Source organism: Methylocystis sp. ATCC 49242, assembly GCF_000188155.2.
Taxonomy (GTDB): Bacteria; Pseudomonadota; Alphaproteobacteria; order Rhizobiales; family Beijerinckiaceae; genus Methylocystis.
In genome coordinates this window covers 57,672-113,402 of sequence record NZ_KE124772.1, presented here as the reverse complement: position 1 = coordinate 113,402, position 55,731 = coordinate 57,672, and the positions used below count along the sequence as shown (strand labels likewise).

The 55,731-nt window shown below is 60.1% G+C and carries 55 protein-coding genes and 8 pseudogenes (2 of these 63 running past the window's edge); 15 read left to right on the top strand and 48 right to left on the bottom strand.

Annotation, left to right across the window (positions count from 1 at the left end):
- Positions 1 to 758, top strand: partial view of a tyrosine-type recombinase/integrase gene (locus MET49242_RS01180; RefSeq protein ID WP_036279692.1) — the 3' portion only. The gene continues 286 nt to the left of window position 1, outside the view; 758 of the gene's 1,044 nt are visible here — the last part of the coding sequence; its start codon lies off the left edge, out of view; the stop codon is at positions 756 to 758.
- A 9-nt stretch (positions 759 to 767) separates the two neighbouring features.
- Here the strand turns inward: MET49242_RS01180 and MET49242_RS25975 are convergent, their stop codons facing one another.
- The 6 genes from MET49242_RS25975 to MET49242_RS01150 all read right to left on the bottom strand — a co-directional run bounded on the left by MET49242_RS25975 (position 768) and on the right by MET49242_RS01150 (position 5,579).
- Positions 768 to 935 (bottom strand): type II toxin-antitoxin system MqsA family antitoxin, encoded by a 168-nt coding sequence (locus MET49242_RS25975; RefSeq protein WP_244430623.1) that lies wholly within the window; start codon positions 933 to 935, stop codon positions 768 to 770.
- Positions 936 to 1,088: 153 nt separating this feature from the next.
- The gene (locus tag MET49242_RS25970; RefSeq protein ID WP_244430621.1) at positions 1,089 to 1,265 is read right to left on the bottom strand and encodes a hypothetical protein; all 177 of its coding nucleotides are present in this window, start codon (positions 1,263 to 1,265) and stop codon (positions 1,089 to 1,091) included.
- A 114-nt stretch (positions 1,266 to 1,379) separates the two neighbouring features.
- Positions 1,380 to 2,714 (bottom strand): plasmid replication protein RepC, encoded by a 1,335-nt coding sequence (gene repC, locus MET49242_RS01165; protein ID WP_084678809.1) that lies wholly within the window; start codon positions 2,712 to 2,714, stop codon positions 1,380 to 1,382.
- A 151-nt stretch (positions 2,715 to 2,865) separates the two neighbouring features.
- Entirely contained in the window at positions 2,866 to 3,858 is a 993-nt protein-coding gene (repB, locus tag MET49242_RS01160) for a plasmid partitioning protein RepB (RefSeq protein ID WP_036279689.1), read from the bottom strand.
- 72 nt (positions 3,859 to 3,930) lie between these two features.
- A complete protein-coding gene (gene repA / locus MET49242_RS01155; protein ID WP_036279687.1) occupies positions 3,931 to 5,115 on the bottom strand; it encodes a plasmid partitioning protein RepA in 1,185 nt (394 codons plus the stop codon).
- 161 nt (positions 5,116 to 5,276) lie between these two features.
- The gene (locus MET49242_RS01150) at positions 5,277 to 5,579 is read right to left on the bottom strand and encodes a hypothetical protein (protein ID WP_036279684.1); all 303 of its coding nucleotides are present in this window, start codon (positions 5,577 to 5,579) and stop codon (positions 5,277 to 5,279) included.
- A 374-nt stretch (positions 5,580 to 5,953) separates the two neighbouring features.
- Between MET49242_RS01150 and MET49242_RS01145 the strand changes: the two genes are divergently transcribed.
- Positions 5,954 to 6,145 (top strand): hypothetical protein, encoded by a 192-nt coding sequence (locus MET49242_RS01145; protein WP_036279681.1) that lies wholly within the window; start codon positions 5,954 to 5,956, stop codon positions 6,143 to 6,145.
- 545 nt (positions 6,146 to 6,690) lie between these two features.
- Here the strand turns inward: MET49242_RS01145 and MET49242_RS01140 are convergent.
- From MET49242_RS01140 to MET49242_RS01115, 6 genes and pseudogenes are all read right to left on the bottom strand, one after another.
- Positions 6,691 to 7,056, bottom strand: a complete 366-nt coding sequence (locus MET49242_RS01140; RefSeq protein ID WP_158497227.1) for an SH3 domain-containing protein — start codon at positions 7,054 to 7,056, stop codon at positions 6,691 to 6,693.
- A gap of 460 nt (positions 7,057 to 7,516) precedes the next feature.
- On the bottom strand, positions 7,517 to 7,747 hold the full coding sequence (locus MET49242_RS01135) for a WGR domain-containing protein (protein ID WP_036279675.1): 231 nt from the start codon (positions 7,745 to 7,747) through the stop codon (positions 7,517 to 7,519).
- A 241-nt stretch (positions 7,748 to 7,988) separates the two neighbouring features.
- Positions 7,989 to 8,653 (bottom strand): annotated as a pseudogene (locus MET49242_RS01130) (SOS response-associated peptidase).
- A gap of 12 nt (positions 8,654 to 8,665) precedes the next feature.
- On the bottom strand, positions 8,666 to 10,729 hold the full coding sequence (locus MET49242_RS01125) for an ATP-dependent helicase (RefSeq protein WP_036279673.1): 2,064 nt from the start codon (positions 10,727 to 10,729) through the stop codon (positions 8,666 to 8,668).
- Between the two features lie 374 nt (positions 10,730 to 11,103).
- Positions 11,104 to 11,394: a type II toxin-antitoxin system RelE/ParE family toxin gene (locus MET49242_RS01120; RefSeq protein WP_036279671.1), complete on the bottom strand. Its 291-nt coding sequence runs from the start codon at positions 11,392 to 11,394 to the stop codon at positions 11,104 to 11,106.
- The gene (locus MET49242_RS01115; protein ID WP_036279781.1) at positions 11,391 to 11,642 is read right to left on the bottom strand and encodes a type II toxin-antitoxin system ParD family antitoxin; all 252 of its coding nucleotides are present in this window, start codon (positions 11,640 to 11,642) and stop codon (positions 11,391 to 11,393) included. Before MET49242_RS01115 ends, MET49242_RS01120 begins: the two co-directional genes overlap by 4 nt.
- A 732-nt stretch (positions 11,643 to 12,374) precedes the next feature.
- Here MET49242_RS01115 and MET49242_RS01105 point away from each other — a divergent pair.
- Positions 12,375 to 13,592, top strand: coding sequence for a hypothetical protein (locus tag MET49242_RS01105; RefSeq protein WP_144259405.1), 1,218 nt, complete (start codon positions 12,375 to 12,377; stop codon positions 13,590 to 13,592).
- Positions 13,593 to 14,079: 487 nt separating this feature from the next.
- Here the strand turns inward: MET49242_RS01105 and MET49242_RS01100 are convergent, their stop codons facing one another.
- On the bottom strand, positions 14,080 to 16,230 hold the full coding sequence (locus tag MET49242_RS01100) for a DNA topoisomerase (protein ID WP_036279667.1): 2,151 nt from the start codon (positions 16,228 to 16,230) through the stop codon (positions 14,080 to 14,082).
- Positions 16,231 to 16,431: 201 nt separating this feature from the next.
- Here MET49242_RS01100 and MET49242_RS23080 point away from each other — a divergent pair, with 201 nt between their 5' ends.
- Positions 16,432 to 17,223, top strand: a complete 792-nt coding sequence (locus tag MET49242_RS23080; protein WP_051133902.1) for a 3'-5' exonuclease — start codon at positions 16,432 to 16,434, stop codon at positions 17,221 to 17,223.
- A 114-nt stretch (positions 17,224 to 17,337) separates the two neighbouring features.
- Here the strand turns inward: MET49242_RS23080 and MET49242_RS01090 are convergent, their stop codons facing one another.
- The 3 genes and pseudogenes from MET49242_RS01090 to MET49242_RS01080 all read right to left on the bottom strand — a co-directional run.
- Positions 17,338 to 17,562, bottom strand: coding sequence for a WGR domain-containing protein (locus tag MET49242_RS01090; RefSeq protein ID WP_036279663.1), 225 nt, complete (start codon positions 17,560 to 17,562; stop codon positions 17,338 to 17,340).
- A gap of 159 nt (positions 17,563 to 17,721) precedes the next feature.
- Complete coding sequence (locus MET49242_RS01085; protein WP_051133901.1) at positions 17,722 to 18,387, bottom strand: SOS response-associated peptidase; 666 nt, start codon at positions 18,385 to 18,387, stop codon at positions 17,722 to 17,724.
- Positions 18,388 to 18,398: 11 nt separating this feature from the next.
- Positions 18,399 to 19,088, bottom strand: a pseudogene (locus MET49242_RS01080) (3'-5' exonuclease); the annotation flags it as partial.
- Between the two features lie 17 nt (positions 19,089 to 19,105).
- Between MET49242_RS01080 and MET49242_RS25960 the strand changes: the two are divergent.
- Both MET49242_RS25960 and MET49242_RS01075 read left to right on the top strand, forming a co-directional pair.
- A pseudogene (locus MET49242_RS25960) lies at positions 19,106 to 19,262 on the top strand (IS3 family transposase); the annotation flags it as partial.
- Positions 19,263 to 19,572: 310 nt separating this feature from the next.
- On the top strand, positions 19,573 to 20,790 hold the full coding sequence (locus MET49242_RS01075) for a molybdopterin-dependent oxidoreductase (protein ID WP_036279772.1): 1,218 nt from the start codon (positions 19,573 to 19,575) through the stop codon (positions 20,788 to 20,790).
- Positions 20,791 to 21,168: 378 nt separating this feature from the next.
- Here MET49242_RS01075 and MET49242_RS01065 read toward each other — a convergent pair whose 3' ends face one another.
- Both MET49242_RS01065 and MET49242_RS01060 read right to left on the bottom strand, forming a co-directional pair.
- Positions 21,169 to 22,206 (bottom strand): MBL fold metallo-hydrolase, encoded by a 1,038-nt coding sequence (locus tag MET49242_RS01065; protein ID WP_036279653.1) that lies wholly within the window; start codon positions 22,204 to 22,206, stop codon positions 21,169 to 21,171.
- A 48-nt stretch (positions 22,207 to 22,254) separates the two neighbouring features.
- Positions 22,255 to 22,914: a peroxiredoxin gene (locus MET49242_RS01060; protein ID WP_036279650.1), complete on the bottom strand. Its 660-nt coding sequence runs from the start codon at positions 22,912 to 22,914 to the stop codon at positions 22,255 to 22,257.
- Positions 22,915 to 23,007: 93 nt separating this feature from the next.
- Between MET49242_RS01060 and MET49242_RS23075 the strand changes: the two genes are divergently transcribed.
- Positions 23,008 to 23,466, top strand: a complete 459-nt coding sequence (locus MET49242_RS23075) for a hypothetical protein (RefSeq protein WP_051133900.1) — start codon at positions 23,008 to 23,010, stop codon at positions 23,464 to 23,466.
- A gap of 162 nt (positions 23,467 to 23,628) precedes the next feature.
- Here the strand turns inward: MET49242_RS23075 and MET49242_RS01050 are convergent, their stop codons facing one another.
- From MET49242_RS01050 to MET49242_RS01035, 4 genes are read right to left on the bottom strand one after another with little or no spacing between them, the layout of a single operon-like run.
- Entirely contained in the window at positions 23,629 to 24,435 is an 807-nt protein-coding gene (locus tag MET49242_RS01050) for a DUF2182 domain-containing protein (protein ID WP_051133899.1), read from the bottom strand.
- Positions 24,423 to 25,046 (bottom strand): DUF1326 domain-containing protein, encoded by a 624-nt coding sequence (locus MET49242_RS01045; protein ID WP_036279647.1) that lies wholly within the window; start codon positions 25,044 to 25,046, stop codon positions 24,423 to 24,425. Before MET49242_RS01045 ends, MET49242_RS01050 begins: the two co-directional genes overlap by 13 nt.
- Positions 25,047 to 25,087: 41 nt before the next feature.
- Entirely contained in the window at positions 25,088 to 25,834 is a 747-nt protein-coding gene (locus tag MET49242_RS01040; RefSeq protein WP_036279645.1) for an SDR family NAD(P)-dependent oxidoreductase, read from the bottom strand.
- Positions 25,835 to 25,866: 32 nt separating this feature from the next.
- A complete protein-coding gene (locus MET49242_RS01035; protein ID WP_036279642.1) occupies positions 25,867 to 26,526 on the bottom strand; it encodes a DUF938 domain-containing protein in 660 nt (219 codons plus the stop codon).
- Positions 26,527 to 27,312: 786 nt separating this feature from the next.
- On the opposite strand from MET49242_RS01035, the gene MET49242_RS25380 reads away from it, so the two are divergent.
- Both MET49242_RS25380 and MET49242_RS01025 read left to right on the top strand, forming a co-directional pair.
- Positions 27,313 to 27,483 carry a hypothetical protein gene (locus tag MET49242_RS25380; protein ID WP_158497226.1) on the top strand — a complete coding sequence of 57 codons (171 nt, stop codon included), beginning with the start codon at positions 27,313 to 27,315 and terminating at the stop codon, positions 27,481 to 27,483.
- 55 nt (positions 27,484 to 27,538) lie between these two features.
- Positions 27,539 to 27,751 (top strand): DUF2892 domain-containing protein, encoded by a 213-nt coding sequence (locus MET49242_RS01025; RefSeq protein WP_051133906.1) that lies wholly within the window; start codon positions 27,539 to 27,541, stop codon positions 27,749 to 27,751.
- Here the strand turns inward: MET49242_RS01025 and MET49242_RS23070 are convergent.
- The 4 genes and pseudogenes from MET49242_RS23070 to MET49242_RS01010 all read right to left on the bottom strand — a co-directional run.
- Positions 27,748 to 28,170: pseudogene (locus tag MET49242_RS23070) on the bottom strand (class I SAM-dependent methyltransferase); the annotation flags it as partial. The gene MET49242_RS01025 and the pseudogene MET49242_RS23070 overlap by 4 nt on opposite strands.
- A 110-nt stretch (positions 28,171 to 28,280) precedes the next feature.
- Positions 28,281 to 29,093: an IS5 family transposase gene (locus MET49242_RS01015; protein WP_036279258.1), complete on the bottom strand. Its 813-nt coding sequence runs from the start codon at positions 29,091 to 29,093 to the stop codon at positions 28,281 to 28,283.
- A gap of 44 nt (positions 29,094 to 29,137) precedes the next feature.
- A complete protein-coding gene (locus MET49242_RS23735) occupies positions 29,138 to 29,329 on the bottom strand; it encodes a hypothetical protein (protein ID WP_084678806.1) in 192 nt (63 codons plus the stop codon).
- A 23-nt stretch (positions 29,330 to 29,352) separates the two neighbouring features.
- Positions 29,353 to 29,586, bottom strand: a pseudogene (locus MET49242_RS01010) (arsenic resistance protein); the annotation flags it as partial.
- Between the two features lie 842 nt (positions 29,587 to 30,428).
- Between MET49242_RS01010 and MET49242_RS23730 the strand changes: the two are divergent.
- From MET49242_RS23730 to MET49242_RS00995, 3 genes are all read left to right on the top strand, one after another.
- The gene (locus tag MET49242_RS23730) at positions 30,429 to 32,048 is read left to right on the top strand and encodes an ISL3 family transposase (RefSeq protein WP_084678815.1); all 1,620 of its coding nucleotides are present in this window, start codon (positions 30,429 to 30,431) and stop codon (positions 32,046 to 32,048) included.
- A gap of 182 nt (positions 32,049 to 32,230) precedes the next feature.
- Positions 32,231 to 32,692, top strand: coding sequence for a hypothetical protein (locus MET49242_RS01000; RefSeq protein ID WP_144259403.1), 462 nt, complete (start codon positions 32,231 to 32,233; stop codon positions 32,690 to 32,692).
- 339 nt (positions 32,693 to 33,031) lie between these two features.
- Positions 33,032 to 33,280 carry a hypothetical protein gene (locus MET49242_RS00995; protein WP_036279629.1) on the top strand — a complete coding sequence of 83 codons (249 nt, stop codon included), beginning with the start codon at positions 33,032 to 33,034 and terminating at the stop codon, positions 33,278 to 33,280.
- Here MET49242_RS00995 and MET49242_RS00990 read toward each other — a convergent pair whose 3' ends face one another.
- The 9 genes and pseudogenes from MET49242_RS00990 to MET49242_RS00955 form a co-directional block, all read right to left on the bottom strand.
- Positions 33,281 to 34,729 carry a ferric reductase-like transmembrane domain-containing protein gene (locus tag MET49242_RS00990; RefSeq protein WP_036279626.1) on the bottom strand — a complete coding sequence of 483 codons (1,449 nt, stop codon included), beginning with the start codon at positions 34,727 to 34,729 and terminating at the stop codon, positions 33,281 to 33,283.
- A 1,237-nt stretch (positions 34,730 to 35,966) separates the two neighbouring features.
- The gene (locus MET49242_RS00985; RefSeq protein WP_036279623.1) at positions 35,967 to 36,185 is read right to left on the bottom strand and encodes a hypothetical protein; all 219 of its coding nucleotides are present in this window, start codon (positions 36,183 to 36,185) and stop codon (positions 35,967 to 35,969) included.
- A gap of 215 nt (positions 36,186 to 36,400) precedes the next feature.
- Entirely contained in the window at positions 36,401 to 37,066 is a 666-nt protein-coding gene (locus MET49242_RS00980) for an SOS response-associated peptidase (protein WP_036279619.1), read from the bottom strand.
- A gap of 12 nt (positions 37,067 to 37,078) precedes the next feature.
- Positions 37,079 to 39,142, bottom strand: coding sequence for an ATP-dependent helicase (locus MET49242_RS00975; protein WP_036279616.1), 2,064 nt, complete (start codon positions 39,140 to 39,142; stop codon positions 37,079 to 37,081).
- A gap of 145 nt (positions 39,143 to 39,287) precedes the next feature.
- On the bottom strand, positions 39,288 to 39,653 hold the full coding sequence (locus MET49242_RS00970; protein WP_036279613.1) for a hypothetical protein: 366 nt from the start codon (positions 39,651 to 39,653) through the stop codon (positions 39,288 to 39,290).
- A gap of 135 nt (positions 39,654 to 39,788) precedes the next feature.
- A complete protein-coding gene (locus tag MET49242_RS00965; RefSeq protein ID WP_084678805.1) occupies positions 39,789 to 40,634 on the bottom strand; it encodes a division plane positioning ATPase MipZ in 846 nt (281 codons plus the stop codon).
- A 64-nt stretch (positions 40,635 to 40,698) separates the two neighbouring features.
- The gene (locus MET49242_RS00960) at positions 40,699 to 41,160 is read right to left on the bottom strand and encodes a hypothetical protein (protein WP_144259402.1); all 462 of its coding nucleotides are present in this window, start codon (positions 41,158 to 41,160) and stop codon (positions 40,699 to 40,701) included.
- Positions 41,161 to 41,603: 443 nt separating this feature from the next.
- Positions 41,604 to 41,980 (bottom strand): annotated as a pseudogene (locus MET49242_RS23715) (DUF2493 domain-containing protein); the annotation flags it as partial.
- A 557-nt stretch (positions 41,981 to 42,537) separates the two neighbouring features.
- Positions 42,538 to 43,670 (bottom strand): IS3 family transposase gene (locus MET49242_RS00955; protein ID WP_144259392.1). Its coding sequence is split into 2 segments (ribosomal slippage): positions 42,538 to 43,415 and positions 43,415 to 43,670, totalling 1,134 coding nucleotides; the frame shifts between segments, so codons are not numbered across the junction.
- A 199-nt stretch (positions 43,671 to 43,869) separates the two neighbouring features.
- Here MET49242_RS00955 and MET49242_RS24610 point away from each other — a divergent pair.
- Positions 43,870 to 44,445, top strand: a complete 576-nt coding sequence (locus MET49242_RS24610; RefSeq protein ID WP_144259401.1) for a hypothetical protein — start codon at positions 43,870 to 43,872, stop codon at positions 44,443 to 44,445.
- A 139-nt stretch (positions 44,446 to 44,584) separates the two neighbouring features.
- Here the strand turns inward: MET49242_RS24610 and MET49242_RS00945 are convergent, their stop codons facing one another.
- From MET49242_RS00945 to MET49242_RS24605, 4 genes and pseudogenes are all read right to left on the bottom strand, one after another.
- The gene (locus MET49242_RS00945; protein WP_036279608.1) at positions 44,585 to 44,794 is read right to left on the bottom strand and encodes an alcohol dehydrogenase catalytic domain-containing protein; all 210 of its coding nucleotides are present in this window, start codon (positions 44,792 to 44,794) and stop codon (positions 44,585 to 44,587) included.
- Between the two features lie 137 nt (positions 44,795 to 44,931).
- Positions 44,932 to 46,049: pseudogene (locus MET49242_RS00940) on the bottom strand (hypothetical protein).
- A gap of 1 nt (position 46,050) precedes the next feature.
- The gene (locus MET49242_RS00935) at positions 46,051 to 46,824 is read right to left on the bottom strand and encodes a hypothetical protein (protein ID WP_144259400.1); all 774 of its coding nucleotides are present in this window, start codon (positions 46,822 to 46,824) and stop codon (positions 46,051 to 46,053) included.
- A 691-nt stretch (positions 46,825 to 47,515) separates the two neighbouring features.
- Entirely contained in the window at positions 47,516 to 47,884 is a 369-nt protein-coding gene (locus MET49242_RS24605; protein ID WP_144259399.1) for a hypothetical protein, read from the bottom strand.
- 221 nt (positions 47,885 to 48,105) lie between these two features.
- Here MET49242_RS24605 and MET49242_RS23710 point away from each other — a divergent pair.
- Positions 48,106 to 48,350, top strand: a pseudogene (locus MET49242_RS23710) (usg protein).
- 230 nt (positions 48,351 to 48,580) lie between these two features.
- Here the strand turns inward: MET49242_RS23710 and MET49242_RS26305 are convergent.
- The 6 genes from MET49242_RS26305 to MET49242_RS00900 form a co-directional block, all read right to left on the bottom strand.
- Positions 48,581 to 48,862, bottom strand: coding sequence for a zincin-like metallopeptidase domain-containing protein (locus tag MET49242_RS26305; RefSeq protein WP_256378555.1), 282 nt, complete (start codon positions 48,860 to 48,862; stop codon positions 48,581 to 48,583).
- On the bottom strand, positions 48,777 to 49,493 hold the full coding sequence (locus MET49242_RS00925) for an ArdC family protein (protein WP_256378554.1): 717 nt from the start codon (positions 49,491 to 49,493) through the stop codon (positions 48,777 to 48,779). The genes MET49242_RS26305 and MET49242_RS00925 overlap by 86 nt, the downstream gene beginning before the upstream one ends.
- A 557-nt stretch (positions 49,494 to 50,050) precedes the next feature.
- Positions 50,051 to 50,785 carry a GIY-YIG nuclease family protein gene (locus tag MET49242_RS00915; protein ID WP_036279604.1) on the bottom strand — a complete coding sequence of 245 codons (735 nt, stop codon included), beginning with the start codon at positions 50,783 to 50,785 and terminating at the stop codon, positions 50,051 to 50,053.
- Positions 50,778 to 51,638, bottom strand: coding sequence for a hypothetical protein (locus MET49242_RS00910; RefSeq protein ID WP_036279602.1), 861 nt, complete (start codon positions 51,636 to 51,638; stop codon positions 50,778 to 50,780). The genes MET49242_RS00915 and MET49242_RS00910 overlap by 8 nt, the downstream gene beginning before the upstream one ends.
- Entirely contained in the window at positions 51,635 to 52,780 is a 1,146-nt protein-coding gene (locus tag MET49242_RS00905; protein WP_036279600.1) for a DNA cytosine methyltransferase, read from the bottom strand. The genes MET49242_RS00910 and MET49242_RS00905 overlap by 4 nt, the downstream gene beginning before the upstream one ends.
- Positions 52,773 to 52,985 (bottom strand): hypothetical protein, encoded by a 213-nt coding sequence (locus tag MET49242_RS00900; RefSeq protein WP_036279598.1) that lies wholly within the window; start codon positions 52,983 to 52,985, stop codon positions 52,773 to 52,775. The genes MET49242_RS00905 and MET49242_RS00900 overlap by 8 nt, the downstream gene beginning before the upstream one ends.
- A 158-nt stretch (positions 52,986 to 53,143) precedes the next feature.
- Between MET49242_RS00900 and MET49242_RS00895 the strand changes: the two genes are divergently transcribed.
- Positions 53,144 to 53,743: a hypothetical protein gene (locus tag MET49242_RS00895; protein WP_036279595.1), complete on the top strand. Its 600-nt coding sequence runs from the start codon at positions 53,144 to 53,146 to the stop codon at positions 53,741 to 53,743.
- A gap of 346 nt (positions 53,744 to 54,089) precedes the next feature.
- Here MET49242_RS00895 and MET49242_RS00890 read toward each other — a convergent pair whose 3' ends face one another.
- The 3 genes from MET49242_RS00890 to MET49242_RS00880 form a co-directional block, all read right to left on the bottom strand.
- Positions 54,090 to 54,809 (bottom strand): hypothetical protein, encoded by a 720-nt coding sequence (locus MET49242_RS00890; RefSeq protein ID WP_051133895.1) that lies wholly within the window; start codon positions 54,807 to 54,809, stop codon positions 54,090 to 54,092.
- 21 nt (positions 54,810 to 54,830) lie between these two features.
- The gene (locus MET49242_RS00885) at positions 54,831 to 55,256 is read right to left on the bottom strand and encodes a thermonuclease family protein (protein WP_244430618.1); all 426 of its coding nucleotides are present in this window, start codon (positions 55,254 to 55,256) and stop codon (positions 54,831 to 54,833) included.
- 184 nt (positions 55,257 to 55,440) lie between these two features.
- A protein-coding gene (locus MET49242_RS00880; RefSeq protein ID WP_036279593.1) for a hypothetical protein crosses the window boundary here: on the bottom strand, positions 55,441 to 55,731 show its 3' end. 462 nt of this gene lie beyond the right edge of the window; only the last 291 of its 753 coding nucleotides appear in the window; the start codon falls outside the window, past its right edge; its stop codon occupies positions 55,441 to 55,443.

Here is a 55,731-nt window from a genome sequence, read left to right as displayed (position 1 = left end):
TCTCCGGGATCTGCTGGCGCTATCGCCAGCTCGGCCGCCTGCTGGACACGGGCGATCCCCATATCGCCACGGTGCTGGCCGGCATCTGCCGCGCCCATGGTCGCCCGCCGGTCCAGAAGGAGGCGATCTTCGCCGACGAGCTTCTCGCGATGCTGGCGGTCCTGGACAACGACCTGCGCGGCCTGCGCGACAAGGCTATCCTCGCCATCGGGTTCGCCGGCGGCCTGCGCCGTTCGGAGATCATCGGCCTGGATTGTGGGCCGGAGCAGACGGACGACGGAACGGGCTGGATCGAGATCGTCGGCGCCGACCAGAACGGAGGCGGGCTGCTGCTCACCCTCAACGGCAAGACCGGCTGGCGCGAGGTCGAGATCGGCCGCGGCTCTTCTCCCCTCACCTGCCCCGTCGCCATGCTCGAAACCTGGCTCAAACTGGGAAGGATCACGCGGGGTCCTGTGTTCCGGCCCCTCGCCCGCAAGAACGGCGGCGTCTCCGCCGAGCGGCTCTCGGACAAGCATGTCGCGCGGCTCGTGCAAAAATGCGCGCTCGCGGCTGGCCTGCGCGGCGATCTCCCCGAAGGCGAACGACGCCGCGCCTTTTCCGGCCACTCCTTGCGCGCCGGCCTCGCCTCCTCGGCGCAGATCGAGGAAGGCCATGTGCAACGGCACCTCGGCCACGCCTCCCCCGAAATGACCCGCCGCTATCAGAGGAAACGCGACCGGTTCAGGGTCAACCTCACCAAGGCCGCCGGACTGTGACGGCGAGGGCTATTTCAACTCCGCCGCCAGCTCTGGATGCCGGTCGAGGAGCGCCATCAGCTGGATCGTCGGGCCGCTCGGCTCGACTAAGCCTCGCTCATATTTGTCGAAGGCGTTTTCCCCGACGTTGAACAGAGCGCCCGCCTCCCGCTGAGATAGCTTAAGCTTGGTGCGCAGACGCCGGATCGTTTTGGCGATGGCACGCCGTCCGCCTTCTCCTTGAGACCGCGTAGCGCCTGGTCGACGATGGCCATGTCCTTGCCGAGGTGGACGCCCTCGCCGTCGCCCGTGGGATAATAGCCCGGTAGATCGACGACGACGCTTTCGCCCTTATAGGCGACCGTAAACGGCCGCACGCCGCGCGTCAGCGTCTCTCCGGATAGGCTTGACCAACATGCACCGGACGACGCTGTGGATCGTCTCGACGATCGCGCCCCGATCGAACCCCAACGCAGAGGCGTCGCGCAGCGCCGACGTCGTGATGGCCAACCGATCAACCGACCCCATCGCCAGCTTGATGGCGTCGAGATCATAGGTCGGCCGCCGCTTTTCCATAAGCTGAGATGCCACCATTAAGGGGGTAGTTCAAGCCCCGGGCTTGTGGGCGCAACGCTCCCGCCATCACCCTGCCCTCTTCCGCTCTCGCGCCCCTTTTGCGGCCTTGCCGCGCAACAGCGCCATCAGCACAGGCCCCAGCGAAAACTCCCCTACCCGCGCCTTGGCGGTCAGAACGCGCAGATAGCCGCCAGCGGATCTGATTTCATCGCCGCGCTGCAGAATCGCGGCGATGACGATGGCGGCGTCATGCTCGCCCATGGCGTCCAAGGCCTGAGCCCAAGCGTCAGGCGAGACGCCGAGCGCCGAACGCACGGTCGCGGCCGCCGTCGCAAGATCGCGCCAGGATGAAATCTCGCCCCCCTTGGCGTAATCGACGATATCCGGACAAGCTTGCAGCACCATCCCCAGCGGATAGGTTCTGGGGGTTGGCGTGGGACGGGGCGGAGCTTCAGTTTCCCGCTTCTCAGGTTCCGAAGTCCGTGCCCCATCCGCCTCCGCATCGTCTCCGATTGGCCCGGGCGGTTCGGTCCTGCCTTCTCGAAGGCTAGGTTCAAGATCAGAAATGTTTGTGGTTTGATTCTGTATGTGGCGCTCAGCCTGAGACTCACTGGCGGTCATATTTTGGCGTTTTACGTGGTTTTCCAAGACACTATTGGTTTCGGCCGCAAGAGCGGCGAGTTCCTCCGCCAAAGCCGCCAAATCGGCCCGTGTCATTTTGCGCGCCTGACGGCTGGCCAGCGATTGATAGTGGCCGTGGCGGGCTTCCCAGTCGCCGGGCACGCCCTCTTCCATCCCGGTTTCGATCATCTTGACGATGTCGCGCCGCGCCAGCGTAATTTTCTCGCGCAACAAGGCCATGGCGCGGTTCTCGGCGCGCACTTCTTCGGCGAGATTTTCGATTTCGTTGGCGCGCGCGATCAGGGGCGTCAAATCGAAGCCGAAGGCGTCTTCGATCTCGCCCCCCTGCCCTCTTCGCGCGAAGCGTTTTCCGTTGGGTGAGTCCCGTCGAATGATCAGCCCGGCGTCGATCAGCATGGCAATATGCCGGCGTAGCGTCGCCGGCGCCATGCCGTGGGCGCGAATCGACAACTCCTTGTTCGACGGAAAGACGATGATCCCCGGGTTTTCTTCGCTTTCGGGGGCCTTGACGTCCTTCTCAGGCAGCGTCAGCGCCGTCTCTTGATGGAAGCTCAACAGCGCGTGCAACACCGACAGCGCGCGGTCGGTGACGCCAAGCGGAGATTTTGCCTCTGTCAGCGCCCGAAACAGCCGCCATTTGTGGACGACGGTTTCTGACGCGTGGGGGCGGGACGCGAATTCTTTAGTCGCCGCCTGGCTCGCCACCATGGCGAGCGACAGCGATCGCCGCCCGAAGGGCGTCGTTGTTTGTCTTTGCATGATCCTTTGCCTCGTTCAGGCAAAAGAAATCTGCTCGCCGAAACGGCGCCGACTCTTGACAGCGATTCGCGGAAGTGAGAATCTCGGATTGCTTAGATACGAGAAGGGCTTCCGGGGCGGTGACGTTTCGGGGGCCTTTTTCTTTTGCGGTTCAATCTCCACGCTCGGTAACAGATTTCCCCTGTTTGAACGCTCGGTACAGATCGGCCAAATGTTCAGACAGGTATTCTCCAAACGCTTTTGCGTCAGAATTTCTTGCCTTAAGCGATACGGTATAGCGTTTGCCTTCGGCTAACATTTCAGCAGACAGCGCTCCATCTTCCGAAGCCCAGTTCTGCTTTTGACTCGTACGGGGACGGCTCGTCGGCTTCGCACTTTTGAGACACGTCATGATTGCGTTGAACCTCTCGTCGCTGGAGAGGTCCGATATCCCGCCTTCCTCGATCGCCTTCTGCGCAACATCATGGTTGCCTGGCTTTTCGAGTAAAAGTTTGAGCTCATACCACCGATCGCGGCCCACCCCTTTTGCGGGACCGATTGCTCCGAGAATTTCCTCTGGCAAACTCGCCACGGAAAGCATCTTGGAAAGCGTCGCCCGGTCAATCGAGAGAGCCGCGAGGACTGTCGAGTTATCGTCGTCGTAGCGAAGCCGGGAAAGTTTTGACGCAAATAGGGCCTTTTCGATGAAAGAGAGATTTGCTCGCGCGGAGTTTTCTTGGCCCTGCGCAACAACGTGTTCGCGATCCTTCAGTTCTTTAACGACCGCGCGCACTTTCCGACCGAGGAGCTTCGCCACACGCGCGCGTCTGTGGCCGAACACGATCATGTAGCGCCCCGTCTTGGCGGGGTGCGGGCGCACTAAGATTGGAGAATCCTGTCCCCGATCGCGGATCGCCTCCACTAGTTCCCTGAATTCCTGATCGTCACCGTCAAGCCGATCTTTTACGAAGGAAACTTCGACGAGCTCTGGATCGAGTTCGACGATCGTCTCTCCTTCCATGAGTTTGTCCGCTCTGGCGGCCAGTTCATCAATCGAACTCAGTATCGAACGTGACGCGCCTTTCAACGTGTAATCGAGCGCGGGGGACTTCTCCTCGGGACTGTCGTGTGCCATGAGGCTGGCGAATGGGTTTTTACGAGCCACCGTTCATCCTCCTCATTTGATCTAATTGTCTGAAAAGAAGACGTGTTTTTGCAGTTTTTACGGCCGTCAACATCATAGCCGGCCCCATGCTTGATGGATGAGGCCCTGAATTTCGAAATTAACGGCGTCCATGCACTCGATCGCGCGGTCATAGGTATCGCGATTAAAGTTTGCCCTTTCGACCTCATACAATGTCTGCTTTGTGAGGCCGGCGTCGGATATTGCAGTTGACTTAAGCATCGGACTTTTCAAAATTTCCTCCGCCAACATAGACTGCATGAATCCAAGCATCTGGGCCTGCGGAATATCCGTTGGCTCGTAGCGCGTGATCAAATACCGAAGCCAGTCCATTTGGACATGGGCACCCACTTGCTTAATAGTCTTCGTGATGTTGCCGAGCATAAGCAGGAACTGGCTCATCGACATCAGGTCCAGCATTTGCGGATGGACGGTGATCAGCACTGAGGTCGCTGCCGCGAGCGCTGTCAGGGTCAGGTATCCGAGTTGCGGTGGGCAATCTACGATAACGACGTCGTAGAGTTCGTCGACATCGGCGAGCACGTTACCAAGCCGGGCGAAGAACCTCTTCCCCTCTGCTGAACCTTGCATCGCAAGCGGCGTGGCGTATTCGTATTCCTGCAGCTCGAGGTTAGCGGGAATGATGTCCAGATACGGAAAATTGGTGGCCGCAATGACCTCCCGTATAGGCTTCCTTTCATCGTCGTAACGAATGGCGTCGAACAGTGAAGGGTTGCGGTCTATTTCCGGCTGGAACCCGTGCAGAGCGGAAAGAGACGCTTGCGGATCGAGGTCGATGGCAAGGGTCCGATGCCCCGTTAATGCGAGGTGTTGGGCAAGGTGTGCGGCGGTCGTTGTTTTGCCGGACCCGCCTTTGAAATTCACGATCGCAATAACCTGCAGCTTCTCGCCGGACTTGCGATGTGGGACATATTTCTTGGCGTCCGATCGACCATTCTTGTCCAGATATTGCCGTAGCTCGATCATCTGCTCAGCTGAATAGATCCGGCGACCGCCAGCAGCAATCCTGGGCTCCGGGCCTTTTTTTTCGAGGTGAAGCCGTTTTAGATTGTTGGGGCTTACGCCGAGATAATGTGCGACCTCGGCCATCGAAAAATAGCGGAGAGTCTTCTTCGCATTTGGAGGAAACTTTTCCAGGCGAAGCTGATCGAGCTTCCTAGATATCTCCGCGCCTTGAGCGAGTATCTTGTCATCGAATTCGAATGCCGGAAGCAACATGTGCTTTTTGCCCGATTAGAAAATAGCGCCAAGATCTCTCTGACGGCGGATTTAGCGCCATTATGTCCGATTCGTTTGTGCTGGCAAGAATTATAGAGTTAACAAAAGATTAACGGGAAGCGACGCGTTGCTTGGAAGGTTACGAAAACGGACGCTTACCGTTAATTCATTGGTTCAAATCGCGTTTCGGCCGCTTTGACGGCCGTCAACATTCTATCGGCCAAGCGGAATTCTCCATTGCCGTGCACGGCAGCGACCTGGTGGTCTTTTCGAGGTTGTCGCCGCCGCCCCTTTGTATGGTCCCATGATTTTGAGCGGCACATCACCAAACCGCGCCTCGACGAGGCGATTGCGAAGTGTTCGTCGAGCCGGAACTTAATGATGAGGCTGATGACGTCGCCCTCGACGCTTAAGATTGATGCTTCAACATTGATCGGACCAAAGTCGCGCACCAGCACGGCCACGCATAACCCATCTCACGCAAGATGCGGTTTGGGAGTGTCGTTTTCGCGTCCAAGAAAGCCGGTCACCACAGTAACTGGCAGAGCCCGCTTCTCGAAACTCGCGTCGATCTCGATAACAGCCATGCTTGCTCTTGCGTTCAAGTTCATCGCGTGGCGGCCCCGTTCGCGCCCACGCGGGATCGGCGGATTTCCTCAAGCTTTGGAGGAATTTGGTTAACTCTCCAACCATGGCGTGCACGATCCAGCTTCCGAGCGACGATCGCCGATTCGCGGGTCTTTTTTTGCGATTAACGGGCTAATCGCCAACCCGAACGCTTGCCTGGCTGGGCCAGAGCCCAACTTCCTCCCTTATCGCGCGGCGCAAGGAGGACGAAATGGCGTATGCAATAAAGCATGGGACAGACCCCAATGTAAAAACAGAGCGCCTAGAAACAGCGACGGCGTGCCTGGAACGGGCCAAGGCCTTACAGGCTGAGCATGAGCCGAACATCAAGGTCCTTACTCGAGACGGCGCAGAAATCTCAATGCTTGAGCTCGAGCGGCTTTCAGGGAAAGAGCTGATTTGAAGCCAGCGGCAGCGGCGTCGATCGCCTTAGCCGTGAAGGGCAGGGCGCTACGCGCCCTGCAACCCAAGCTCGCTGGAACGTGTCGTTCCTTTCCGTGCGAAAGCTTCAAACGGGCCCGCCTTGGGCCGGCCATTTCATTTTGCTGCAATACGCTCAAGAGATAGGTTGGTGAGGTCATCTGAATGTCATGGCGTACAGCCGATTACATAATCGGTGGACGAATTTGCGCGAGCCAACTCAAACAGCCTCGGCGCTGTGCGCGCAAACAGCTGACGGGCGCGCGCGTCGCGATCAGACTTGCATTGTTATGTCAGCGAGCAAAAGACGCAAATTCTATTGCCATCAGGATCGCGGAAGTAGGCGCAATATGCCGTTCCGTTGCCCCGTGGGCCGGGCGCGCCCTCATCTAACCCGCCAAGAGAAATTGCAAGCGCGTGGGTTGGTTTGCATTTGGCTGGGAGCGAGAGGCCCGGCATCGACGCACCGCCGAGTTGGCGGCATTTGAGCGGGTCGGCTTTAGCCGCGTAAATTCCATAGATGCGAATTCAGAAATTCAGATCGGCTTTCTCCACCCAGCCGGTGAGGTGTTGCCCGGTGGCGCGCACTTGCACCCATTTGCCGTCCTGGCCGATGACGTCGAGGTAAGAACCATAGACGGCTTTATCGAGGACCTTCCCATTTCGCCGAGGCGCGTCTCTAACAGGCACGTCGATTTTAGAAACCAGCGCAGAGCCTAATCTCGTCGGCGCCAAATGCGATTCTACGTCGAATTCACTCCTTGCGATAGTCTTTTTGTTGATTGCGAGCAATGACTTGCGCGGCGTGGCCGATGTGTAAATGAGAGCGCAGATAGCGCCAAACACAAGGGCCGCGGCGCCAATGCTCTTACCGGCGACAAGGGCATACTTCAATCCATCTCCCGGAGGCATGGGCGGCATCCGCGCCTGCGTAGCGTTGGGCACAGTGGCTGCGCGTGAGCGTTGGGTATTCGCAGACCCCTTCCTGGTACTTTTAACGGTTGTCGTCGCGGCCCCCATGGATGACTCCCTCGCACTCTTTTGGAGACGTAAATTTGACGGCGAGGACTTTATGGATCGTTAGAAGTCAATGGCTGCCCCCACAAAAAGCCCGGCGAGAGGCCAGGAGCCGGACTTCAAGGGAGGAAGCGCTTCCGCGTCGTGATGGCGACGCCGCTACTGCCGGTAAGACGACGCCTCAACATTAACAATTCGTTTACAATTCGCTCGCCTACACCTGCTCATGGAGGTCGCCACCGCCGAAAAATTGCGGAAAACTGAATCATGGGCACGGCCAAGTTCAAAACCAAGAGCTCTGGCCATGCCTCGCAAATCCGGTCGAGCGAAGGCTCTGTCATATGGCGACATAGCCGCGTTGCTCCTTGACGCACCGCTGCCGCGCAAGAGCCTCCCAAGCTTCGGCCGCGCTCTCATAGGCCGTCAGGCGCAGACGTCCGCACCGGCCGATCCGCCCCCATTCGACGGCAAGACACCAACGCCCGAATAAGTCGGGCGCTACGTCAAGGCGATAGTAACGGCGCATGTTCTTAGCCGCGTCTATGCGATGCAGAAGGATGGCGTCCATGCGAGACCGAGTCTCAATCGTGGCGCGGAGCCGGCAAGCCGGATGGGGCGAGTGAGTAACCCCAGGGCCTTAGGTTTCGCAAATCTTAAAAATCCATCCCTTCCATGCCACCGCCTGGCATGGCCGGTTCGGTTCCTTCTCGGGATCCTCGGTGATCGCCTCGGTTGTGACGATCAGACCCGCAATTGAAGAGGCATCGTTAAGGGCAGTGCGAACGACCTTGGTAGAGCAAGCATGGCCGTCATGCTGCGACGCCGGCCTCGTCTTGCTTTCCGCCCCTCGCTACGATCATGAGCGCGTCATCAGCGAGCGGCCGCTGCAGCCGGAGCGCCTCCTCAGCGGGCGCGGTCATCCAGTACTCAATTTCCTCCCGCGTCGTCAGGATGACAGGCATCGCCTTTGGATGAATCGGGCCGACGACCTTATTGGTTTCGGTGGTCAGAAACGCGAAGAGGTCGTTGGTCGTCTCGCCCTCCTTCACTTTGCGCACGGAGGTCCACCGAGTCCAATTCCGGCGAAGAACGCGAGTGGCCGCGTCTCGTCGAGGGCGAACCAGACCGTCGTATGCGTGCCGTCGGGGAGCGCCTCGTTTTCTGAGAAGCTGGTGAAGGGCACGATGCAGCGGTTCTCGATCCCGAGCCAACGCCGCCAATGCGGAGATTTGACGTTGCGGACATTCGTGACTCCAGGATCGCACTTCCTGCCCTTCAGCGCGAAGACCGGCGAAGGCATCCCCCATCGCGCCAGGGTCAATTCGCGCCCGTCGGGGCCGTTTCGAATGAGCGGCGCTGCGTAATCGGGGAAGATAGCGGGGAAGGGCGGCAGATTGCCGGTCCGATCATGCATCGCGCGGGCCATCTCGCGGATCGCTTGTTGCCCCTTGGTCATCGAATACAGGTTGCACATGGGGCCTTCCCCTTATCGCCACATGGCGCGCATTCTGGCGCCGACATCCACGCGCATCCGTCTTGCGCCCTGCCGCTCGCGCGAGGCGGACGAAGCCCGCGGCCACGTCACGCATTCGAAATGGCGCAGCAAAGCTTCTGGGATGAAGCGCGTTCGCGACGCATACACGTGGCGATCGCCTTGCGGGTGCTGTCCATGGGTGAAAAAGCGCTGTGGCGTGATGAGATGCAGACTGTCCTTCGCGCGCGTCATGGCGACATAGAGCAGCCGCCGCTCCTCTTCGATTTCAGCCGTCGTTCCGGCCCCGAGATCCGAGGGGATGCAGCCGTCGACGGCGTTGAGGACGAAGACCGATTTCCATTCCTGTCCCTTGGCCGAATGGATGGTGGACAGGATCAGATAATCCTCGTCGAGAAGCGGCGCGCCGGCGTGGTCGCTCGTGGCGTCCGGCGGGTCGAGGGTCAATTCGGTGAGGAAGCGCTCCCGCGAGGGGTAACCTGCCGCCATCTGTTCGAGTTGCAGCAGGTCGGCCAGGCGCGTCGCCGCATCTTCGTGAATGCGCTCGAGATGCGGTTCGTACCAGCGGCGCGCGCTTGCGATTTCGGCGGGCCAGCCGGCCTTGCCCGAGCGCAAATACTGGAGCACTTCGACAAACCCAGTCCAATCGTCTCCCGAGCGTGGTGGCGCGGGGATATCCGAGAGAGAGGACAGCGGGTCGGGCTGCTCCGCCATCAGGTCGAGGACGCGTTGCGCCGACGCCGGACCGACGCCCGGCAGAAGCTGCATAAGGCGAAAGCCGGCGACGCGGTCGCGCGGATTCTGCGCGAACCGCAGCAGGGCGAGCATATCTTTGACGTGAGCGCTGTCGAGGAATTTTAGCCCGCCGAACTTGACGAAGGGAATGTTGCGGCGGGTCAGCTCCAGTTCGAGCGGGCCGCTGTGATGAGAGGCGCGGAACAGCACCGCCTGTTGTTTCAGGCGCGTGCCGATCTCCCGGTCCTCCAAGACGCGCTCGACGACGTAGCGGGCCTGGTCGCCCTCGTCGGGCACGGTGACGAGCCGAGGCTTTCCCCCTGATTGGCGTTCCGTCCACAAATTCTTGGTGAAACGCTCGCTGGCGAGTTCGATTACGCAGTTCGCGGCGGCGAGGATCGGTCGCGTCGAGCGATAGTTGCGGTCGAGCGTGACAATGTCGGCGGGCGGGCTGAAGGCGGCGGGAAAGTCGAGGATGTTGCGCACGGTCGCGGCGCGGAAGGAATAGATCGACTGGGCGTCGTCGCCGACGACGGTGAGACCGCGCCCGTCGGGCTTCATCGCCAGCAGGATCGAGGACTGGAGGCGGTTCGTGTCCTGATATTCGTCGACAAGGACGTGATCGAACCTTCCGCCAATGTCCTCCGCGAGCGCCGACTCGCCCAGGGTCTGCGCCCAATAGAGCAGCAAGTCGTCGTAATCTAGAACGTTCTGCGTCTGCTTGGCCTCGACATAGGCTGCGAACAACTGGCGCAGCTGAGCGCTCCAGCCGGCGCACCAAGGAAAGCATCCTTCGATAACGTCGTCGAGCGGCAGCTCCTCGTTGACGGCGCGGGAATAGATGGCGAGGCAAGTTCCCTTGGTTGGGAAGCGGCTCTCCGTCTTCGAGAAGCCCAGCCCGTGCCGAACGAGATTCATCAGATCGGCGGCATCCTCCCGATCATGGATCGTAAAATCGGGGGTAAGCCCGATCTCGCCGGCGTAATCGCGCAACAGGCGAGCGCCGACCCCGTTAAACGTCCCCGCCCAGGCGAGCCCGTTGGTCAGGATCCCGGCGCTGGCTCCCAACGCCTCTGCGCAGATGCGCTCGACACGCCGCGTCATCTCGGCCGCCGCCCGGCGGGAGAAGGTCATCAGCAGGATGCGACGCGGATCGGCGCCGTTGACGATCAGATGGGCGACACGATGAGCGAGCGTGTTGGTCTTGCCTGACCCGGCCCCTGCGATCACGAGGAGCGGCCCGCCTGGCGCACACCTCTTATCCCATACGCCGTGTTCGACTGCCTGCCTCTGTTCGGCGTTGAGTTTTTCGAGGTAGGCCACGCGCGGCGCTCGCGAATCGGGAGGAGGGCAGGGGGCTGAGTGAACCACAATTCGCGTTTTGTTCGCAACGCCTCCACGCAATGAAAATACTCGCCGCTGCGGGTTTGGCTTTGCCTACGCGCCTCCGAGAGCGGGAGTAGTCCCGTGCTCGGCTGCTCGTTCTCCTTATCCGAGGGAAATCCGCTTACGCATCCCGCATCAGTGAGTGCGCTAGGGCAGCGCCGTGAGCTGCTTGATACATCACCGAGCCGGGGGAAAAGATGGACGACGTGGGACACGCGGCAAATCGTCAGTAGGATAATTCCATTTCAACAAGAAACCGAGATACGTCTTTTGACCATTCGTGCTGACGCACCTGAGGTGAGACGGGTTGCTCATAGATGACGCTCGAAGTCCATGCGTTGATGCAAAATGCGCACAATATCAATGCCATCCGGCGTCGGCCGGTAAAAGAGGATATGCGAGCCGGCGGGATATTTCCGATAACCGGCGCGCACCTCATCGCAGGGCCGGCCAAGGCGAGGATCATCGGCGACGGCTTCGACCGCCGCCTTGATTTTGCGAAGGTAGACCTCGGCCTGGCCAACGTTCCAATGCTCGACTGTATAGTCCCAGATTTCCTCGATATCGGCCTGGGCCCTTGGTGAAAGCGTAAATCGCTTCATGGACGCGGGGCGTCGTCCGCGCGCTTGCGCGCGATGAACGCCTCGAAATCGAAGGGCGTCGACGCACCGCTTGTCTCGCCCTCGATCAGGGCTGCGCGGAGCGCGGCGAGCTTCGTTTCTTGTTCTTCCAAGAGGCGAAGAGCGGCGCGGACAACGTCGCTAGCGGACCCGTAGCGTCCGGCGGCGACTTGGGCTTCGACGAACGAAGCGAAGTGATCGCCGATGACGAAAGATGTGTTTTTGGCCATCATGAAACCTCCTCCGAAAAATATACCAATAATTGGTACTAGGCGCAATATGGGAGCGCCAATGGGAGTGCTCGAGACAGCTAGAGCTTTACAAAAAATTAACGTAACATAAAGGACGTTATGTTACACAAATGGCCATGAGCCAGCCGCCCGCAGCGCCGTCGTCGCCATGCGCGTCAAGGACTATTACGCGCAAGGCAAACGCTGGTGGGTGCGGCTGCATGAGAAAGGCGGAAAGCGTCACGAAATGCCGGCGCATCATAATTTAGAGGCCGATCGACGCCTATATTCAGGCGGCCGGCCTTCAGGAGCAAAGCAAGAGCCCTCTCTTCCGCTCCGCCATGGGCCGCACCGACTAATTAACCGCGACCACCGATGAACCGGATCGACGCCTATCGAATGATCCAGCGGCGCGCCGCCGATATGGGGATCAAGATCAGGAGCGGCTGCCCCATTTCGCGCCACCGGCATCACCACTTATCTCGAAGCCGGCGGCACGCTGGAAAACGCCCAACTCATGGCGGCGCAGGAAAGTCCGCCCACGACCAAACTCTATGACCGCACGGGCGATGAAATCACCCTTGATGAGGTCGAGCGGATTACGATTTAATTGTCCAACGCTCGGAATGCTACGACAGCCTGGCGTCACGGCTTATTTTGAGAAACGGGAGGCTACAGCCTATTGCCATGACGAATAGGATCGATGATTTAAACATTCAGTGGCCGCCCACTATGTCGAAGGAAGAGCGCGAAGAATTGCTCGATATTCTTCGGGCGCTCGACGGCGCGCATGGAGACTTCGATAATGATCACTCTGTGATCTATCCGTCTGATGCCGACAGGTTGCGCCTCTTCCATACTGCTGAAAAAAGATGGGCAAAGAGGTGGTCGCGACCGAGCCCCTGTATGCATGAAGGCTGTACGGAACCAAGTATTCCACGCTCGCATTCCATCTCTTTGAGTGCGTCAATGAAACTGATTGCAGAGCACGGACATGTTGTGACGCCGAAGTTGGGAAAGACCGGCATTGAAATGGAGCGCATCGGAATTCGTGATGCGTCGACCTTTCCAGGATTTTGCGCGCGCCATGAAGCCCAATTCATGGAATTTGAAACAAAAAAGGAAATGTCGTCGAACCGACACTATCTGCTACAGACTTTTCGAACGTTATGCCGCGAAATCTTCCGCATGCGTCATCAGAAGGAGAAACTCGAGTCAGCTCTAAACGGCTATCGGGAGCTTCGGCGCGAATTCGTTGCAACTCGGATTCGCCAGGTGCACCATTCAAAGCCGCTGGAGGTTCGTGACATTAGGTTTGAAAACGATGAGTATGAAGACAGCGCGGTTGAAGCGATTGATTCCATCTCGGAAGACCTGCCCATTCTGGAGCGCCTGTATCGGGATTTGTTTGACGACATTGAGAACGCTACAACAGAGTCATCGCTGTTTGTCATAAGCTTCGACTTGCGTCTTCCAGTCTGTCTTTCCGGCTTAGGGATCCTAAATTACGTGGAAGGCAGCAAAACAATGCGGGCTCTGTGCCTTCTCGCGATCGTACCCGAAGAGCGGCAAACCAAGATCATAGTTGGGGCAGCAAAGGAACACGCGAACGCACTGGCTTCGTATTGCAGCAACGGGACCTCACCGGCGCTCTTGGCAATGATGGAAAGTTGGCTATGTCATGGGAGTGATCATTGGTTTATGACCCCCTCCGAGTGGCACGCGATCCCGGAGTCTCGACAGAAGGCCATTCTTGGGAGAATTTCCGATCCGCATCCTTCTATTGCAGATCCGGTTGAATTCTCGATTTTCGACAGTGTCAGATCCAAGATCATTGATTCAATAGAACAGGCGCTTTCTAATGGCGAGGTCCCAACTGATAAGCTTGTAGAAGTGCATGATTTGTTGGCCTCTGAAAAAAAGAAACTTCACAACCTCACCTCCACTTGAGAACGCTTGGGCGAAGGAGCCGAACGAGTCTCTATAACGAATTTTGGGTTGAGGCGCGCCGGCGTGTCCGGTGCCCAACCCAACAACTAAAGGGGCGTGAACGGTGCCATGGGGTGCGACGGCGCTCAATCCACGCGCCTCTGCAACGATGCTCCCCAGCTTAAGCGGACGGTCAGCCTCGGGTAATGGATCACGGCCACGCATGGCAAAGGACATTATCATATATAGGCTTAGATGTCGGCGACCCCCAAGGACGTTATGCGGGACGCGCCCCCTTCGAGAGGAAGTGCGCGTCACCTTTAGAGACCGCCTGAAGGCCTTCGAATTCGTGTCTACTGACGGTGGACACGAACACGAAGCGTTTTTGCGCAAGGGGATGGAAGCTGACTTCAACGACTTCCGCCGGTTTTCTAGCAAAAAGAGGAATCGAAACCCTGCAGTCTGGATTCCTTATACGCCTGCTCCTCTTTGCGCTGTCACCGTCCGGTTATTTCGCATGCTCATCAAGAAAGCGTCGACACGCATCAAAATCCTGCTGATAGCCCTCAGGCAAGGGCGCCTTCTTAGTGCGCGCGATCGTCTGCGCGTACGCGACCATTTTCGCAGTAGGCGCTTTCCGGTTTCCAGTTCTCGCGCCTTTAGCGTTCCCGACTGAGTGGAGATCCTTCTTTGTCGTTGCCCGGCGGTCTGTCGATCGGCGATGTGTTCGGCTCGGTTTCAGGCCATTCGTCTCGGTCCGATCGCTAGTCTTTGCGCCATAACGCCGCCTCCCGGGTCGACGAGCTTGCGTGGAACTTTCCAGCTTGATCGTTCCGCTCGATCGCTTTTGAAGCGCCTCAATCAGATCCCCCGCGACGGCGGCTATGCCGTCGATCACCGCGCGGAAATCCGCTTTCCCGGTGACAACCTCGTCGAGACGCATCTCCCATAATGCCGTTGTGCCGGGATCGACGAGCGCAGGCGCCGAAGCGCGCAGAAGCTCGAACAGTTGAAGCCCTGCGGGGGTTGGCGCCACCAGCTTGCCTTCTGCAATCAGCAAGTTTTGACGCTTCAATCCCTTGATGATTTCAGCCCGGGTGGCGGGGGTCCCGATGCCCTTGGCTTCCTTGAGCCGGTCGCGCAAGGCTGGATCTTCGACAAAGCGCCATGCGTTCTGCATAGCGTCGACGAGCGTCCCTTCGCTATACCGAGGCGGTGGTTGGGTTCTTTTCGCCTCCACCTTCGTTTCCGACAGGGTCGCGGCGTCGCCGTCATTGATGGGCGGCAGCGTCTGCTCTGCCTCTGAGTCCGCTTCCGCCTCGCCGGTCTGATAGACTGCTTTCCATCCCAGCCGCAGCGGAACGCGGCCGACCGCCCGAAACTCTGCCGAGCCCCCGTCCGGCAGAGGAACCGGCATGGTGACGACAGTCTGCCGATATTCGTAATCCGGCATGGTGACCGCCAAGTAGGAACGGCAAATCAGAGCGAACAACCGTTTTTCGTCATCGTTCAGGCGCGCTAAGCGACTTTCCAGATCGTCGAGAACGTTGACATTGGGCACGATGGCGTGATGCGAAACGCCCTCGAGCGCTTTGTCGCAGAAATGGCCCGATTTTCCCCGGCGGATCACTGGTGAGGCGATGTCAAGGTGGGCAAAGCCACGCAGGCGTGTAAGCGCGCCGACGACCCCCGCCACATCATGGATCTGGTTTTCGCTTAAGTAACGGGCCTCTGCGCGAGGATAGGTGATCAATTTCTTGCCGTCGCCGTCATACAGCTCCTGCGCGATGGCGAGCGTCTTATCTGCTGTCCATCCCCAACGCTGACCGCAAGTCTTCTGCAGGGAGGGCAGGTCAAATAGACGGGGCGGCGCTTGTCGCTTCTCGTCGACCGAGACACTCAGCGGTCCCCGATACCCGGCCGCAGCATTCGCGATCGCCTCGGCCTGGGCGCGCTCCTTGATGCGCATTTTCACGGAAGGTGCGTGGCGCATCAAGAAGTCGCCGTTGGCGACCGTCGCCACGGCGACAACCTCAAAATAGTCTTCGGGCCGGAAATTGAGGATCTCCAGTTCACGAAGGCAGACAATCGCCAGCGTTGGCGTCTTGACCCGACCGATTCCGATGACCCCGCGCACGCCTGGCGGGACTAACGTCTTCGTCGCCGTCCGGGTGAGCGAGAGATTGAAGATCTGATCCGCCTGCTGGCGGGCCACCGCAGCTTCGTAGAGCGGACGCATCTCTGCGTTCGGCTTCAGCCGAGCGAAGGCTTGCTGCAGCGTTTTCGGATCCTGCGCCGTGAACAAGGCCCGTCGCACCCGTCCGCGATAGCCGAGGTGTTCGAGGATTTCTTGACCGATCAGCTGGCCTTCGCGGTCACAGTCGGTCGCCAGAATGACGTCGTCGCAGGCCTTGAGCGCCGCGGCAATCGCTTTCAGTTTTGGCCCTTTGTTTCCCCCCGTGGTAGGGCGGGTCGGATAGAGCCCTTCGGGATTGAGGACGACGCAGGACCAACTCTTCCATGCCGCATTAACCTCCTCGGGTTCGGCCAGGCGGAGGAGGTGCCCCTCAGCCGGGAGAATTTGTCCGAAGCGTGCGCCCAGGGCGGCCCGGAGGTCCTTGGCTTGGCTGGTCTTCTCCGTAATGATCACTGTCGCCATGGTGCCGCCGAATCAAAATGCCTCCGGCAAGCCTAGCGCACGGCAAAGAACAAATATAGAACTCCGGAGAGTGGAGGCGACGGCCAGGTGGCCGACCCAACGGTCAGTGGTAGAGTCAGCGCGGTGGTTTCCCCGACGGCTTGGCCTGAAGCGTGATGCGCTGCTTTGGGCAAGCGTCGCTTTTCCCCCCGGGGCTGATCCATGACCGCGCTGGTTGTCTTCGATATTGAAGCTGTTCCCGATCTTGAGGTGGGCAGGCGTCTGCTTGGCCAGCCGGAAGACGCGCCCGACGCCGACGTCAGGCGCATGCTCGGGGAACGCTACGCGCGCGAAGGCCAGGACCCGACGACCGCCTTCTTGAAAACGCCAATGTATCGGATCGTATCCATCGCCGCCCTCTACGCCAAGCGCGAAGAGGGCGGGGGCCCTTTGACAGTTACCCAGATCGGCAGCCGATCGGTGGCCGAGAAGAGCGAGGCCGAACTGCTGCTCGGCTTTGTTAAAAGCCTCCCGGTGGATAGTCGCGGGACAGGTCCCATTCTTGTCACCTTCGGCGGCAATGGATTCGACCTTCCGTTGCTGCGGTATCGGGCTTTCGCGCTCGACGCTCCAGTCCCCGGGCTGCATAACGGCGGCCGTCGGAATTATTGGCATCGCTTTGGCCAGGACCACATCGACCTTTGCGACGTGCTCTCAGCCTATGGCGCTTCGACCAAACCCAGTCTCGCCGAGATGGCGGCGCTCGCGAACATTCCTGTGAAGATTGGAGGCGTTGACGGCAGTCAGGTTGAGGCTTTCGTTGCGGCCGGCCGTCTCGCTGAAGTGGCGGATTATTGCCTGACCGACGTTATCGCGACGTTCTGTGTATTCCTTCGCCATGAAATGGTGCGCGGCGATCTACGGCAGGCCCATTTTGAAGCTTCCATGGACAACCTTCGCTCAACCATCCGGAAGCATGTCGACCAGAAGCCGCTCTTGTCGGCCTTCCTCTAATGTCCGAAGATATCGCCTCCTCCCACGCAGCCGAGGGCTTGCGGAGAACTGAACCATGGGCCCGGCCAAGTTCGCAACCAAGAGCTGGGGCAATGCCTCGGAGTTCCGGCTCTCTCATATGGCGACATAGCCGCGTCGCTCCTTGGCGCGCCGCTGCCGCGCAAGAGCAGCCCAGGTCGCGCTCTCATAGGCCGTCAGGCGCAGACGGCCGCTGCGGCCGATCCGCCCCCATTCGACAGCAACGCACCAACGCCCGAATAAGTCGGGCGCTACGTCAAGGCGATAGAAACGGCGCATGTTCTTAGCGGCGTCTATGCGATGCATGAGGACGGCGTCCATACAAGAGCGAGTCTCAATCGCAGAGCGGAACCGGTCAAGCCGGATGGGTCGAGTAAGCATCCCCTGGGCCTCAGTTTTCGCGAACCTTAAAAATACATCCCTCCGATGCCGCCGCCGGGCATGGCCAGTGCGGTTTTCTTCTTGGACGCTCGGTGATTGTCAGGATGCGAGGCCTCCCTCATCCTGCTTTCCGCCTCTCGCTACGATCATGAGAGCGTCATCAGCCAGCGGCCGCTGCAGCTGGAGCGCCTCCTCGGCGGGCGCGGTCATCCAGTGATCAATCTCCTCCCGCGTCGTCAAGATGACAGGCATCGCCTTTGGATGAATCGCGCCGACGAGCCTGTTCGCTTCGGTAGTCAAAAACGCGTAGAGGTCGTTGGTCGTTTCGCCTTCCTTCACCTTGCGCACCGAGGTCCAGCGAGTCCAAATTCCAGCGAAGAACGCGAGCGGACGCGTCTCGTCGAGGGCGAACCAAACTGTCGGATGCGTGCCGTCGGGAAGCGCCTCGTTCTCGGAGAAGCTGGTAAAGGGCACGATGCAGCGGTCCTCGATCCCGAGCCAACGCCGCCAATGCGGAGATTTGACGTTGCGGACGTTGGTGATGCCTGCGTCACACTTTTTGCCCTTCAACGCGAAGACCGGCGAAGGCATCCCCCATCGCGCCAGGGTCAATTCGCGCCCCTCGGGGCTGTTTCGGACGATCGGCGCGGCGTAATCGGGGAAGATCGCAGGGAAGGACGGCAGATTGCCGGTCCCATCGCGCATCGCGCGGGCCATCTCGCGGATCGCTTGTTGCCCCTTGGTCATCGAGTAAAGATTGCACATGCGGCCTTCCCTTATCGCCACATGGCGCGCATTCTGGCGCCGACATCGACGCGCGTCCGTCTGGCGCCCTTTCGCTCGCCCGAGGCGGTCGAGGCCCCCGGCCATGTCACGCATTCGAAAAGGCGCAGCAAAGCTTCCGGGATGAAGCGAGTGCGCGACGCGTAGACGTGGCGATCGCCTTGCGGGTGCTGTCCATGGGTGAAAAAGCGCTGTGGTGTGATGAGATGCAGACTATCCTTCGCCCGCGTCATGGCGACATAGAGCAGCCGCCGTTCCTCTTCGATTTCAGCCGTCGTTCCGGCCCCCAGATCCGAGGGAACGCAGCCGTCGACCACGTTGAGGACGAAGACAGATTTCCATTCCTGTCCCTTAGCCGAATGGATGGTGGACAGGATCAGATAATCCTCGTCGAGAAGCGGCGCGCCGGCCTGGTCGCTCGTGGCGTCCGGCGGGTCGAGAGTCAATTCCGTGAGGAAGCGCTCCCGCGAGGGGTAACCCGCCGCCATCTGTTCAAGTTGCAGCAAGTCGGCCCGGCGCGTCGCCGCATCTTCGTGAATGCGCTCGAGATGCGGTTCGTACCAGAGGCGCGCGCCTGCGATTTCCGCCGGCCAGCCGGCCTTGCCAGTGCGCAAAACCTGGAGGGTTTCGACGAAGCCGGTCCAATCGTCGCCCGAGCGCGGCGGCGCCGGGATCTCCGAGAGAGAGGACAGCGGGTCGGGCTGACCTGACGCTGGAGAAGCTGATCCTAAAAGAGGCGGCGTCGGGAAACTGGAAGCCCCGCCGGTTGCCGGATCTGCGTCGAAAAGTTCGGGGTGTCCGAACGATTTGCCAGCCGCGCGCTCGGTCAGCATCCCTCGACCAAAGGCAAAGCATTGCGCTGCAGTTTCCTCGATATGGTGGTTTGTCCCGCCCGAGGGCTTGGCCAAAGGTGCTGATCGACAGCCCGGCCGTCTTCATCCCCGCGATCTGATCTCTTTCTTCGGCATGGCAACGCTCCTTAACGGTCTGATAAACCGCGCCGATATCAAATCGGCTCTGGGTGTTGCACCTCGCTGCAGAACTAAGGTTTTCTTCGCGCCAGGCATCCGTGAAGTGAGAGGCGGGGGCGCTGGAGTTTTTGATGCTATCCTGTTAAGCTAGCAAGATATTCGCTCGATGTGCGGTGGTTTTGACAGAGGCACAATCATGGTTGATCGGCGATCCCTACTGCAGGCCGCCTGCGGCGCTTTTGCTGGCTCGTCACTGAGCAAAGTCACTTTTCTCTCGGACGCGCTCGCAGAAGAAAGCGTTCATCTTCCATTCGCTAACGGCGAGCGACCCCTAGTGAGCTACCCTGGTAAGCGGCCATTGTTACGGCTCACGTCGCGACCGCCTCAACTAGAGACGCCATTCACGGTCTTTGATCAGGGACCAATCACGCCAAACGATGCCTTCTTTGTCAGATACCATCTGGCCGACATTCCGCTGACGATCGATCCCGAAGCATATCGCATCGAAGTTGGCGGCAAGGTAGCTCGGAAGCTATCTCTGTCACTCACCGAACTTAAGACGGCCTTTGAACCAATCGAATTTATCGCTGTCAACCAATGCTCAGGGAATAGTCGGGGGTTCTTTGATCCACGTGTCGGCGGGGGGCAGCTTGGAAATGGCGCTATGGGGAACGCCCGGTGGCGGGGAGCGCCGCTAAAGGCGGTCCTCGACAAGGCAGGCGTTCAGGCGGGCGCGCGTCAAGTCGTCTTCAATGGTCTTGACCGGCCGGTGTTGCCTGAGACGCCCGACTTCGTCAAAGCCCTGGACATTGATCACGCTCGCGACGGGGAAGTCATAATCGCCTACGCCATGAATGGCGAAGATTTGCCGTGGCTTAATGGATACCCCGCGCGGCTCGTCGTGCCTGGCTATTATGGCACGTACTGGGTCAAGCATTTGAGCGACATAACGGTCATCGACGATGTCTTCGATGGCTTTTGGATGAAGACGGCTTATCGCATCCCCGACAACGCCTGCGCCTGCACAGAGCCAGGGCAAAAGGCGACACCGACTGTCCCCATTAAACGGTTTGATGTTCGCTCCTTCATCACCAATCTTGCGGATGGAGCTAGGGTGAGGGCAAGGGCGGAGACCCCGATAAAGGGCATCGCGTTTGATGGGGGTTATGGCGTCAAGACAGTGCTGTTTTCGAGCAACGGAGGTCGAGATTGGACGGAGGCGAAACTTGGCCACGACCTTGGTCGCTACTCATTTAGGGAGTGGAATGCGGTGGCGCGGCTTCCTGCAGGCGAGCATTTCTTGAAAGTTTGCGCCATCAACGCAATCGGCCAATCCCAGCCGATCGCGCCATTATGGAACGCTTCGGGATACATGCGCAACGCCGTGGAAACGGTGCGCGTAATTGCGCAGTGACGGAGAAGCTGCATGCGAATGTTAGTCCGGGCTGTTCCCCCCATCGCCTGTGTCCTGTTCTTTTCGAACCTCGCGTTTGCTGAGCCTCGCAGTTACTCCCTCCCTGAAGAGAAGACGGCTTTCCGGCCAGGTCCCGGCGTGGAAGCTGCGCAGAATAACTGCCTATCATGTCACTCTGCAGATTACATAAGCACGCAGCCGCCCCAGCTTGGCCCTAAATTTTGGGAAGGCGAGGTTTCAAAGATGGTCAAAGCCTATCACGCGCCAATTTCCGAAACGGATATGAAGGTGATCGTCGAGTATCTATCCCGCACGTATTGAGCCCCGTTGCAGAAATAGCCGCGCTAACAGCTAATACGCCTTTTGACGAGGCTGCTGTTACTGCTCCATCGGCCCGCTGGCCTTCTTCCAGGCGTTGATGCCGCCTTCAATATGGCAGGCGGTCTTCAGGCCTGCGTCCTGCGCGGCCTGAACCGCCATCGCCGAGCGCTCGCCAAAGGCGCAATAAAAGATGATCCGCTTGCCCGTCGCTTCCGCCAGTTCATGCAGTATGCCGCCCTTACCGATGTTTTCCTGCAAATCCGCATAGGGCGCATGCAGCGCGCCGGGAATGCTTCCATGTCTTGCGCGTTCGTTTTTCTCGCGCAAATCGACAAACACCACCTCAGGGCGACCGCGAAGGGATATCGCCTCGGCCGGCATCACCGCCCACCCTTTTCGCGAAATCTCATCTTGGTGAAGCCCGACATGCATGTTGGCCGGCACTGCGACATCCATCATTTTCGGGTTCGCCAGCTTGAGGTTGTTCATAAGCTCCACATATTCCTCGACCGAACCGACTTGAAGCCGTGGATTGAACCTTCTCTCTTCCCAGATCGTCGAGACCGTGTCGCCTTTATAATCGTGCGCCGGGTAGACGAGCGTTTCGCCTGGCAATTTGAGCAGCTTATTGAAGATCGAGTCGTATTGCGCGCGAGCGTCGCCATTCTGGAAATCGGTGCGGCCGGTGCCCCGGATCAGCAGGGTGTCGCCTGTGAAGACGCGATCGTCCATCACGAACGAATAGGAATCGTCCGTATGCCCGGGCGTATAGACCGCTTCGAGGCTCAATCCTTCTATATTTATGCGCTCGCCATCCGCGATGCGCATGGATATGACGTCGGCGTGGGTTTGTTCACCCATAACCGTGATGCAGTGGGTGCGATCGCGTAGCACAGCCGAGCCCGTCACGTGGTCGGCGTGCAGATGCGTGTCAATGACCTTAACGAGATTAAGGTCGAGTTCACGAACAAGCTGAAGGTAGCGGTCAACTCTCTCCAACACGGGATCGATGATCAGGGCCTCGCCACCGTATCGGCTGGCCAGCAGATAAGTGTAGGTGGAGGAGGCGCTGTCGAAGAATTGGCGAAAAATCATGGACGCCCCTTTCCCCCTGCAACTCAAAGCAGCTGGCCAGCGGCTCCCTCAGCGCGGCTGTGGCACGATCCGAAGGTACGGCCGCGGCGCTTTCCAGCCCATTGGATAGGCTTTTTTCGCTTCTTCGTCGGATACAGAGCCCGCAATGATAACGTCCTCGCCCGGCTTCCAATTCACCGGCGTCGCGACCTTATGCTTCGCTGTCAGCTGCAGCGAGTCGATCACCCGAAGAACTTCGTCGAAGTTGCGGCCGGTTGTCATCGGGTAGACGATGATCAGCTTTATCTTCTTGTCTGGCCCGATAACGAAGACATTGCGCACGGTCTGATTATCAACAGGCGTCCGCGCGCCGGCGTCGCCGGAAGCGCTAGCTGGCAACATTCCGTAAAGCTTGGAGATGCGCAGATCCGTGTCCCCGATCATCGGATAGTTCGGCGCCGCGCCTTGCGTCTCTTCGATATCAGCGGCCCATTTCTTATGATTTTCAACAGGATCAACGCTCAGTCCGATGATCTTGACGTTGCGTCGGTCAAACTCTGGTTTGAGTTTTGCCATGTAGCCCAGCTCCGTCGTGCAGACGGGCGTGAAGTCCTTCGGATGGGAGAACAGGACCGCCCATGAGTCGCCAATCCATTCGTGGAATCTGATGCGCCCCTGCGTGGTTTCCGCTTCGAAATCCGGGGCCTGGTCACCAATCTGGAACGACATTTCGACCTCCCTCACCCAGCGATGATGTCACTCCGCCCGCGCGCGGAGGTTGTGATATGCACCAGCGACGCAACGATTGGCAGCTAGGTCTGCTTGCCCCCAAGTCAAGCTCCTGCCGATACGGTCTCGAAAACTTCGCGCATCGCGCAAGGCAGCGTCCTCGCGCTCGCCGCCTTCATGTTCGTCGCAGGCATTGGCGTGCATTTCACGGGAAGCAGCAACACGGCTTTTCTGAAAGGGCAGATGGCGCAGACCTCGCGTTGCGAGCTGGACGGCGAAAGCGCCTATCCCGACGCGCGGCGTGGCAGATCCGGCATCATCGGCAAATATATCGTGTCCTGCACGGCCTCCTCGGGTTTCGACTGGACCGATCAGTCGCAGCTTTGCCGGGAAGCGCCGGTGGCGACGAACGGCTACTGCTACGAGCCCACGGCATGGTTCGACCGCGTCGTGACGCAGGCGCATTCCTTTGTTTTTTATTTGGGGGCCCGTCTGCTCTCGTCCAGGCCTTATACGGCTACTCCTCTGTGGTCTTGCTCACCACGACGATAGCCGGTCGCTTGCGTCTCTCCGCGTTCCCTTGTTGCTCGCTTCGAGCGGTAGAGACCTGGCGCGTTTTCGGGAAAATTTCCCTTGGCTAGGCGTCAGAATTGTGGCCGTGGAACGCGATGGCGATCGTTGGCTAATTTCGGCCCCCGCGCGTGGCAGACCCAATTAAGTTAGGAAGCGCGTATCAGGCACGGCGATCATCAGGGTACCGCCGACCGTCAAAATGACCGCTATGGCCTGAGTCAATAGCCTCGTCTGAGGCAATGTCTTCTCTGCGAAGACGACGACGGTCACGGTGGCCAGCACGGCGAGATTCATCATGCCAAGCGGGAACATGATGGCGCACAGGAGCCAGCAACATCCCAGGCAATAGGCGCCGTGAATCGCGCCCATCAGCACGGCTCCTTTCACCCCGTCGCGCCAGGACGTCATAATGAAGCTGAGGGGCGTCCTACACTTGGAGAGACATATGTCCTTGATCGGGGTCAGCTGGTAGAGGCCCGCCGCAACAAGGATTGCGCCGCCGAAGCGGTTCATCGTCTCCGCCGAGAACGCCGCGCGGGATGCGAAGGCCTCGAAGGCAACCGCGCCAATGTAGGCGGCGACGCCCGACAGCAGCCAGACAATCATATATCCGCCGAGGAACGCCCAGGTCGCCACAAAGGCCTGGCCATGTCGGCACTTGCTCTCCTGCGTCTTGTGAAAGGTGAGCAACATCGGCGCGGCGGTGGGAAACATCATCGCCACAGTCATCGCCATCCACATTGCGACGAACAGCGGCGCCTGCATCCCCATGGTTGGCGAGGCCATGGGCGAACCGGGGTGGTGGTGCATCCCCGCCCCCTGCCACGCGAGCCAGGCCCAAGCCCCCGCGCAAAGCGCGATGAGCAGGCCCAGGATGACGTTTCTTTGCGCTAAAATCGGATCTATCCGGGCCTCTTCCATTTCCACAACCGCCGTTAGTTCGACCATTCGATCGGCGCGTAGTGGCCGTTTCGACCTGCATTGTTCCAGTTCATGCCGTGGTCGACATAGCTGTTGCCGTCGCGGCCGACGGCGAGGGCGATCTTCTCCGGAGCCACGGGATGGCCGCTCGTCGCCCAGATTTCGCCGCTTGGATGCAGTCCCCTCAGCGGGTCGACGGCCAGGGCGAGCACTCCGGGAATTTCGACGGAGCGCGACTTGCCGTCGATCGCATATTTGATCGCGGCCTTCTTCACGCCGAGATGGGTTCCGACCAGCGGCGCGAAGGCCGCCATCGGCCCGCCTTCGGCTCCGCCGAAGATCGCTCCGATCCCGGCGGTCTGTTCATCGCTCGCGCGCTCGTCGAGATAGACGGCGAGGGTCCAGTTGCCCTCCGCCATGGGGCCGGGCGCATGGGCTGCGAGCGCGACATTCAGGCCATCGAGCGCGACGTCGCCATAGCTGCCCGTGTCGATATGAAACGCCATTACGACGTCGCAGAATCCCTGCGTCGGCTGCTCGGCCATGGCCTTGGCCGAGAACACGCAGGGGCAGACGATGTTGCAGTTGCAATTCTCGAAATAGTCGCCGACGAGGCGCCATTTCTTCTGGGCGGTCATGTGTGTCTCCTTGCGTTCGGGGGCCGCGCGACGTTCCGTCGTCAGAACGGCTCCTTGAATGGTCTCAGATCGAGTTCATGCGTCCAGACGCTGCGCGGCTGGCGATGCAGCGTCCAATAGACGTCCGCGATGTCGTCTACGGCGAGCAGACCGTCGGTGCCCTTGGAGCGGACATATTCGGCGAAGTTGGTCGCGGCGTAGTCGCCTTGGATCACGCCGTCGATCACGACATGAGCGACATGGACGCCCTGCGGGCTGAATTCGCGTGCCAGACCCTGCGCCACGGCGCGCAATCCCGCCTTCGCCGCGCCGAAAGCGAGGAAGGGCGGACGGGCGCGCATCGAGGCCGTCGCGCCGGTAAAGAGGATCGTGCCCTTCTCGCGCGGGGCCATGCGGCGCGCCGCCTCACGGCCGACGATAAAGCCGCCGAAGGCGTTCTGGCGCCAAAGGCGCTCGAAGAGTTCCGGCGTCGTCTCCAGCGCGGAGGCGGCGACATTGCTCCCGACATTATAGGCCACGAGATCGATGGCGCCGTCCTTGTCCGCTTCGTCGAACAGGGCGGTGACGTCCGCCTCATTGGCCGCGTCGGCGACCTTGACGGAAACGGCGCCGCCGGCCGCTGTGATTTGCTCGGCCAAGACGCGCAGGCGCTGGGGCGTGCGGCCTGCGATGGTGACGCGCAGGCCTTCCCGCGCAAAACGCCGGGCCAGCGCGGCGCCGAGACCTGTCTCGGCGCCAACGCCAATCACAACCGCCGCGCCTGTGGGAGAAGCCCTTTCATTCGTCATGACGCTCTCGATTCTCCGCGGCGGCCGTTTCCTCAAGCCCGTCCGAAGAGGAGGATGAAGTTGTTCGCGGGCATGTCCACAATTCTCTTCAACGCGATGTTATGCGCGTTGGCGGCCTTCTCCAGGTCCTTCACATCCTTGAGGCCCCATTCGGCGACCTTGGGCGCGAGAATCTCCTGATCAAAGGCCGCGTTCGACTCGGTCGTATATTGGCCGCCCACCTTGAACGGACCATAGATCGCGACGAAACCGTCCTTGGTGAGGACGCGTTCGGCGACCTGGGCGATGCCGTCGCAGATGGAGACGGGCGCGACCTGGAACAGATTGACGACGAAGATCGCGTCGTAGAGGCGCTCGTCGGCGCTGGGCCATGTGTCTGGCGCGGTCAGATCGATCTTGATCGGATCGGCTATATTGCCGTTGCTATGCTCGGCGCGCTTCTTCTTGATCGCGTCGAACACCTCGACGTCATAGTCGGATGGCTGAAACGTCAGCCCGGGAAAATGCGGCGCGAAATAGTTGACGTGATTGCCGGCGCCGCTCGCGAGCTCCAGCACATTTCCGCTCTTTGGAAATATATCCTTGAACACGGTCAGAATTGGATCACGATTGCGATTTCCCGCCCAGGCGACATAGGGGCTGAGCGGATGCGGATCGATTGGCGGGCGGTCTGTGGGCACGTTGACGGTCATGGCGATCCTCCTCGTTTTTATCTTTCTCTCGGGGGCGCGTAGGGAAAAGCGGCTCCGCCTTTCCCAGCGCGTTGGCGCGAGCATGGAAACCCCTCACTCAAACCTTCTGCCTTGGAGACAAAGTCCCATGCGCGTAGTGTTGCTGTGTGAGAGACTTTCTAGGGCCCCCTGACCCAGCCGGGTCTACCTTAGCTTCCTATCGAACCGCGACCCGGTCTGTGACTTTGTCATTGAGCTAAATCAAATCGTCGTAGCCGACACTCGGCCACGTTCGAGCGCCTTAACGTTTTCGCCGAAGCGTGAAGACGAGCTGTGACGCTCCGAAAGTCTGCTCTGGGTCTTAGTGTGTGAAAACTCGGCGAAGGCTGCGCCAATGAAAAAGGGCGGTGAATTTTCGAGGCTTCGGGGCGATCAGAGGTGGGAAAATCGAAAAAAATGAGCCTAAGAGCAACCATTTTCCATTGAATTTAGTTTGGGCTTGGCGTTTTTACACTGCCAGGGTCAAAACCGGTCTATTGGCTACAGTTTTATGCGTCTCGGAGAACACGGGGTTCGACGTCGGGAAGATCGTCGAGGTCTGATGAGGAAGAACGGCGGCCTGGTATAATAGCGGCACCGCCGCTCCTCCTCGGAATCTCCGTTTGCAGCCTTCAGCCAACTCGACCCCGCCTAAGGAAACCCTCGTCGGGTCCGTCGAGCGGGCGACCTTCCACAACGAGGACAACGGCTTCCCGGTCCTGAAGGTGAAGGCCCGGGGCAAGCGAGATTTGGTCCCGGTCGTGGGGCATGTCGCCTCGATCTCCGCCGGCGACTTCATCCACGCCGTCGGCGTCTGGATCACCGACCGCGCGCACGGGCTACAACAAGAGATTGCTGGAGCCGATCGGAAACATTCCGCCGGCCGAGGCAGAAGCGCGCTACTATGCGCAAATCGAGGAGCACGCCATGGCGGCGTGACTCAAACGAAACGGCCTCCGGCAAACCCGGGGCGGTTCAACAGGAGAATATGGCCATGTCTGAGAAAGTGAAACGCTACGCCTTTCTGACCGCAGGTTTCGCGGTGATACTGTTCGCCAATTTCTACATCGGCGAAACGCCGCTTGGGTGGGCGACGCTCTTCGCAGGGCTTGGCATTTACTACTACGGCTGGCGTGGCGTTTGTCCGGCATGCCAAGCGGGCCGTTGCGGAGTCGAGTTGCCGAAGAACGTGGACGCGCGCCGTTAAGGCTCGGCCTCCCGGCGACCGCATGGCCGATCGAAGCCGCCGCCCCTTTTTTCGTGAAGAGTTGAAACCCAGACAGCGACGTATGTGATCCTCACCAGCGTTTCCTCGGGCTGAGCCGGCGCTTCTTGCGCGGAGGCTAGAAAGACAATGCCGAAGACGCAAACAACGACATCGATGGCGGCGTCACGATAGCTGAGCGCCAGCATGTCCTCGACCCTGAATTCGATATTGCCGAGGCCCTGAGCGCGCGCTTTCGCTTCGCCGAGTCGAACGAGGCGTTCAGCCAAATCAACCGCGACAACCTTTCCCTGCGGCCCAACGGCTCCGGCGGCGGGCAAGGCCGATCCGCCGCTGCCGCAGCAAACATCGAGTACTGTCTCACCTTTACGCAGGCCGAGGCTCTCGACGTTTTGCCGTCCGAACCGATGCCAGAAGGAGCTGACCGGGTGGTCAAAATAATCCGCCGCCGCGTTGTGGCGGCGGCCTTGGCTTTCGCCTCTTCCAGTTCACCCATGGGGCCTAGAGGGTGTTATGCACCTTGGATCATGAAATCTGCTGCGCGCTTGAGCATGAGACATGCGAAGGCGACGACGTGGAGTCCTGCGAGGGTCTGAGCATAGCGCTCGTAGTCTTTGACGAGCCGCCTGCATCGCGTCGCCCAGGCGAATGAACGCTCGACCACCCAGCGCTTGGGCAGCAACACGAAGCCTTTTTTGGCCTCGGCGAGTTTGACGACGCAAAGCTCGGCGCCCTGCGCCTTTGCGGCCTCGGACGCCTTTTCGCCGGTGTAGCCCTGATCGACATAAACGAGTTCGACGCTTTCGCCTGTCACATCCTGCACGGCTGCGATGAGCTTGCCGACCTCGGCGCGGTCATCGACATTCGCCGGCGTGACATGCAACGCCAGCAAATGGCCCAATGTGTCGACTGCCATGTGCAGCTTCGAGCCGCGCTTTCGCTTCGCGCCGTCATAGCCCGCTCGTGGGCCGCTCTCAGGGGTCGAGCGCAAGGTGCGGCTGTCGATGATCGCCGCCGTCGGCTCCGCCGCCCGCCCGGAAGCGACGCGCAACTGGGCGCGCAGATCCTGCGCAAGCGCCTCGAACACGCCCGCCGACAGCCAGCGCTGCGATTGCTGATACACGGCGAACCATGGCGGCAGATCGTTGGGCATGGCGCGCCAGGCGATGCCGTAGCGCAGCACGTAACGCAGGCCGTTGAACAGCTCGCGCAGCGAATGTTGACGCTGCGGCGCGCCTTCGTCCATGAGCGTCAGATAAGGCGCAACCAGCGACCATTCTTCGTCGCTGACGTCAGACGGATAAGGTTTGCGAATCGGAGACATCCGATTCTACTAAGACAATCAATCACCAAAGTACATAACACCCTCTAGCCAATTCCCTCGATGATCCGCCCGGTTCCCTCGCAGCGTTCGCAGGGCTCTTCCGTGGGTTGGCCCGTGATCCTATCGACCTGTTTGCCGGTCCCGTGGCATTCGGGGCAGACATCCTCCCCCGTGCCGGGAATGCCTGCTTCGGGATCGTCGTCAGGCGTGTGGTGGCGAAGCGGATTTTTTGACATGCGATTGCTCCGTCCGAGCTGGGTTAAGCCGCTTTGTGTTCATACCACCCGCGCGAGCGGCGGACGATATGGACGACGGAGAGCATGACCGGCACCTCGACGAGGACGCCGACGAACGTCGCCAGGGCCGCACCAGACTGGAAGCCAAACAGCGGGATTGCCGTCGCGACGGCCAGCTCGAAGAAGTTGCTCGCGCCGATCAACGCCGAAGGCCCAGCGACGCACCACTCGACGCCGAGGGCGCGGTTGAGCAGATAAGGGCGTCAATGCAACGGTCACGGCATTCTGCTTGGAGCGCTTTATAAGCCGGTCTGGATGAGCGCGATTTTCGCTCCGGCTGTGTTCGGGCTGGCGGTGCTTGCCTTCCTTCTGCTGGTGTTTTGGCGAATGCCGCCTTGGTTGGTGGTCATCCTTAGCGCAATCGCTGCTACCGCAATTGCGGTTGTTGCATAGGCCGCCATTCTCCGGGCTTTTAATGATGCGGGTGCTCGCCTCGCGCAATCATTAGATGATGTTGCTGATCGTGCATCCCGAGTGTCATTACCCCTAGCAAGCCAAGCCCCTTAAGCTTGCCGACGTCCTCCATTCCTCGCGTGAGATTAAGCTGGCGCCGCCACGCTTTTCAAGACTGCGCTGGATTGGAAGGCTCTGACGCTTCTATTGATGGCGTGCTTCCAGGACTGAAAAAACAGACAGTCGAGGCGTTTATTTGGCGCCTTGCGTTTGCGCCGCTTCAATCCGGCGACGATCGAGCCGCTCGCAAGTGGTTTGCCTGAAGCCGAAGTTCTTCGGGCCGCGCGGGAGATGGACACGTCGACGATATTCGACGTGCAGGGAATGACCTGCGGAAATTGCGTCAAGCGCGTCACCGAGGCTGTCACGCTGTATTTAAATGCAAGAATCCGGCTTCATAAATTTCAATGGCTTAGTCGTGCGTTTAATTTGATAACGTGTATCTAATTGGGTCTGCCTCACTTTTCGTGCTTTTTACCGGTTGGTGGCTTTGTGGCCGCTATTGAGCCGTATGCAAGCAAAATCAACGTGGACGATTGGGTCAGGCGTTAGAATTATGGCCGTGGAACGCGAGGGCGATCGCTGGGTGATTTCAGCCGCCGCACGGGAGATCGGCTCTTGTCCGGCGTGCGGCGCGCGATCACGACGGCGGCACAGTCGATATTCGCGCTGTCTACAGGACCTGCCGGCGCAAGGCGCGATCGTCGCATTGAGAATCCTGATGACGCGTTGGCGTTGTTCGAACGGATCGTGCGCGCGAAAGACATTTTCCGATCAGCTTCCCGGCGTCGCCGTCCGACATGCGCGTCGGACATTGCGCGTTAGCCGGCTCCTTCAGCTATTTGCGCATGGCGCCGGAGGTAAGCCGAGCGAGCGGCTGATAAACCGTCTCGGCATGCCAGCAAGCGACGACACCCTCCTCCGGCACTTGAAGAAAGGCGCGACCCGCGGCGCCGGCGACGCTCGTGTGTTGGGCATCGACGATTGGAGCTGGCGGAAGGGAGAGAGTTATGGAACTGTGATGGTGGATCTAGAACGACGTGAGGTTGTCGACGTCCTGCCCGGACGCTCGGCGGATGAAACGGCGGATTGGCTGAGCCGCCATCCAAATGTAGAGGTCGTCAGCCGGGACCGCTGCGGACTTTATGCGCAGGAAATAAGCCACGGGGCGCCACAAGCGCGCCAGGTGGCTGATCGGTTTCATCTACTGCAGAATTTGCGAGAGCGGATTGAGCACCAGTTGAGCCGCTCCGACAAGGGCCTGGCGCGCCCCTCCTTGCCCAGAGCCGAGGGCGAAGACGCTGGCTTGATTTCTTGCAGCACGCCGGGGCGTCAAGTGATCGCTGAAGACCGCTATCTCAAGCGACTTGCGCACCAACGTTCGCGACAGGCGATGTTTGAAAAGGTTCAGATTTTGAAGGCTGAGGGAAGGAACATTCGCGGCATTGCCCTGGAGATGGGCGTTAATTGGCGCACCGTCAGGAAGTGGGTGCACGCGAACGAAATCCCGGATCGCCGCGAGCGCGCGCCGACGCCAACATCTCCCCGCTATTTCCGGGATTATCTCGCGGACCGTTGGGCGAACGGATGCAGAGGTGGTAGACAACTCTTCGAGGAAATTCGGCAACGTGGCTATCGGGGCAGCCGCTCCAATATGGAGCGCCTTTTAGGAAAATGGCGAAGTGCGGAGCGCACAGCGCTCGCCCCAATCACCGCTCCCACGCCGACAGATTCACCTGTGACAACGACGGTTCCTCCACTTCGCGCCGTCGATCCCGCGACGGGTTGGGCCATTTCGCCGATCGGTGGCGCAGCGCTTTGCATAAAGCCGCGCGGGATGCTGACGGCGCGGCAAGCAGTCAAAGTCGCAGCTCTGAAGAACGCCTCACCAGATTTTGTCGCTATGCGCGCGCTCGCGATGCGATTTCGAGGCGTCCTTCATAGCAAAGATGTAAAGCGACTCGACGAATGGCTTGACGACGCTCAGCGATCGGGAATTTACGCCATGCAACGCTTCGCTTGTAAGTTGCGCGGCGACATTCACGCGGTCCGCAATGCAGTGGCGGAGCCTTGGAGCAATGGTCAAACCGAGGGACAGATCAATCGATTAAAAACGCTCAAGCGCACCATGTATGGTCGCGCAAGCGCCGAACTGCTGCGAGCGCGTATGATACCGCTATCGGCGTTTCCGCAGCACGAAAAGTGAGGCAGACCCAATTATCTCCACAAATGTCATTCTCAGGACAAAGTCACATATCTCGCCAAGCGCCGGTGGGATGATCATCGCAACCTTGAGGTCGATGTCCAGATCCGAGAGGGACGTGAAAGCGCGGGTTATCGCCAATGATTTGCGGACTCGGCCCGTTCACTCACGCGCGGAGATAGAGAATGACTCCTGAATTGACTGCTTTTGTGATGATCGTCCTGTTTGTGCTGGGATTCGTGATGGTTATCGTTGGCGGCGTCGGGTTTATGCGCGGCAATCTTGTCCTGATGGACAACCGTTCGCGCATCGCGCAAGGCAGTGTCCTCGCGCTCGCCGCCTTCATGTTCGTCGCAGGCATTGGCGTGCATTTCACGGGAAGCAGCAACACGGCTTTTCTGAAAGGGCAGATGGCGCAGACCTCGCGTTGCGAGCTGGACGGCGAAAGCGCCTATCCCGACGCGCGGCGTGGCAGATCCGGCATCATCGGCAAATATATCGTGTCCTGCATGGCCTCCTCGGGCTTCGACTGGACCGATCAGTCGCAGCTTTGCCGGGAAGCGCCGGTGGCGACGAACGGCTACTGCTACGAGCCCACGGCATGGTTCGACCGCGTTGTGACGCAGGCGCAGCTTGCCTTCAACTGAAGCCATAAACACGCTGCGCGGCTCATGGCTTGAAGCGGTCGTCGGAGAGTTTCGATGAGTCTGCGCCGCGCGCCCCGCCGCTATGTGGCCGCGCCAAAAGGCTGGACACAAATCCGCAGCTGAAGCATCAGTCTGAGAGAAATCCCATAGGCCATCTGCGCTGTCGGGTTCAAAGGCGTTTCTTTCGCTGACGGCCAGATGCCCTTGCCGCGATCGAGCCGCTTCGAGCGGCATGCTCGTCCGATGGCCAATGTTGTCACGTCGAAATCTCACCGTCTATCATTGGAGCATGAACGATGACTGGCGCTGGAAGGCGTCACAAAAAGCGGACTGGAAACAATGGTCAAGTTCTTCACGATTATCGGAGCGAATCTGATTTTGATGGGGCAGGCCGCCGCGCTGGAGCCCTATGAGAAGCACTGCGCCAAGTGCCATGCCAGCGCCGGCAGGCTTGCGCGAAAGCTGGAAGGCGCCACGGCGGAGGAGAAGGCCGCAAAGCTCGGCCGATTTCTGGAGAAGCATCAAAAACTCGACCCGGAAATCCGCTCAAAGCTCGTGGACTATCTGGCCGGCCTGCCGAGCCCTTGATTAGCGCAAGGCAAAGATCACGGCGACGGCGAGTACTGCCGCAATAATTTCCAGAGCTTGGTTACGCCGCCTTTTGTCCAACGCACCGCGTCCGGCCCCATAATCGAAACGTTCGTATAAAATACGCTCGGCGGGGACGCCGACGCCGAGCAGGGCATCGGTCGCGATCTCCATCATCGCCGCCGGCCCACAGACCAGGAAAAAGGTCTCTTTCGGCGGAACGCCGGAGAGGATATCCTCAATGTGACGGCGACTGATCGGGCCCTGTTCAAAGGCCGGCGGCGCGGCCGAGGCATCCACCACTTTCACGACGCGCAGATTAAGCCGCTGGGACAAGTTCTCGATGAGTTGCAGCCCTGCAAGCGCGTTGGGTGTGCGGCCGGCGTAGAGCAGCCGGAAGGCGCGCGCGTCGCCGTTGTCGGCGGCCTCCTCAAGCATGCCGACGAGGGGCGCGACGCCGACGCCACCAGCGATCATGACGACATGCACGCCGCCGGATGGCAGAATGAATCCGCCATGCGGCCCGTCGATGGCCACGCGGCGGCCGGGTTCGATCGCGCCAAAAGCGTTGGTGCAATCGCCCGCTTCGCGGATGATCAGACGCAGTTTCGGCAGCATCTGCGGCGACGAGGCGATTGAAAAGGGGTGGTCGTGGAAGGGCGGGCTATTTGGCGCGATGGTCAGCCACAAAAATTGACCGGAGCGAAACCGAAAGGCCCGCCGCTGCGGCGTGCGCAGGATGATTTGCCAGACATGGTCCGCCGTCGGTTCGACCGACTCGACGACCCATTCCTGTCGCCACATGCGCCAGGGCCGCACGACATAGGCGGAAAAAAGCGTCAGCAGCGCCCCGCCGCCGAGCAGCAGCCAGACCGCCTCGGGCAAAGGCGCGCTGCTGTAATCTCCGTTCGTCAGCGCGTGGTGGAGGATGAGTCCCGCGACAACGATGGCGAGCGGCCCATGCGTCGTGCGCCAGAATTCGTAGCGCACGCCGCGGCCCGTCCGCAGTAGCGCGAAACCTACGAGAACGACGAGCCCTGCAAGCGACAAGACGCCGGACAGCAGGCGGGGACGAACCAGCATCTCACTGAGCAGAAACAAGGCGCCTTGCGGCTGCTCGATGAATCTGGGCACCAGTGGCAGGAGCGGATGCACGATTGCGAACAGCAGCGCCGCGACGGCGGCAACTCGATGGAAGCCCATTGTCCGATCTATGCCGACGCGTCCGGAAAGCGTCTTCGAACGGCCCGAACTCCAGAATTGGAGAAAAAACATGGCGCCCGAGATCATGGCGACTCCGGCGCCGAGTTCGGACCAGCGGCTCTCCGGCTCGATGCCGGCCGCCCAGGCGGCGAGAAGCGGCGCCGCGGCGGCAATGAGATAGAGGATCGCGAGCGCCTTGCCCTGAATCCCAGGGTGCCGGGCGGCGGTGTGGTCGGATGGAGTCATCGTGTTCCTCAGCGGGTGTCCGCGAGCTGAGCCGATTTGGGCCAAACGAATTCGGAAAAACTCCGACGCAGACAGTCAATTCCGCCCCTTTCTGAATCAATTGCAGGCTGGGGCCGCATGCGATTTGGCGACGCTTCAAGACCATGGATTTGGGCTTCGATGAAGTCTCGCTCGCTCAAAGTGAAGCCGAGGCCCTCGCAATCTGTCAAACATCCTGATCTCATCTGGCGCTGCGCGGTAAGAATAGGCGGGCGCCCGGCGACCCGCTAGCTGATCCTTGGGTGTCCAAGCGACGGCGCCTGCGTCTTCGACGAAGCCCGCGTGCGCCCGCGCAGCTTATCAGATTTGGATCTGGGAAGCCTGTGTCGAGCAGACGTCGGACGCGTTCGGCCATCGTGACGTCGAGCAGGGTTATTACCGCCTTGTCGCGCGGTCGAATAGCTGGCACACTCGTGCGTCGGCGAAGTCGAGACCGGTCATCGGGGCTTACCATCGCGGTCCTATCAAGCGCACCGGTTTATTCGGCCTCGGAGAGACTTTCGATCGTCTGTTGATCACTCACAATCCAGCACTGCAGCGAATGGATCATCTATCTGACAGTTACGAAATCGGCTCTGGCAACTGCGCTGACCTGATGCGCAATCGGCGAGGATGCGTCAGCGCTGCGCGTCACCATACCGCCGGGCGGCGACCCCTTGCAGAGAGTCCCCCAAGGGCTATTGTATCGGCGCTCGTTGACACCGGCTAACCATGAATGCGCAACAAGAATTCTCAGAACGCCTAAAAAGCGCCAAGTTATCGGCGACGAGGTCGTTCTTGCGCGCACCCATGAGCCGCTCTCGCGGCTAATTCCTTGTCAGGCCGAGCGCTGCAGAGTCGACCAGCCAAAGGACACCCCAGGAGAAGTTCTCGTAGCTTCCAAGAACTCATTGACGTGAAAGGCATCACAATCACCGCGTCGATCACTAACGAGTCGGTGGACGAACTCGGCGCGCGTCGGCGGCAAGGCCAAGGCTATCATCAAGTCTTCCGAGGTGATTGTCGGAGTTGATTAACAGCCACCAAGGGATCGGCCGGCCGCTGAGAGATAGTGAGCCTGGAGCTTGGTTTTACTTCAAGCCCTCGGCGGCCGGGCTTGCGCGCGCGCTCACAGCGCCGCCCCCTACTAAACGAAAGGGCCCGCCGATCAGCGCGCGCATCCAGGAAAGCCAGAAACTCGCTTCCGCGATCTGCGACGCTAATTTAGCGTCTCTCCACGAAGACCGATCTCCGTCGGGAAGGGCGGCAGCTGCCCGTAGGTTGCGGCGGCTGTAAGCGCTCCCGCGGCGATTTCGCCCATTCGATCGAGAAGATCAACCGACCGAGCGACCGGACTCGGTCGAGTACTCGTCAAGTCTACAATCTCCGTCAGCGCCTCGGTGAGGATTGCGAGTTGAGCAGCGGCGTCGTTCGTCATAAGCGACCCCTCAGAACTCTTACTCTTTTAAGTATGGGGCAAAACCAGCGTCCCCATGCAACAATATACTACATTTATCCTCAACAAATGGGGAATGGGAGCAAACGCGATGCGAAGGCGTGACTCGTAGAACCGAAAGCTCGCAGCCCACACGAACGCTCCAGACGCCTTCAGGTTTCCGTCTCGTAAGGAAGGTTGTTCGACGCACTTGATCGTCAGGCTGCGAGGCCTCCCTCGTCTTGCTTTCCGCCCCTCGCTACGATGATGAGAGCGTCATCGGCGAGCGGCCGCTGCAGCCGGAGCGCCTCCTCAGCGGGCGCGGTCATCCAGTACTCAATTTCCTCCCGCGTCGTCAGGATCACAGGCATCGCCTTCGGATGAATCGCGCCGACGACCTTGTTGGCTTCCGTCGTCNGAAACGCGAAGAGGTCGTTGGTCGTCTCGCCCTCCTTCACTTTGCGCACGGAGGTCCACCGAGTCCAAATTCCGGCGAAGAACGCGAGTGGCCGCGTCTCGTCGAGGGCGAACCAGACCGTCGGATGCGTGCCGTCGGGGAGCGCCTCGTTTTCTGAGAAGCTGGTGAAGGGCACGATGCAGCGGTTCTCGAGCCCGAGCCAACGCCGCCAATGCGGAGACTTGACGTTGCGGACGTTGGTGACGCCGGAATCGCACTTCCTCCCCTTCAACGCGAAGACAGGTGAAGGCATCCCCCAGCGCGCCAGCGTCAATTCGCGTCCCTCAGGACCGTTTCGGACAATCGGCGCGGCGCAATCGGGAAAGACCGCGGGGAAGGACGGCAGATTGCCGGTCCCATCGTGCATCGCGCGGGCCATCTCGCGGATCGCTTGTTGCCCCTTGGTCATTGAGTACAGGTTGCACATGGGGCCTTCCCCTTATCGCCACATGGCGCGCATTCTGGCGCCGACATCGACGCGCATCTGTCTGGCGCCCTGCCGCTCTCCCGAAGCGGCCGAAGCCCGTGGCCACGTCACGCATTCGAAATGGCCCAGCAAAGCTTTTGGGATGAAGCGAGTTCGCGACGCGTAGACGTGGCGATCGCCTTGCGGGTGCTGTCCATGGGTGAAAAAGCGCTGTGGTGTGATGAGATGCAGACTGTCCTTCGCCCGCGTCATGGCGACATAGAGCAGCCGCCGCTCCTCTTCGATTTCGGCCGTCGATCCGGCGCCGAGGTCCGAGGGGATGCAGCCGTCGACGGCGTTGAGGACGAAAACCGATTTCCATTCCTGTCCCTTAGCCGAATGGATGGTGGACAGGATCAGATAATCCTCGTCGAGAAGCGGCGCGCCGGCCTGGTCGCTGGTGGCGTCCGGCGGGTCGAGCGTCAATTCGGTGAGGAAGCGCTCGCGCGACGGGTAACCTGCCGCCATCTGTTCGAGTTGCAGGAGGTCGGCCAGGCGCGTCGCCGCATCTTCGTGAATGCGCTCGAGATGCGGTTCGTACCAGCGGCGCGCGCCTGCGATTTCCGCCGGCCAGCCGGCCTTGCCCGTGCGCAAATGCTGGAGGGTTTCGACAAACCCAGTCCAAGCATCGCCCGAGCGCGGCGGCGCGGGGATATCCGAGAGAGAGGACAAGGGGTCAGGCTGCTCCGCCATCAGGTCGAGGACGCGTTGCGCCGACGCCGGACCGACGCCCGGCAGAAGCTGCATGAGGCGAAAGCCGGCGACGCGGTCGCGCGGATTCTGCGCAAACCGCAGCAGGGCGAGCATGTCCTTGACGTGGGCGCTGTCGAGGAATTTTAGCCCGCCGAACTTGACGAAGGGGATGTTGCGGCGGGTCAGCTCCAGTTCGAGCGGACCGCTATGATGAGAGGCGCGGAACAGCACTGCCTGTTGTTTCAGGCGCGCGCCGATCTCCCGGTCCTCCAAGACGCGCTCGACGACGTAGCGGGCCTGGTCGGCCTCGTCGGGCACGGTGATGAGCCGAGGCTTTTCCACTGATTGGCGTTCCGTCCAGAGGTTCTTGGTGAAACGCTCGCTCGCGAGTTCGATCACACAGTTCGCGGCGGCGAGGATCGGTTGCGTCGAGCGATAGTTACGGTCGAGCGTGACGATGTCGGCGGGAGGGGTGAAGGCGTTGGGAAAATCGAGGATGTTGCGCACGGTCGCGGCGCGGAAGGAATAGATCGACTGAGCGTCGTCGCCCACGACGGTGAGGCCGCGCCCGCCGGGCTTCATCGCCAGCAGGATCGAGGACTGGAGGCGGTTCGTGTCCTGATATTCGTCGACAAGGACGTGATCGAACCTTCCGCCAATGTCCTCCGCGAGCGCGGGCTCGCCCAGGGTCTGCGCCCAATAGAGCAGTAAATCGTCGTAATCGAGAACGTTCTGCGTCTGCTTGGCCTCGACATAGGCTGCGAACAACTCGCGCAGCTGAGCTCTCCAGCCGGCGCACCAAGGAAAGAAACTTTCGAGAACGTCGTCGAGCGGCAACTCCTCGTTGACGGCGCGGGAATAGATGGCAAGGCAAGTTCCCTTGGTTGGGAAGCGGCTCTCCGTCTTCGAGAAGCCCAGCTCGTGCCGGACAAGGTTCATGAGATCGGCGGCATCCTCCCGATCGTGGATTGTGAAATCGGCGTTAAGCCCGATCCCGCCGGCGTACTCGCGCAACAGGCGAGCGCCGACCCCGTGAAACGTCCCCGCCCAGGCGAGTCCGTTGGTCAGGATCCCGGCGCTGGCTCCCAACGCCTCTGCGCAGATGCGCTCGACGCGCCGCGTCATCTCGGCCGCCGCCCGGCGGGAGAAGGTCATCAGCAGGATGCGACGCGGATCGGCGCCGTTGACGATCAGATGCGCGACGCGATGGGCGAGCGTGTTGGTCTTGCCTGACCCGGCCCCTGCGATGACGAGGAGCGGCCCGCCCGGCGCACACCTCTTTTCCCAGACGCCGTGTTCGACGGCCTGCCGCTGTTCTGGGTTGAGTTTTTCGAGGTAGGCCACGGGCGGCGCTCGCGAATCGCGGGGGAGGGCAGGGGGCTGAGTGAACCACAATTCGCGTTTTGTTCGCAACGCCTCTACACTGTGAAAATGCACCCCATGCGGCCTCGGCTTGATCGACGCGCCGGTTGTGGTCTTGATGAGACTGCTAAGCGCCGGGAATCGAGAGTAGCGGCATGACCTCCACGCTGTCGCCGGGAAAGATCGCGAAGTGTGGGTGATTTTCGAACATTTGGGCCGCTTCTTCGGGAGACGCGGCGCGCACGACCGTGAACGCGCCGAGCGCGTTGCTAATGTCCTCGATGCCGGTCAGGGAAACCTTCTTCGTCTTGCCGAGCGGGCCGCCCATCGTGACGATGTCGGCCTTGTGTTTTTCCGCCCAGGCATGCCAGGCAGCGATGCCTTCCTGTTCCCGCTTGTGTCGGTCGGCCTCGGGCAAGGCCATCCAAGCGCCCATTTTGGCACTCTCTTTGCCGCCAAGGAATATCGCGAGATAGGTGCCGGTCGGGTTCATAATGCTTGCTCCTTCGTGGTCGGGGGGAAGTTGGTTGCATCCTCGAGCCGTCGCGCACGACGCCATGCAGCGCGAAACATCTCGCCTTTCCTGCAAGAGATATGCGAGCCGTCCTGCTCTGTGGAAACGAGGCGCTCAAAGCCCGAGGAATGGAAGCGCAGGCGCCAGCGCCGCGGCAAAGTCGCGAAGGAATTTTGCGACATGCGCCCGCTCGGTGATCGTCAGAAGTCCCGCCTTATCGGCTCGCGTGAACGGGACATTCTCAGCGTCCAATTTTGCAAATGTTCCAGCGGGCAGAGAAGGGAATTCTATTTCGACGCCGCCGGAAGCCAGCAGCTTTTCGCGAGTCTTGCCACCTTTTGCCAAGCCTTTGGCATCGGTGAAGCCGTACCAGAAGGGGAAGTCGCTCGGCGGCCTTCCGTGTTTGAGATTGATGACGGCAACATGGTCGGCCCTGTCGCCGATCAGGCTGAGCCAACGTGCGACGGATTGCGCCGCGCCCACGTCAGGGGAAATAACATGGAAAACCGTCAATTTGTAGCTGTGCGCTTCGAAGGCATCGAGAAGGCCGTCGAGCCCTTCGCCGCCATCGACGATCCGTGTGAGGTCAGCCAGGAGGCCGCCCGCGAGATCATGAACGTAGAGCTTTTCGCCTGACTCGATGGAGTCGAGGAGTATGTTGCGTTCGTCATCGGCCCGACCGTTGTAGTAACCGATCCCTTCCACCGGATTTTGGACGCGCTCGATTGCGCCATTGGCGTCCCTGGTGCCGAGGACCCGCGCCGTTGCGCCTACACTGCCATCGGCATCATAAGCCGCGACTCGCTTTCCTCTGGTACGAAGATAATCGACCAGCGTCCGCGTGAACACTGATTTGCCCACACCTCCCTTCTCATTGGCGACGAGAGCCACGCGCTTGAACGCGGGAGGTAAGGCGGCAGCCCGAGGGCGGGCTTTGAGTTCGGCAGCAGTTGTCGCCATGTCCGAGAGTCCTTTCCCGTCAGGGATGATCGCGGGAATTAGCGGGGACGCTAATTCCCCCTCGTTAGACATCGTAATCGAATCGATGCCCGAGAACGTCCTTCGCAGACCTTCGATTTTGTGCCAGAGGCTTCGTCGACAATAGCGAAGGCGACGTCACCATCTTTGCCGTCGCATCGGTAGTCCTCGAACCAGATTTGACGGTGATCGCCTTTGTTTCCGTTGCAACGACCGTTTTGTTCTTCTTGCGGCGACGGGTTGTCAGAGCGCGAGCCTCTTTGATGTACTTGACTAACGTGGCGGCGGCGATGGTGAAGCCATTTTCGCGCATGATATCGGCGAGTTCCGTGCTGGTATATCCCTTTGCGCGGAAAGCGAGCAGATCCGGGAGCAATTGGACGACTGCGGCTTTCAGAGGACTGCGGGAGCGTGTGCTTTTCCTCGGCGGCGCCGAGCGCAACGCCGATCGCACTGCGGACACCCTATCAGTGGGCGCCTTGCTCGCTTCGCCCTTTTTATTCCCCATGGCGCCGCCCTTTTTAGATTCACCTTTGCACTGTCACCCGTTCCAGCCTCAATTTGATTCCACCCTAACGACCAGCTTTGTTGAACATTGTTTCAACCGAATCAGAGCATTACACTACGACAGCTTCATTCCGCTTTGCGACAAGATCGGGGCATCTGTGATGACTGAGGTGTTTTTCAGGAAGGGACGCAATTTTCCGTGATGTCTTGGGGGCGCGGATTTGGCATACGCATCGGTCACACCTCCGTTATTGTCGCTCGACCGACTCCTGCACGGCATGGCGCGCTTCCGAGTCTTGATGGTGCTATGTGAGCAATTCCCGACGAAGGGCGAGGGCAACGGCGTGCGGCAGCGTTAATGCGCCGAGTTTCTTCCGGCAATTATCCAGATGAAACTTCACCACGCGCGGGGTGACGGCCAAAATGTGTGTTGTCTTGCCTGCACGCGGCGTTCTTGTGTCGCGTCCACTCCGGTTTGAAGGCGAGCTGAGGAATTTTACGGTTGTCCGCCCAACAGGCTGCGATCCGCTCCGCGCCCTTCGGCCCGGCTCCGTAGATTAGAACCATGCCCGGGTGCTTCGCGCGTGCCTTATCGAACGCATCCCAAATCCGTTGATGATCCTTGCAGTCCGCACCGCCGGCGAACGCGACGCGAGGGCCAGGTGGCAAAAGCACCTGCGTCTCGGCGAGCTTTTTGGCGTTAAGAAATCCCGGCTGTCGATCATCGCCCCCGTCAGGGCGCGGTGATTAACCTGCGATCCCGAGCGTGGACGCCAGGAGGAACCGGACTCGGCCGCGTAGAGCTCTGCGAGATGGTCCCGGTGGATCGAAGAGTCTGCGCCCGCCGTTGGCGCGGCCGGTCGAGGTCGATTCGCATCGGAGGAAGGGCTCGCGTTTTTGCGCTACTATATCGCTCATGGAAGGTAAGCGAGAGATGGGTGTTGGACTCCCGGCGAACCGAATCCCCCATTGGCGCTTCGAGCGTGGAGCAGATGAGAAACCTGGTAAGCGGGTAGCGTCATGCCCAACGAGCTTCAGCTCGGAGGTGGATATGACCGCAATCGCTAAAAGAGCCGTCGTGTCGCCGAAAACGGAATGCGGACGGTGATGAAAAGACCTAGCCACGCATCCTTATGCCGCGCCAGCGGCTGACATTCTGACCGAACTGATAAGTGACTTGAATCAGCGACCGTGCCAATTTGGGATGAGCGGCACGCCAAGCGAACGAAATTAGAGCTGGCCTCGGTTGTCTGGACAGCCCCCCGCGGATTTTGAGTGGATCTCTGCCGGGGTTTGCTGAACGCGGGGCGTCTCGATTTTGTCGCGGCGGCGGGAGGGCGTAGCCCGACCAGAGCTGCGACAAAATCGACGGCGACGGTCATGCGGCCATCGCCGTTTTCTGTTGGCCGAAGTAGGCCTCGTCGGGCGTGCGCCCGTCAAGGCTCGAATGCGGGCGCCGCTCGTTGTAAAAGGCCAGATACCGGCCGATCGAGGCACGGGCCTCGGACACGCTGTCGTAGGCGCGCAAATAGACCTCCTCGTATTTCACACTGCGCCACAGCCGCTCGACAAAGACATTGTCTCGCCAAGCGCCTTTCCCGTCCATGCTGATCGAGACCTTCGCATCGATAAGCACCCCGGTGAAGTCGAGACTGGTGAACTGGCTGCCCTGATCCGTGTTGAAAATCTCCGGCTTGTCGTGTTTCGCCAGCGCCTCTTTCAAGGCGTCGACGCAGATCTCCGCTTCCATCGTGATCGACACGCGATGCGAAAGAACGCGCCGCGTGAAGACGTCGACGACCGCCACGAGATAGACGAAGCCGCGCCGCATCGGGATGTAGCTGATGTCCGTCGCCCAGACCTGGTTTGGTCGTTCGATCTTCACCCCGCGCAGCAGATACGGATAAACCTTGTGTCCCGGCGCGGGCTTGCTCGTGTTCGGCCGCCGATAGATCGCCTCGATCCCCATCCGCTTCATCAGCGTCGTGACATGCCGGCGGCCCACGGCGACGCCCTCGCGCCGCAGCAGATCGCGCAGCATCCGCGCGCCCGCAAAGGGATGTTCGAGATGCAACTCGTCAATGCGGCGCATCAGCTTCAGATCCTCGGCCGAAACCGGCCGCGGCTTGTAGTAGACGGAGCTGCGGGCAACCCCCAGCGCCTTCGCCTGCCGGGCGATTGGAAGATCATGATCGCGGTCGATCATCTTTTTGCGCTCAGCAATCCCGCTTTTGTGAGCGCGCCGGACAAAAAATCGTTCTCCAGCGTCAGTTCGCCGATCTTCGCGTGAAGCCCCTTCAAGTCAACGGCGGCTTCCTTTGGCTCCGTCTTCTCCTGCCCGAAAACGCCGGCCGCGCCTTCAAGCAACTGACTTTTCCACGTCGTGATCTGGTTCGGGTGGACGTCGAATTGCTGCGCCAGCTCGGCCAGCGTCTTCTCGCCCTTGATCGCGGCCAAAGCCACTTTTGCCTTTAAGGCCGGAGAATGCGTCCGGCGGCTCCGTTTCGTCATCGAATGCTCCTGATTCGCAGCAAGAATCCTTGCCGCTGTCAGGCAGAAAATCCACTCAAGCTACTGTCCGAATTTCCGGGGCCAGCTCTATTAGTCCGAATCGTGGATCTTCCATTAGCCATATTCAAAGGTTGAAAAAGGATTATGGAAATGGCACGAGACGATTCGCTGCCTTCTCAGTCGGAATGGATCAGTTTTGATGCGCAAGCCTGTTCGTTCATTCATTCGCGAATACAAAAGCCGCTCGTCTCGGTTCATCATCTCGAGGGAGATGATCGAAGGCGTTTCCGGGTCTCCAGAAAAGGCCTCGGTAAATATCGACAGCACGAAATATTTTCCTCAAAGTAGCTCGTCAAAGGCGGCTTTTGATGCGGCGAATGCGATATTTCAGACGAGCCTCAGCAGTGATACCCCGGCGAAACCTGAGATTGCGTCGGAGATAGTGACTGGCCGTGTGCTTCCTTGTCTTCGTCAAGATATCAGTCATTCAGATGAAACCGTGGCGGACAAGGGACCGGCACGAACACGTGCCGCGAAGGGCGGCGCCACAGAAGCAGCCCGTCAAAAACCTGATCGCAGCAAACCAATTGCGCCAAAACCCACGACCGCAGAGATGACAAGCGATATAGCGCCAACGCTCGAAAACAGGTCGGGGGTCGTTGAAGAGATTGGGACCCATCAAAAATCGCGTTTAGCGAGGCGGAAATGGCCCCGAAAGAAAGAGCTTGGTCCCGGTCAGAAGTGGAAGCGACGCCTGACAATCTATGCGCGCTGAGGACGATGTCACGTTAACCGGTGGGTAGGGTGGGATGGGCCCATGACGGCGCCATGAACCCGTCGCCCCTGAGCACAAGGCCCTCGCTTCGCGCCGCAGATCATCGCCCACGCCGTCTGGCTCTATTTCCCGTTCCCGGTCAGCCTGCGCCTCGCCTTGGATCGCTGAACGCGAAGATCGGGTCGCCTGCCTTAAACTTATTGGCGCGTACGCCAACCGACACGACCTCGCCGGCAATGTCCGACCCGAGCACATAGGGAAAGCGCAAGCGGACGAAGAGCCGCAATTGCCCTTGGCGGATTTTCCAATGCAAGTGGTATACGGCGGCCGCGCGCGCCTGCATGAGCATCTCTTCGTCGCCGGGACGTGGGTCGGGCTAGTCGCTCAGCCTCAGATCCGCTTCGCCGTAGCCGTCTATAGCAACCGTTTTCATCCTCGAACTCCTTCGCTGGCGCGCCGTCGTTCCGTCTCGCCTGCCTTTGCAGCTCAAAGGCGGTGCGCCTCGGTTTCGACCAGCATCTGTTGCAGCCATTCCATATAGGGGGTGCCGCCGGTTCCTCGCGGATCATCAGTCCAGCGGCTGATGTATTCTTCGGCCCAGCGGTAATGGACACGGCGAAAGGCCGCCATCGCGTCGAGGATGGCGTTGAAGGGTTCCGTGACAGCGGCACTGCGAATGTCGGGCATGGCTGCGACCTCCTCGATCAGCGCCCGATGCTCGGCCGGCATGTAGTTGCGCATATCGTCGAGGTGATCCGTGAGAGCGTGCGCCGGTGGGGAATTTTCATGAAGGCGATCAACGTCGGCATGATGCTGCTTTGCGCCCCGGTTTCGCCCCGAAACTGCATGGGGGCGTGGTCGACGCCCTCGTAGGTCACGTTTTCGAAGAAGCGGATGTAGGGCCGGAAGGTCCTGTAGTAGAGCGTGGCGTCCATGTGCTCGGGAATGCGCTTGAGCACATCGACCTGTCGATCGACGGCGTTTGCGATGCGCCACACTTCGGCGCTGAGATCCGCGCCCGGCTTATCCGCCAGCCGCTGCTTGATCGTGGCGATCGCGCAGAGGATCTCGGCTGCAATCGCCTCGATCTCGACATGGACGAGGATGAACCAACGCTCGTCGTACAGGTGGACGAAATTCTGGATGGTGTCGATGTTGCCAAGCTCGATCGGGCCGTCCTTGCGGAACCGTTTCCAATTGTACAGCGCATAGCCGTCATAGCTCAGGATTGGCGGGCGCCCGAGCAGCCTCGCCACGTCAACAAGAGGTCCGGCAAGGTTGTGGGGGAGAGTCGTCGCCGGCTCCTCGCCGACCTGGTTGACATAGGCGGAAGCGAGGAAGCAGACCCGCAAGTAGTAGAGACGAAGCTGCGGCAGCGTCTCTGCGGAAAGGGGGTCTTCCCACTTCGGAATATCCAGGGCGCGCGCATACGCCCGAAAGCCCCTGTCGTAAAGCAGGCTCGGCAGGTCGCGCCCGATCTCGTCCAGCGCGGCGTAGGGCGAGCCCGAAGGGAACGCAGCGAGTGGATCGACGTCCGGGAGGAAGCCGCGTCTGGAATATATCGGCCTCAGCAGTTCGCTGCCTTGGGACAGGGCGACTGGCATGTCACTGCGCTCTTCTGGCGATGTCGACGAGCGCAATCGCGTTGACCCCACTGCACGCGAGCGCGAGGCCGCCGTCGGGCGTCGGCGCCATGTTGCGGACCACGCCGCCGCCCGAGGGTATCGGCCACCGCTCGAATGTCTGGCTTTTAGGATCGAAGCGCGTCAGCATGTTCGGCGAGGCTACCGACTCTACGTACCAAATGACGTCGTCGACGACAGCGATCGCGTAGGGGCCGGAGTCTCGCCCGCCTGGCGACGGCCACTCCGAGACCTCGCTGGTCTTCGGGTCCAAGCGGCCGAGATATCCTCTGGCGTAGTCCGTGTACCAAATGGCGTCGTCGCTCGTCGCCGCGATCCGCCGCGGGCGCGCGTCGGGGTTCGAGAGGGTGAATTCCTTAATCTTCATCGTCGCGGGATCGGCGAGCGCGATTTTATTCGAGCCGAACTCGGCGAAGAAGGGAACCCCTTTGGAGTTTACCAACAAGCCATAGGGAAGCGAATGGGCGGTCGGCGACGGGATGAGTTTAATGTCGCCCGCCGCGGGATCGAGACGGCCGAGCATGTTCCCGCCGATGACGGTGAACCACAGGTTCCCCTTCTGGTCGAAGACGGGGGTGTGGGGATCTCGGGCGGCCGGGTCGGGAAGCTTAAATTCGCGAACGTCCCCGGTCGTGGGGTCAAGCTTGCCTATGTAGCCCTTGAAGCTTGCTGTGAACCAGATTGCGCCATTCGCGTCAGCGACCAGTCCATGCGGCCCCGAGTCAGGCGTTTTCAAATGGTATTCCCGGAACTGCCCGGTTCTAGGATCGAGCCGCCCGAGAAGATTGGCCATTTGGCCGGTGTACCAGATCGCTCCATCGCTCGTCACAAACGGATCGTGCGGGTGCGCTGCCCGCGTGGGCGTTCGCCATTCCTTGATATCGACGCGAACGTCGTCGCCCGCCGCGCGAGCGGTCGCGCTATCGGGAGCCTCTGGTTTGGCGTTTGTCGCGGTCGTATGGAGGCGAGGCCAGCGATCGGCGTCGCAACTCGACGTACCCCAAGTCAGGCATGCCAGTTCGACAGGCGGAAGGCTCGCGACTTCCGGCGGCGAATAGGCGGCCGAGGGGGTTACGAAGGCGTTAGCAGCGAAAACCAAGCTTGGGAGGGAGAGCATGTTCGCGTCCGTACCAGTTGCCTCCCGCAATTAGCGCTCGCGTGGCTCGTATCAATTTGGGCCGAAATGCCGTCGCTCAGTCTCAAAGTCGAGGGACGGCCGGGTCGCCTCTGGCATGCGCCGGCTGCATGATGGAGACACGAACGAGAGCAAGTCTCGCCGATAGAGCAGCGCTGCCCCAGAGCCATTCCGAGAAGACGGATCTCGGACGGAAAGGCCGGCAACCGCCCGTAGGCCGCCGTGGCGCTCTCGCAGAGATTTCGCCCATTCGATCGACGGCTGAAACCGCTCCAAATGCACAGGGCTTCTGTCAGCAATCGCGTGACTGCTTGGCAAAAATGCTGTAGCGAACGATTCGTCTATGAAAATACTGGGGTGCACAATGGCAAGAAGAACGACTGCGAAGAAGACTGCGCGTAAAGGCGCCACGAAGAAAGCCGCTCGCAAAGGCCCGGCGAAGAAAGTCGCTCGGAAAGCCACTGCGAAGGCTGCTGTCAAAAAAGCCACGCGCAAAGCGCCGGCAAAGAAGCGGACCCGGAACCCCCTCGCAACGGCGACCACCGCCCATCAGGTGGCCGAAAAGAAGCTCACTGTCGCCAAAAAGGCTTATGATCGCGCTGTCGTCGCCGAGGCGCGCGCCGCCGAGAAACTCAAGAAAGTAAATGAGAAGATTGCGCAAAAAGCCGTAAAGCAGCGGCCTTGAACGGCGTCTGGTGATTCTGAGACGTAAGGACTTTAGCTACGGCAAAAGCGAAATTCGCCAAGGTGATTGCAGAGCCCACCGCGAGGTGGGCTTTCTCCCGAAGCGCAAGCGTAGGGCAGGCAAAAGAGGTAGGCGGGAAGTGAGCCGCTTCTGGCGACATCGCTGCTCTTTCGCTCGAGGGAAAGTCACTGGAGCTTATGTTCGACGGCTACGGCCTGACGACCGCAAATATCCTCTACCATCTTCCCGACTACCCGCGATCGTTCAATGTTATATCTGGCAGGAATACGACCTACATCCGCATTTCCCGGAACTGCACAAATTTCTCGACTTCTGGACCAGGAGTCTGGAAGGCAAGCTTCACTCGGTGCGGGTGGCGCACGCTGGGCTTATTCGCCCTGCGGAAATTTCAGTCATGGGCGACGAATTCAAACTACACTGAAGGTATCGCCGGCAAGAGCAAAATGTTTTCGGCGGCGGTCTTTCCCTCGAACCTCGCCGCAAACGTCACGCGGGAATTGCTCTCAAGGAGTACGAGCACGGGCCGCGCGCACTTGCAGAGGATGAGGTCGCCGTCCCAATGGCCGCACTCGGTTTTGGCGTCGATATTCTCGGGCCGTACATGGATGGAGACGCGATCCCTTATGCTGCGTGCACAACACTGGAAGCCGCCTAAGCGGCTTCCTCCTGAGGTTTGCGGCTGAACGCCAAAATATAGTCCGTCGCGGCGCTGGCGGCCGCGGCGGCGGCGAAGATCGCTTTCTTGTCGTTTTTCAGGATCGTGAGATATTGCGCCATATACTGCGCGTGATCGGGACGGGGATCATTGGCAATTCCGAGTTCCGCGCAAAGGAACGCTGCCGACAATTCAGCGATCAGCTCTTCGAACGCATAGGCTCGATCGGCGAAGCGTTTGCCCTTTTCGCGATTGAGGCGGCTCTCGGCGCCCGGCATAATGGGACAGCTCATGAAGGATGGTCGAATAATAGGCTTCCTGCGCAGTACTGGTCTCGGTTCCGAAGAAGGCTCTTTCGTCGGGGATGCTGATGCAGTCGGTTAGCCGGTTGTAGCAGGCGCGGGAGCCGCCATATTCGATCCGCGCGCCCGTCGCGGCAATCGCATGGTCCACGCTGGCGATGCGTTCGAAAAGCGGGCGCTCGGGCAACGTCGGGGCGTCCGACGGGTAGCCCTCGACCTGAGAAGCATTGAAAACCCAACTGGCCCGCGCAAAGGGGATCGTCTTGCCGCCCTCTTCGCCGTCAACGCCGGATTCTTCGCGCGTATCGACTGCCAAGTTTTTGTAGAACACAATCGGCGTGCCCTTCTCACCTTTGCGAACGTTGGCGCCGCGCTCCTGCCATTGCTTGAACGTCGCCCACTTGTGCGACTCGTAGCCCAAGGCCTGCGTCGTAATCCACAGGGACAGAATATTGACGCCTCGATAGGCCCGACCTGTGGTTTCATTTGTCGGGGCTCTGGTGCTGGCCGCGCGATGCCAAGGCAGCTTGAATTCTCCCGCGCCGGCCTCGATGGCGGAGACAATGCAGTTTGTGATTTCTTGGTGAATGTCGAAACGGTTTTTCATGGGTCTCTCTCCGTTGCGAGGCGGTCGCCCCGTGAGAGCCCGTGAGCCGGGGCGCCGGCGAGCGCACCCAAAGGGCGGCGTTAGCCGAGGGCTTGTCCCTTGCGCTTGTCAGCCGGCGTTTCGGCTAGGGCTTCTCTCTCCGGGGCTCCCGCCAACGGGAGCGAGCAAGAGAAAGACGCGACACAAGGAGTGAAACCAGGGGATAGGCTCGATAGCCATGATGGTCGTGGCGATAGCCGCCATGACGCTCGTTCGCGCGCTCCGACGGAATGAGCTCGGGTCGCTCGCTTCCCTTATGATTGTCGTCTTGTGGATCGCGGTCGCCGGCGGCGCGACGGCGATAGACATGATGCACTGGCGGTATATGTGCGTACACGTCCAATCGAACAGGGCAGGGCGTTTAGGTCGGGTTTGAACAAGCCCAGTCGACCTAACGAGGCTTCTTATCCTGCGTGGACGCAGCGGCGGCAGAGGAGGGGCCTGCGGGCTTTGGCGCTTTGTAATTCTATCGATGATGGTTCGCTACGCCAGCGGCAGGAAAAAGCGCCCGCATCCCTTCAAGAGTCTTCGTCGCCATCGTGTCCGACGGACGCGGCCCCGCCAAGAGCGTCATACCGCCTGGACGCAAGCCATTGGAGGCGCAACGCCTGGGTCTGTAACACGCGCCGTAAGCCTCCTTGCACCTTCCTTTCAGAGATCACCTGCGCGAGACGCGAAATTATGAGCGCTCGCCGTGCGATTCTGAAGTCAGGATGAGATCGGATTTCATATACGTGCTCCGAAACGATCCTCCCCCGAAGTGATGGCGGGGCGTCCACGACCAGTGAACCAAGAGGGGGATCCTTCTCATTCAAGATGGCTTTGAATTCAGACTGCTCTATTGCGCGTTGCGTGATTAGGCGCTCGAGGGCGTCGAGATGCTGCCGGGCGCCGACGTCGGCGCGGCTGGTGTCTTGAAATTGCGGCAAGGGCCACACCTCGATTTCGAGAACTTCGAAAGGATCGAGTACGGACATCGCAACAGCGTCAGTGCGCTGGTTCGTCAGATGACGGCGGATCCGGGTCCGCAACATCTCATTGGTCTGCCCGACATAAATGGGTTCACTGTCATAATCGAAGAACGCGTAGACGCCCCATTTGTAGTGTCCGACCTTTGGCGTTTGTCCCGCCCCGTCGTCAAAAGGGGCATCGAGAAACTTAGTCAAATTTTCCCGCAAGTCCTCCGTTTCAAACGGAGGAAAATTCACATAGTCCGGATTTCGTGGCGCCCGGCGATCGGTGTCTTTACCCACGTCGGATCGCCGTCATTTCGGACGAATGCTGGACAATCCCGCCCCGCACGATGGTCGTGCGCCGCATCGTCTCGTGGGCCCGAAACGCCATGTCGAAATTGACGTAGCCGATCTCGTCATCGCGGCAGCCAAAGCACGCTTGAAATGCGGCAAGGAGCTCAACGCGCGATATCGGTTGGCTCGCCGCGCTCGGCGCCTCGATCGACGGCGTCGAGGCAGGAAAGACGTAGATGCAGGGAGGCGGCGCACAAAACGGGCCGAGCAGCGTGCTTCGGTCGATATTGTCACGCCCCGCCACCTTCGGACAGGAACGTCCGCTGGTCCCGCACATCATGTCCCATATGACCAGACCGTCGACAATCTGGTTCCGCGCGATGATTTCGGAGCTGATGCGCGTATGAATTCCAGACCACGCGTTCCTCCGTGGATCTGCGCCAACATTGGTGCATAAGCTCCAAATGACGAACTCGTCGGCGCTGCTCGGCCGCTCAAAAAGCTTAGTGTTGTCGCCGTCCAAGCAGCCCTTTAAATCGATGACTGCGCTGCGCCCGCTTCTCAGATTCACGACATAGTCGTGGAGCACGCCGCGTTTCGCACGATCCCAGCTTTCTATAAATCCGCGATCTTCCATGTGATTGAGCACATGCTGGACGAATTCTCGCTTGTCTCGCATCGTGGCAGAGAACTCGCCGCGCACCTGTTGAATGGCGCCGCGAAATATCGGCGAGGCGTAAAATTCTTTCTCCGCAAGGCCATGGTCGCCAAGCCTATGAGCTTGGGTCTTGAGCACCTCTGCGAATTGTTCGATCTGACGGCGAAGGTTCGGGTCCTGTTCGCAAGGGATGACGCTCACGCCGCCCTCTCCGCCCGAGCTTTAACTCCGAGAATTGGCTCGAACAAATATTGTGCGAGATGCCGCACAACATCGACCACAACCCCGTCTCCCGTAAGGTGGTAAGCCTCATTGTAGCTCTTGGGCAGCTTGTAGTCGTCATCGAGACCCATCAATCGCGCGGTTTCTCTTGCTGAGATCAATCGCGACCGAATCTTATTTCCGTCGACGACCATGATGGTCTGTCGGCTGGAGCCGCCGGCTGGCGTCCGCAAGCATCCGGCGACGTCATCAAACCGAATTTCCGCTCGTTGCACCTTTACGCCATTTTCGTCGTATCGCGTTCGCTTGTAGACTCCGCCAACCATCCGACGGCCCGCGCGCTTTGCCGCTTCAACTTTCGACAGGTTGACTTCAGACATCATCGCCAATAGCTGCTTGGTCTCAGCCGGGCTATGCCAGTCGACGCTCGTCGGGTTTTCTTCGATGAGTTCGGCGAATGTCGCTTTGCGATGGGGCGGGGTCGGCAAATTCCACCATGCTAGCTTTGTTCGATGGCGCGCTGATACTCCATCGACCGCTCTGCGTAGGGCGCGAGTGTGGAATGGCTCGATCGGCTCTGGCGAGACGAGAGAAGCTTCGATCGCAATGTCCTCGTGAACGCCGATTACAAATAGTCGTGGGCGCGATTGCGGCTGGAACATAGACGCATTGATGATCAAAGCGCCATATCGGTACCCTGCCTCGGAGAAAGTTTTGCAGATCGCGCCGAAATCCTTCCCGCCATGCGAGGTGAGCGTGCCGCAAACATTCTCGATGGCGACGATCTTCGGGGCGCGATTATCCGAGATCAGTCCGCCGATTACGTCCCAGAACGGATAGAAAGTTCCCGACCGCTCACCTTTGAGGCCAGCGCCGCCCCCTGCCAAAGACAAGTCCTGACACGGAAACGAGCCCCAAATCAGGTCGGCGCATCCCGGAAGTTGGCTTGCCGTGACCTTTCGAACATCGCCAACCAGGAGCTCTCCCCCCGTCCCCCAATTAGCTTGATAGGAAAGGGCCTTTTTGTGATCGAAGTCGTTTGCGAACTGGCACGTCCACCCTGCGCCGAGCCCCTTCCTAGCCATGCCGCCGCCAGCAAAAAACTCATAGAAGTCAGGCATGACGCTTCCAATCGGGATCTTGCCTGCCGAATTGGACGTCGCGCACGAGCTTTTCTTCAATGGCTTCTGCGATCCAGGTATTGCGGGATACGTTGCCAGGGCGCGAACTGCGAGCATCGTCGATCGCCTCGAACATTGCTGGCGACAGGCGAAGATTGATGCGGTCAATAGCGCGAACTGCGCTCGATTTCGACGAATCGCTCATGCATCAAGGGTGGCGCCTTTTTGGCGCCATGTCTAGAATGTTCTATATATGTTCCAACGGGCGCGCAGGACCTTTCCACATTCCCGAGGCTCGGGTTTCAAGGCTCAGTCGCCTGAGAGGCCGGTAGCGTGACATCTCGTCGTTGGGAAGAAACTCAGATGCCTTGGATTCCTCGCTCGTTCCCTGTCGAAATTCGTCGCAAGCCGGAATTGGGTGATCTCGCCGACATATCGAGCGAGGAGCTCGAGCATGCGGAAGTGGAAGGGTGGCTCGCAGGCAATCGCTGCTATCGCGACATGCGCGGTTTCTCATGGGATGAGGTTCGTGCGGCACTCGACTTGGAGACAGATATCATAAATCGACTCAAAACCGCCGAGCATCCCGAGGCCGAGCTCGCGGCCTTTCTCGAACTGCAAGCGACGTCGTTTGAGGATGAACCGGCGCTTTGGGGGCTCGATATCGGCGTTGCATCAGCGACGATTGCAATGTCGGCCTATGGCGCGACGCCCGTATCGAGCTGCAACGCAGGTGCCTTTGGCGGCCAGCATCACGCAAAATATCCCTATGTCGCCTTTTTCCTTCCAAAGGAGTTGGCTTTGGACGTGTTGCTTGCTGCTGAAGATAGCGACGTTGGGCTGAATTCCGATGAAAATGGCATCGCGCAGATCTATGGACGGGGAGAAATGGATTTGGTCCGCTTTGCCGAGACTTCTTGGCGGCGATACGGAGGCCTTCGGAACCCAGCTTCAACGCCGTGAGCCGCGGCGCAGTCGCCACCGAAATCCTCCGATTTCGAGGGCTTTTTGCCGTCGCTGAGGGATCGGACCCTCACCGACAGCGGCAGTTTCTGTCGATCAAAAATAAACGCAATGTCCACACGCCGTATTTCCTCAGGCTCGATGAACGATAGAGCAATACTGGATCACCTGTGCACAATTCGATACGGGTGTCCGCTCTCCAATCGCCGTCCCAACACGCTCGCGAAATCCGCCCCCATCCTTGCCGGCGTCGCGATCCACACCTCGAGCTCCGGGCGGTGCTCGAAGAACGAAAGAGCGGCCGATAGGCCCGGCGCATCGTAGTCGGCAAAAATCGTGACGCGTCTTACGCTCGCGGAAGGGTGACGATCGCATAGCGATCGGCGCCAAGCGTCGCCCAAACGGGGAAATTCTCGTGAAGCAGCGACGCAGCCCAGGCCGTCTCGAAGCCTTCCGCGAGCCCGATATGCTCAGCGGCGGGCGCAAGGCGCAGAAGCCCATCGCCGAGCGGTCCGATCGCGCGCCGTGGGTGCGGCACGTTGGCCTTTCGAAGCCCGGATGCATCGAGAAAGGTCAATTGAATCGCGACCATCGCCCGTGAAGGCGCCTGCACGGCGGCGACGAGACACGGGAAACGCCGCGTTTCGTCATAGCGATAGGAGGGAAGGAAGCGAATGGTCGGTGGCGGAGTCGGCGGCAAGCGGCGTGAGCGAAGGTAGGTCTCGACAGGCGTGCCGGCGACAGGAAGCGCCGCCTTCCAAAGTTTCTGTGCAAGGGCGGACGTGGTCTTCGATTTCGTCGCCGGTCTGTAAAGGGTTCGGGTTTCTAAGCAAGGCTTGGGGCCGTGGTCCGGAGCGAGCGCGTTCAATGCAGCGATAATGTCACGGGGTTTGCAACCGGCGAAGCAATGGAAGACGAGCGCGCGTTTTCCGTCGGAGACGCTGAGCGATGGACGCAGATCGCCGCGCCCCTTGCCGTGCCCTTTCACGGGACAGGAGCAGAGGTAGCCGCCTCCCTCCGGCTTCCCGCCAAGCATTTTGGCTATTGTCGCGGCGTCGAGCTTCATCGCGCGGACGGGTCAATGGGCTTACTGGTAGGCGCTTCTAAGCATGGCCGAGGGGTGAGGCAGATCGGGGGAAGCCCAGAGGCCGCGCCTGCTTTTCTGCGCGTCGCCCTCTGCAACGGCGTATTGGAAGTCCACGGGTTTGCCGTGGGGATCGGTGGCGGCGAAGGCGAAGCCCTGCGTTATAAGGATTGTGCCGAGGTCGAGCGTTTGAGCGCCGATATGGGCGGCGCAGACGGCGAAGATGAGGGAGCCCGACTTTGCAAGCGCCGTGCATCGAGGTTTGGCGTCCTTGATCAGTGCGGCGAAATAGGCGATCGAGGCTTCTCCGCAATCGCGCCTTATGCCGGCAGCATTGGTGAAGGTCGTCCCGCGAATGCAGGACTGGACCGCATAAAGCCGGAAGGTCTGCCCGCCCTGAGTCCAGGTGTCTCCCGTTTGGAATTGCACCCCCGCCGAGGGGAGGTCGAAGACGGGAAGCGGCGCATTCTTTGGCGCCGGAGCTACTGGAACAGCTCCGTTCGCTGATCCCGCCTGTTGAGCGTCGGCAGTCGAGGCTGCGATTACCGCGAATGCACAGAGTAGTGGTCGGCAAGCAACGCCAAGGCGGGCGAGAGGCATGCGCTGAGCCCTCCTACGCGAGGTTCGCCGGCAGAGAAACCGGCGCACTGCCCGGAGACGGCGGAATGACGCCGCCGGGCGTGGTCCCGCCGCCCGGGCAGTTGGTCCCGCCGCCGCCCGAGCCGTTTGAAGCGTTGCAGGTCGCTGCCGCCTGGTTGATCTTGTTTTGGATCGACTGTCCCCAGGAACAAATGCTTTGATTGTTTCCGTCGAGATTCGCGCCGCCATTGGCTAGCGTTTGGCCGGTGGCTCTGACTCCGCCATTGCCGATCGACGGGCAAGCGCCGCCGTTCGCCTGCATGAA

Coding starts and splice junctions, on each gene's coding strand:
- MET49242_RS25970 (WP_244430621.1), bottom strand. CDS start 1,265: ATGGGGTCGGTTGATCGGTTGGCCATCACGACGTCGGCGCTGCGCGAC.
- repC (WP_084678809.1), bottom strand. CDS start 2,714: ATGCAAAGACAAACAACGACGCCCTTCGGGCGGCGATCGCTGTCGCTC.
- repA (WP_036279687.1), bottom strand. CDS start 5,115: ATGTTGCTTCCGGCATTCGAATTCGATGACAAGATACTCGCTCAAGGC.
- MET49242_RS01145 (WP_036279681.1), top strand. CDS start 5,954: ATGGCGTATGCAATAAAGCATGGGACAGACCCCAATGTAAAAACAGAG.
- MET49242_RS01135 (WP_036279675.1), bottom strand. CDS start 7,747: ATGGACGCCATCCTTCTGCATCGCATAGACGCGGCTAAGAACATGCGC.
- MET49242_RS01120 (WP_036279671.1), bottom strand. CDS start 11,394: ATGAAGCGATTTACGCTTTCACCAAGGGCCCAGGCCGATATCGAGGAA.
- MET49242_RS01115 (WP_036279781.1), bottom strand. CDS start 11,642: ATGGCCAAAAACACATCTTTCGTCATCGGCGATCACTTCGCTTCGTTC.
- MET49242_RS01105 (WP_144259405.1), top strand. CDS start 12,375: ATGTCGAAGGAAGAGCGCGAAGAATTGCTCGATATTCTTCGGGCGCTC.
- MET49242_RS01100 (WP_036279667.1), bottom strand. CDS start 16,230: ATGGCGACAGTGATCATTACGGAGAAGACCAGCCAAGCCAAGGACCTC.
- MET49242_RS23080 (WP_051133902.1), top strand. CDS start 16,432: ATGACCGCGCTGGTTGTCTTCGATATTGAAGCTGTTCCCGATCTTGAG.
- MET49242_RS01090 (WP_036279663.1), bottom strand. CDS start 17,562: ATGGACGCCGTCCTCATGCATCGCATAGACGCCGCTAAGAACATGCGC.
- MET49242_RS01085 (WP_051133901.1), bottom strand. CDS start 18,387: ATGTGCAATCTTTACTCGATGACCAAGGGGCAACAAGCGATCCGCGAG.
- MET49242_RS01075 (WP_036279772.1), top strand. CDS start 19,573: ATGGTTGATCGGCGATCCCTACTGCAGGCCGCCTGCGGCGCTTTTGCT.
- MET49242_RS01065 (WP_036279653.1), bottom strand. CDS start 22,206: ATGATTTTTCGCCAATTCTTCGACAGCGCCTCCTCCACCTACACTTAT.
- MET49242_RS01060 (WP_036279650.1), bottom strand. CDS start 22,914: ATGTCGTTCCAGATTGGTGACCAGGCCCCGGATTTCGAAGCGGAAACC.
- MET49242_RS01050 (WP_051133899.1), bottom strand. CDS start 24,435: ATGGTCGAACTAACGGCGGTTGTGGAAATGGAAGAGGCCCGGATAGAT.
- MET49242_RS01045 (WP_036279647.1), bottom strand. CDS start 25,046: ATGACCGCCCAGAAGAAATGGCGCCTCGTCGGCGACTATTTCGAGAAT.
- MET49242_RS01040 (WP_036279645.1), bottom strand. CDS start 25,834: ATGACGAATGAAAGGGCTTCTCCCACAGGCGCGGCGGTTGTGATTGGC.
- MET49242_RS01035 (WP_036279642.1), bottom strand. CDS start 26,526: ATGACCGTCAACGTGCCCACAGACCGCCCGCCAATCGATCCGCATCCG.
- MET49242_RS25380 (WP_158497226.1), top strand. CDS start 27,313: ATGTCGCCTCGATCTCCGCCGGCGACTTCATCCACGCCGTCGGCGTCT.
- MET49242_RS01025 (WP_051133906.1), top strand. CDS start 27,539: ATGTCTGAGAAAGTGAAACGCTACGCCTTTCTGACCGCAGGTTTCGCG.
- MET49242_RS01015 (WP_036279258.1), bottom strand. CDS start 29,093: ATGTCTCCGATTCGCAAACCTTATCCGTCTGACGTCAGCGACGAAGAA.
- MET49242_RS23735 (WP_084678806.1), bottom strand. CDS start 29,329: ATGTCAAAAAATCCGCTTCGCCACCACACGCCTGACGACGATCCCGAA.
- MET49242_RS01000 (WP_144259403.1), top strand. CDS start 32,231: ATGACTCCTGAATTGACTGCTTTTGTGATGATCGTCCTGTTTGTGCTG.
- MET49242_RS00995 (WP_036279629.1), top strand. CDS start 33,032: ATGGTCAAGTTCTTCACGATTATCGGAGCGAATCTGATTTTGATGGGG.
- MET49242_RS00990 (WP_036279626.1), bottom strand. CDS start 34,729: ATGACTCCATCCGACCACACCGCCGCCCGGCACCCTGGGATTCAGGGC.
- MET49242_RS00985 (WP_036279623.1), bottom strand. CDS start 36,185: ATGACGAACGACGCCGCTGCTCAACTCGCAATCCTCACCGAGGCGCTG.
- MET49242_RS00970 (WP_036279613.1), bottom strand. CDS start 39,653: ATGAACCCGACCGGCACCTATCTCGCGATATTCCTTGGCGGCAAAGAG.
- MET49242_RS00965 (WP_084678805.1), bottom strand. CDS start 40,634: ATGGCGACAACTGCTGCCGAACTCAAAGCCCGCCCTCGGGCTGCCGCC.
- MET49242_RS00960 (WP_144259402.1), bottom strand. CDS start 41,160: ATGGGGAATAAAAAGGGCGAAGCGAGCAAGGCGCCCACTGATAGGGTG.
- MET49242_RS24610 (WP_144259401.1), top strand. CDS start 43,870: ATGCGCAAGCCTGTTCGTTCATTCATTCGCGAATACAAAAGCCGCTCG.
- MET49242_RS00945 (WP_036279608.1), bottom strand. CDS start 44,794: ATGCTCATGCAGGCGCGCGCGGCCGCCGTATACCACTTGCATTGGAAA.
- MET49242_RS26305 (WP_256378555.1), bottom strand. CDS start 48,862: ATGCCGGGCGCCGAGAGCCGCCTCAATCGCGAAAAGGGCAAACGCTTC.
- MET49242_RS00925 (WP_256378554.1), bottom strand. CDS start 49,493: ATGAAAAACCGTTTCGACATTCACCAAGAAATCACAAACTGCATTGTC.
- MET49242_RS00905 (WP_036279600.1), bottom strand. CDS start 52,780: ATGCCTGACTTCTATGAGTTTTTTGCTGGCGGCGGCATGGCTAGGAAG.
- MET49242_RS00900 (WP_036279598.1), bottom strand. CDS start 52,985: ATGAGCGATTCGTCGAAATCGAGCGCAGTTCGCGCTATTGACCGCATC.
- MET49242_RS00895 (WP_036279595.1), top strand. CDS start 53,144: ATGCCTTGGATTCCTCGCTCGTTCCCTGTCGAAATTCGTCGCAAGCCG.
- MET49242_RS00890 (WP_051133895.1), bottom strand. CDS start 54,809: ATGAAGCTCGACGCCGCGACAATAGCCAAAATGCTTGGCGGGAAGCCG.